Origin of the sequence: Streptosporangium roseum DSM 43021, assembly GCF_000024865.1 — a bacterium.
GTDB classification, from domain to species: Bacteria; Actinomycetota; Actinomycetes; order Streptosporangiales; family Streptosporangiaceae; genus Streptosporangium; species Streptosporangium roseum.
The window spans coordinates 4,116,291-4,173,961 of the sequence record NC_013595.1 but is presented as its reverse complement, the minus strand read 5'-3'; the positions used below and the strand labels follow the sequence as shown (position 1 = coordinate 4,173,961).

The 57,671-nt window shown below is 72.4% G+C and carries 45 protein-coding genes and 2 tRNA genes (2 of these 47 cut by a window edge); 21 read left to right on the top strand and 26 right to left on the bottom strand.

What is annotated here, in order from left to right:
- The 5 genes from SROS_RS18260 to SROS_RS18240 form a co-directional block, all read right to left on the bottom strand.
- Nucleotides 1–663, bottom strand: the 5' portion of a protein-coding gene (locus SROS_RS18260; RefSeq protein WP_012890425.1) for a response regulator transcription factor. Its footprint begins 75 nt before the window's first position; only the first 663 of its 738 coding nucleotides appear in the window; its start codon is at nucleotides 661–663; the stop codon falls past the left edge of the window.
- A 96-nt stretch (nucleotides 664–759) separates the two neighbouring features.
- Nucleotides 760–2,346, bottom strand: coding sequence for an ABC transporter ATP-binding protein (locus SROS_RS18255; protein ID WP_012890424.1), 1,587 nt, complete (start codon nucleotides 2,344–2,346; stop codon nucleotides 760–762).
- Nucleotides 2,343–3,143, bottom strand: coding sequence for an ABC transporter permease subunit (locus tag SROS_RS18250; RefSeq protein WP_012890423.1), 801 nt, complete (start codon nucleotides 3,141–3,143; stop codon nucleotides 2,343–2,345). Before SROS_RS18250 ends, SROS_RS18255 begins: the two co-directional genes overlap by 4 nt.
- A complete protein-coding gene (locus tag SROS_RS18245) occupies nucleotides 3,140–4,159 on the bottom strand; it encodes an ABC transporter permease (RefSeq protein ID WP_012890422.1) in 1,020 nt (339 codons plus the stop codon). Before SROS_RS18245 ends, SROS_RS18250 begins: the two co-directional genes overlap by 4 nt.
- On the bottom strand, nucleotides 4,144–5,640 hold the full coding sequence (locus SROS_RS18240) for an ABC transporter substrate-binding protein (RefSeq protein ID WP_245564667.1): 1,497 nt from the start codon (nucleotides 5,638–5,640) through the stop codon (nucleotides 4,144–4,146). Before SROS_RS18240 ends, SROS_RS18245 begins: the two co-directional genes overlap by 16 nt.
- A 311-nt stretch (nucleotides 5,641–5,951) precedes the next feature.
- Between SROS_RS18240 and SROS_RS18235 the strand changes: the two genes are divergently transcribed.
- The 4 genes from SROS_RS18235 to SROS_RS18220 are packed head-to-tail and all read left to right on the top strand — an operon-like array spanning nucleotide 5,952 to nucleotide 10,222.
- A complete protein-coding gene (locus SROS_RS18235; RefSeq protein ID WP_218919869.1) occupies nucleotides 5,952–6,911 on the top strand; it encodes a TauD/TfdA family dioxygenase in 960 nt (319 codons plus the stop codon).
- Nucleotides 6,911–7,855 (top strand): ornithine cyclodeaminase family protein, encoded by a 945-nt coding sequence (locus SROS_RS18230; RefSeq protein ID WP_012890419.1) that lies wholly within the window; start codon nucleotides 6,911–6,913, stop codon nucleotides 7,853–7,855. Before SROS_RS18235 ends, SROS_RS18230 begins: the two co-directional genes overlap by 1 nt.
- Nucleotides 7,846–9,144, top strand: a complete 1,299-nt coding sequence (locus tag SROS_RS18225; RefSeq protein ID WP_012890418.1) for a type III PLP-dependent enzyme domain-containing protein — start codon at nucleotides 7,846–7,848, stop codon at nucleotides 9,142–9,144. The genes SROS_RS18230 and SROS_RS18225 overlap by 10 nt, the downstream gene beginning before the upstream one ends.
- Nucleotides 9,145–9,166: 22 nt before the next feature.
- Complete coding sequence (locus SROS_RS18220; RefSeq protein WP_012890417.1) at nucleotides 9,167–10,222, top strand: PLP-dependent cysteine synthase family protein; 1,056 nt, start codon at nucleotides 9,167–9,169, stop codon at nucleotides 10,220–10,222.
- Between the two features lie 180 nt (nucleotides 10,223–10,402).
- On the opposite strand, the gene SROS_RS18215 is transcribed toward SROS_RS18220, so the two are convergent.
- Together SROS_RS18215 and SROS_RS18210 are read right to left on the bottom strand one after the other, a co-directional pair.
- Complete coding sequence (locus tag SROS_RS18215; RefSeq protein WP_012890416.1) at nucleotides 10,403–10,939, bottom strand: TetR/AcrR family transcriptional regulator; 537 nt, start codon at nucleotides 10,937–10,939, stop codon at nucleotides 10,403–10,405.
- Nucleotides 10,940–11,050: 111 nt separating this feature from the next.
- Nucleotides 11,051–11,944, bottom strand: coding sequence for a LysR family transcriptional regulator (locus SROS_RS18210; protein WP_012890415.1), 894 nt, complete (start codon nucleotides 11,942–11,944; stop codon nucleotides 11,051–11,053).
- Nucleotides 11,945–12,016: 72 nt separating this feature from the next.
- On the opposite strand from SROS_RS18210, the gene SROS_RS18205 reads away from it, so the two are divergent.
- On the top strand, nucleotides 12,017–12,430 hold the full coding sequence (locus tag SROS_RS18205; RefSeq protein ID WP_012890414.1) for a RidA family protein: 414 nt from the start codon (nucleotides 12,017–12,019) through the stop codon (nucleotides 12,428–12,430).
- Nucleotides 12,431–12,608: 178 nt separating this feature from the next.
- Here SROS_RS18205 and SROS_RS18200 read toward each other — a convergent pair whose 3' ends face one another.
- Nucleotides 12,609–13,169, bottom strand: a complete 561-nt coding sequence (locus SROS_RS18200) for a GtrA family protein (RefSeq protein ID WP_012890413.1) — start codon at nucleotides 13,167–13,169, stop codon at nucleotides 12,609–12,611.
- Nucleotides 13,170–13,622: 453 nt separating this feature from the next.
- On the bottom strand, nucleotides 13,623–14,159 hold the full coding sequence (locus SROS_RS18195; RefSeq protein ID WP_012890412.1) for an anthrone oxygenase family protein: 537 nt from the start codon (nucleotides 14,157–14,159) through the stop codon (nucleotides 13,623–13,625).
- A gap of 88 nt (nucleotides 14,160–14,247) precedes the next feature.
- Here SROS_RS18195 and SROS_RS18190 point away from each other — a divergent pair, with 88 nt between their 5' ends.
- Nucleotides 14,248–14,970: a TetR/AcrR family transcriptional regulator gene (locus SROS_RS18190; protein WP_012890411.1), complete on the top strand. Its 723-nt coding sequence runs from the start codon at nucleotides 14,248–14,250 to the stop codon at nucleotides 14,968–14,970.
- Nucleotides 14,971–15,102: 132 nt separating this feature from the next.
- Here SROS_RS18190 and SROS_RS51830 read toward each other — a convergent pair whose 3' ends face one another.
- A complete protein-coding gene (locus tag SROS_RS51830) occupies nucleotides 15,103–16,329 on the bottom strand; it encodes a DUF2267 domain-containing protein (RefSeq protein ID WP_052316969.1) in 1,227 nt (408 codons plus the stop codon).
- 144 nt (nucleotides 16,330–16,473) lie between these two features.
- Here SROS_RS51830 and SROS_RS18180 point away from each other — a divergent pair, with 144 nt between their 5' ends.
- From SROS_RS18180 to SROS_RS18170, 3 genes are read left to right on the top strand one after another with little or no spacing between them, the layout of a single operon-like run.
- Nucleotides 16,474–17,022, top strand: a complete 549-nt coding sequence (locus SROS_RS18180) for a 2Fe-2S iron-sulfur cluster-binding protein (RefSeq protein WP_012890409.1) — start codon at nucleotides 16,474–16,476, stop codon at nucleotides 17,020–17,022.
- The gene (locus tag SROS_RS18175) at nucleotides 17,019–18,005 is read left to right on the top strand and encodes an FAD binding domain-containing protein (RefSeq protein ID WP_012890408.1); all 987 of its coding nucleotides are present in this window, start codon (nucleotides 17,019–17,021) and stop codon (nucleotides 18,003–18,005) included. Before SROS_RS18180 ends, SROS_RS18175 begins: the two co-directional genes overlap by 4 nt.
- Nucleotides 18,002–20,092 carry a xanthine dehydrogenase family protein molybdopterin-binding subunit gene (locus SROS_RS18170; RefSeq protein WP_012890407.1) on the top strand — a complete coding sequence of 697 codons (2,091 nt, stop codon included), beginning with the start codon at nucleotides 18,002–18,004 and terminating at the stop codon, nucleotides 20,090–20,092. The genes SROS_RS18175 and SROS_RS18170 overlap by 4 nt, the downstream gene beginning before the upstream one ends.
- 128 nt (nucleotides 20,093–20,220) lie before the next feature.
- Here SROS_RS18170 and fdhA read toward each other — a convergent pair whose 3' ends face one another.
- From fdhA to SROS_RS18140, 6 genes are all read right to left on the bottom strand, one after another.
- Nucleotides 20,221–21,447 carry a formaldehyde dehydrogenase, glutathione-independent gene (fdhA, locus tag SROS_RS18165; RefSeq protein WP_012890406.1) on the bottom strand — a complete coding sequence of 409 codons (1,227 nt, stop codon included), beginning with the start codon at nucleotides 21,445–21,447 and terminating at the stop codon, nucleotides 20,221–20,223.
- Between the two features lie 357 nt (nucleotides 21,448–21,804).
- Complete coding sequence (locus SROS_RS18160) at nucleotides 21,805–23,580, bottom strand: selenocysteine-specific translation elongation factor (RefSeq protein WP_012890405.1); 1,776 nt, start codon at nucleotides 23,578–23,580, stop codon at nucleotides 21,805–21,807.
- On the bottom strand, nucleotides 23,580–24,869 hold the full coding sequence (gene selA, locus SROS_RS18155; protein ID WP_012890404.1) for an L-seryl-tRNA(Sec) selenium transferase: 1,290 nt from the start codon (nucleotides 24,867–24,869) through the stop codon (nucleotides 23,580–23,582). Before selA ends, SROS_RS18160 begins: the two co-directional genes overlap by 1 nt.
- Nucleotides 24,870–25,013: 144 nt before the next feature.
- Nucleotides 25,014–25,301, bottom strand: a complete 288-nt coding sequence (locus tag SROS_RS18150; RefSeq protein ID WP_012890403.1) for a helix-turn-helix domain-containing protein — start codon at nucleotides 25,299–25,301, stop codon at nucleotides 25,014–25,016.
- A 505-nt stretch (nucleotides 25,302–25,806) separates the two neighbouring features.
- Nucleotides 25,807–26,145, bottom strand: coding sequence for a hypothetical protein (locus SROS_RS18145; RefSeq protein ID WP_012890402.1), 339 nt, complete (start codon nucleotides 26,143–26,145; stop codon nucleotides 25,807–25,809).
- Nucleotides 26,146–26,311: 166 nt separating this feature from the next.
- Nucleotides 26,312–26,887: a DoxX family protein gene (locus SROS_RS18140; RefSeq protein ID WP_012890401.1), complete on the bottom strand. Its 576-nt coding sequence runs from the start codon at nucleotides 26,885–26,887 to the stop codon at nucleotides 26,312–26,314.
- 811 nt (nucleotides 26,888–27,698) lie between these two features.
- On the opposite strand from SROS_RS18140, the gene SROS_RS18135 reads away from it, so the two are divergent.
- Nucleotides 27,699–29,192, top strand: a complete 1,494-nt coding sequence (locus SROS_RS18135) for an MFS transporter (protein ID WP_012890400.1) — start codon at nucleotides 27,699–27,701, stop codon at nucleotides 29,190–29,192.
- Nucleotides 29,193–29,343: 151 nt separating this feature from the next.
- Here SROS_RS18135 and SROS_RS18130 read toward each other — a convergent pair.
- Nucleotides 29,344–29,439 (bottom strand) — tRNA-Sec (locus tag SROS_RS18130).
- A gap of 354 nt (nucleotides 29,440–29,793) precedes the next feature.
- Here SROS_RS18130 and SROS_RS18125 point away from each other — a divergent pair.
- Nucleotides 29,794–30,246: an NUDIX domain-containing protein gene (locus tag SROS_RS18125; RefSeq protein ID WP_012890399.1), complete on the top strand. Its 453-nt coding sequence runs from the start codon at nucleotides 29,794–29,796 to the stop codon at nucleotides 30,244–30,246.
- A gap of 136 nt (nucleotides 30,247–30,382) precedes the next feature.
- On the opposite strand, the gene SROS_RS18120 is transcribed toward SROS_RS18125, so the two are convergent.
- Complete coding sequence (locus SROS_RS18120) at nucleotides 30,383–31,258, bottom strand: glycosyltransferase family 2 protein (protein WP_012890398.1); 876 nt, start codon at nucleotides 31,256–31,258, stop codon at nucleotides 30,383–30,385.
- A 420-nt stretch (nucleotides 31,259–31,678) separates the two neighbouring features.
- Nucleotides 31,679–31,774, bottom strand: a tRNA-Sec gene (locus SROS_RS18115).
- A 102-nt stretch (nucleotides 31,775–31,876) separates the two neighbouring features.
- On the opposite strand from SROS_RS18115, the gene selD reads away from it, so the two are divergent.
- Nucleotides 31,877–32,941 (top strand): selenide, water dikinase SelD, encoded by a 1,065-nt coding sequence (selD, locus tag SROS_RS18110; protein WP_012890397.1) that lies wholly within the window; start codon nucleotides 31,877–31,879, stop codon nucleotides 32,939–32,941.
- 153 nt (nucleotides 32,942–33,094) lie between these two features.
- Here the strand turns inward: selD and nrfD are convergent, their stop codons facing one another.
- The 3 genes from nrfD to fdh are packed head-to-tail and all read right to left on the bottom strand — an operon-like array spanning nucleotide 33,095 to nucleotide 38,140.
- Nucleotides 33,095–34,093 carry an NrfD/PsrC family molybdoenzyme membrane anchor subunit gene (nrfD, locus tag SROS_RS18105; protein WP_218919868.1) on the bottom strand — a complete coding sequence of 333 codons (999 nt, stop codon included), beginning with the start codon at nucleotides 34,091–34,093 and terminating at the stop codon, nucleotides 33,095–33,097.
- Nucleotides 34,090–34,956: a 4Fe-4S dicluster domain-containing protein gene (locus SROS_RS18100; RefSeq protein ID WP_012890395.1), complete on the bottom strand. Its 867-nt coding sequence runs from the start codon at nucleotides 34,954–34,956 to the stop codon at nucleotides 34,090–34,092. Before SROS_RS18100 ends, nrfD begins: the two co-directional genes overlap by 4 nt.
- Nucleotides 34,949–38,140 carry a formate dehydrogenase gene (gene fdh / locus SROS_RS18095; RefSeq protein ID WP_012890394.1) on the bottom strand — a complete coding sequence of 1,064 codons (3,192 nt, stop codon included), beginning with the start codon at nucleotides 38,138–38,140 and terminating at the stop codon, nucleotides 34,949–34,951. Before fdh ends, SROS_RS18100 begins: the two co-directional genes overlap by 8 nt.
- Before the next feature lie 252 nt (nucleotides 38,141–38,392).
- Here fdh and SROS_RS18085 point away from each other — a divergent pair, with 252 nt between their 5' ends.
- Together SROS_RS18085 and SROS_RS18080 are read left to right on the top strand one after the other, a co-directional pair.
- Nucleotides 38,393–39,586 carry an ROK family protein gene (locus tag SROS_RS18085; protein ID WP_012890393.1) on the top strand — a complete coding sequence of 398 codons (1,194 nt, stop codon included), beginning with the start codon at nucleotides 38,393–38,395 and terminating at the stop codon, nucleotides 39,584–39,586.
- A gap of 75 nt (nucleotides 39,587–39,661) precedes the next feature.
- Nucleotides 39,662–40,717 (top strand): LLM class flavin-dependent oxidoreductase, encoded by a 1,056-nt coding sequence (locus SROS_RS18080; RefSeq protein WP_012890392.1) that lies wholly within the window; start codon nucleotides 39,662–39,664, stop codon nucleotides 40,715–40,717.
- A gap of 165 nt (nucleotides 40,718–40,882) precedes the next feature.
- On the opposite strand, the gene SROS_RS18075 is transcribed toward SROS_RS18080, so the two are convergent.
- Nucleotides 40,883–41,305: a hypothetical protein gene (locus SROS_RS18075; protein ID WP_012890391.1), complete on the bottom strand. Its 423-nt coding sequence runs from the start codon at nucleotides 41,303–41,305 to the stop codon at nucleotides 40,883–40,885.
- Nucleotides 41,306–41,692: 387 nt separating this feature from the next.
- Here SROS_RS18075 and SROS_RS53890 point away from each other — a divergent pair, with 387 nt between their 5' ends.
- The 6 genes from SROS_RS53890 (at nucleotide 41,693) to SROS_RS18045 (ending at nucleotide 52,586) form a co-directional block, all read left to right on the top strand.
- On the top strand, nucleotides 41,693–44,692 hold the full coding sequence (locus tag SROS_RS53890; RefSeq protein ID WP_012890390.1) for a discoidin domain-containing protein: 3,000 nt from the start codon (nucleotides 41,693–41,695) through the stop codon (nucleotides 44,690–44,692).
- Between the two features lie 377 nt (nucleotides 44,693–45,069).
- Nucleotides 45,070–46,419, top strand: a complete 1,350-nt coding sequence (locus SROS_RS18065; RefSeq protein ID WP_012890389.1) for a DUF1996 domain-containing protein — start codon at nucleotides 45,070–45,072, stop codon at nucleotides 46,417–46,419.
- Nucleotides 46,420–46,620: 201 nt separating this feature from the next.
- Nucleotides 46,621–49,317: a glycoside hydrolase family 3 C-terminal domain-containing protein gene (locus tag SROS_RS18060; protein WP_043652269.1), complete on the top strand. Its 2,697-nt coding sequence runs from the start codon at nucleotides 46,621–46,623 to the stop codon at nucleotides 49,315–49,317.
- A gap of 87 nt (nucleotides 49,318–49,404) precedes the next feature.
- Nucleotides 49,405–50,457, top strand: a complete 1,053-nt coding sequence (locus SROS_RS18055) for a LacI family DNA-binding transcriptional regulator (RefSeq protein ID WP_012890387.1) — start codon at nucleotides 49,405–49,407, stop codon at nucleotides 50,455–50,457.
- 26 nt (nucleotides 50,458–50,483) lie between these two features.
- Nucleotides 50,484–51,377, top strand: a complete 894-nt coding sequence (locus tag SROS_RS18050; RefSeq protein ID WP_012890386.1) for a helix-turn-helix transcriptional regulator — start codon at nucleotides 50,484–50,486, stop codon at nucleotides 51,375–51,377.
- 138 nt (nucleotides 51,378–51,515) lie between these two features.
- The gene (locus SROS_RS18045; protein ID WP_012890385.1) at nucleotides 51,516–52,586 is read left to right on the top strand and encodes a transposase domain-containing protein; all 1,071 of its coding nucleotides are present in this window, start codon (nucleotides 51,516–51,518) and stop codon (nucleotides 52,584–52,586) included.
- Nucleotides 52,587–52,783: 197 nt separating this feature from the next.
- On the opposite strand, the gene SROS_RS18040 is transcribed toward SROS_RS18045, so the two are convergent.
- Nucleotides 52,784–53,482: a hypothetical protein gene (locus tag SROS_RS18040; protein ID WP_012890384.1), complete on the bottom strand. Its 699-nt coding sequence runs from the start codon at nucleotides 53,480–53,482 to the stop codon at nucleotides 52,784–52,786.
- A 725-nt stretch (nucleotides 53,483–54,207) separates the two neighbouring features.
- Between SROS_RS18040 and SROS_RS18035 the strand changes: the two genes are divergently transcribed.
- Nucleotides 54,208–55,236 carry an MsnO8 family LLM class oxidoreductase gene (locus SROS_RS18035; RefSeq protein WP_012890383.1) on the top strand — a complete coding sequence of 343 codons (1,029 nt, stop codon included), beginning with the start codon at nucleotides 54,208–54,210 and terminating at the stop codon, nucleotides 55,234–55,236.
- A 26-nt stretch (nucleotides 55,237–55,262) separates the two neighbouring features.
- Here the strand turns inward: SROS_RS18035 and SROS_RS18030 are convergent, their stop codons facing one another.
- Both SROS_RS18030 and SROS_RS18025 read right to left on the bottom strand, forming a co-directional pair.
- Complete coding sequence (locus SROS_RS18030; protein WP_012890382.1) at nucleotides 55,263–56,525, bottom strand: 4-hydroxy-3-methylbut-2-enyl diphosphate reductase; 1,263 nt, start codon at nucleotides 56,523–56,525, stop codon at nucleotides 55,263–55,265.
- A 127-nt stretch (nucleotides 56,526–56,652) separates the two neighbouring features.
- On the bottom strand, nucleotides 56,653–57,671 hold the 3' portion of the coding sequence (locus SROS_RS18025) for an NsdA family TPR-like regulatory protein (RefSeq protein ID WP_012890381.1). Its footprint extends 364 nt past the window's final position; only the last 1,019 of its 1,383 coding nucleotides appear in the window; the start codon falls outside the window, past its right edge; its stop codon occupies nucleotides 56,653–56,655.

Below are 57,671 nucleotides of genomic sequence, written 5' to 3'. Positions count from 1 at the left end.
GGAGCAGTTGAGCTTGGCGAGGATGTTGGCGACGTGGCGCTTGGCGCCGTGCTCGGAGATGCCGAGGCGGCGGGCGATCTGCTTGTTGCTGAGCCCCTCGGCCATCAGCGAGAGGGTCTCCCGCTCCCGTGTGGTCAGCGGCGAGGAGGCGCGGTCGGCCTCGGGGCAGGGCCGCTCGGGCGGCCTCGCCGCCTCGCCGCTCTCCGCGCGCCTGACGCGGGCCAGGAGCTTGCGCGCCAGCGGGCCGGGCATCGGCATGAGGCCGCTGTCGAGGTCGGCCAGGGCGCTCTTCAGGGAGTCGCGCGTCAGGTCGTTCTCCAGCAGGAACCCGTCGGCCGGCAGCGTCACGGCCTCGACGAGGGCCCCGTCGCTCGCCGCGCGCAGCAGCAGCAGGATCCGCACGTCGTGCTCCACCGCGGTCTGCGCCAGCTTCTCGGCCAGGTGCTGCTCCCCCGGGGTGGGCAGCACCAGGACGTCCGGCCGCCGGGAGCGGAGCAGCTCCATGCCGCGGTCGAAGTCGTCGGTCGCGCAGGTCTCGTCGACCGTGGTGAGATCGTCGAGCATCGTGCACAGTCCGCAGCGGATCACTTCGTTCCCCATGGCGACCAGCACGACCCTGCCGGGGGGATCATGCTGGTTCGAGAGGTGGTGCTGTGCGGTCATCCTCGTCCCGTCTTCGCAGTCGGCCCCCCGCCCTGAGGGCGCTTACCCGCGACGAAAGGGAGTATTCCCCTGTATCACCGGCGTTGTGGAACGTGATCACCTCCTCTGGAGGACGGCTCCCGCCTGACCCGCCCAGCTGATCCGCCCCCTGTCGATCGAGCAGGCGGTGTCGCAGTGGCGGGCGACCAGGTCGAGGTCGTGGCTGACCAGGACGACCGCCAGGCCCCGCTCCTCGCGCAGCCGCGTCAGCAGCTCCATCAGGGCCCGGGCGGTGGGCGCGTCCAGCGCCGAGGTGACCTCGTCGCAGACGAGCACGGCGGGATCGGCCGCGAGCGCGCGGGCGAGGGCGACCCGCTGGCGCTGCCCGCCGGACAGCTCGTGCGGCAGGCGGGTGACGGTCTCGGCGGGCAGCGCCACGTCGGCCAGGAGCCGCTCGACCCGGGAGGGGACGCCGGCGGGGTCGACGCGCCGGTGCAGGCGCAGCGGCCGGGCGAGGACCGCGCCGACCGTGCGGACGGGATTGAGTGCCCCGAGGGGATCCTGCGGCACGAGCTGGATCAGCCTGCGCTGCTCCCCGGTACGGCGGGCGAGCCGGAGCGGCAGCGGCTGCCCGTCCAGCTCGACGACGCCTTCGGCGTGCGGGTGCAGGCCGGTGATGGTCCTGGCGAGCGTGGTCTTCCCCGCTCCGGACGGCCCGATCACCGCGTGCGCGGCCCCCGGGCCCAGCTCCAGCTCGACGTCGTGCAGGATGGTCCGGCCGCGCCTGCCCGTGCGGGCGCGCAGCCGCCGCATGACGAGCGCCGGCGTCCTGCGGGCCGCCGCCCGCACCGGCCGCCCGGCCCTCGGCGCCGCACCCGCGGCGGGGGTCGGGGCGGGTGCCGGCGGCGAGTCGGCGGCCGCGACCGGCGGGGGTGTCGCCACGGTCGCGGACGGAGCCGGTGCCGGGAGCGGAACCGCGGCCGCGGCCAGGACCGCGACCGGAGACGAGGACGGGACCGGGGCCCGGGAGGGGGGCCGAAGTTCGATCACCCGGTCGGCGATCCGCCCGACCAGGTCCCCGTCGTGGGAGGCCAGGATCACGGCCATGTCGTGGCGGCCGGCGAGCTCCCGGACGAGCAGGCCGATCTCCGCGCCCAGCGACGGGTCCAGGCCCGCGGTCGGCTCGTCGAGGAGCAGCAGGTCCGGACGGCGGGCGAGGGCGCGGGCCAGGGCCAGGCGGCGCTGCTGGCCGCCGGAGAGCTGGTGGGGACGGCGCGCGAGCATCTCGTCGTCGGCGGGCAGGCACACGTCCGTGAGCAGCCGCCGGAGCTCGCCGGGGCCGGGCCGGGCCGCGAGCTCCGCCAGCAGGTGGCGCACGCGCATGCGGGGGTTGAGCCGGGAGGCCGGGTCCTGGTCCACCAGGGCGATGTGGTGGCGGCGGAGCCGGCGCAGCCGTACCGGGTCGAGGTCCAGGACCTCGTGCTCCAGCACGCGCACCCGCCCCGCGCGGCGCCTCAGGCCGTCCGGCAGCGCTCCCAGGATGCTGCGGAGCGCGGTGGACTTGCCGACCCCCGAGGGCCCGACCAGGGCCACGACGACGCCCCGCTCGCCGCTCACCGCGGGCACGTCCACCACGACGCCGCCCGCCGGGTCGGTCAGGACCAGCTCGTCGATCTCCGCCACCGTCGCCGCCGTGGAACTCACAGCCTTGCCACCACCTGTCGTCCGCTTCCGGGTGCGAGCACCTCGGCGGCCGTCTGCACGCTCAGCGCCAGCACTCCGATGGCCAGGCTGGGGACGACGACCGCCCAGGGGTTGAGCAGGATGCCGGGCGCGTTCTCGCGGACCATCAGGGCCCAGTCGGCGGCCGGCGGCTGCGGCCCGAGCTCCAGGAAGGCCGCGGTGGTCACCACGTAGACGGCCGCCACGAACCGCAGGCCGAGCAGGATCAGCAGCGTGGCGCGGAGATTGGGCAGCACCTCGCGCCAGACGAGCTGGAGCAGCCGCTCTCCCCCCGCGACGGCCGCCTCGACGTACCCCGACCCGGCTATGGGCGCCGCCGCCGCGGCCACCAGGCGGATCGCGTACGGCAGGCCGACCGCGACCGCCGCGGCGACCAGCGCGACCCGGCCGCCGCCCTGCCAGGAGAGCACCACCAGCAGCACGGCCAGCACCGCGGGCAGCAGGATCATGACGTCGGCGGCCCGCTCGACGATCCGGCCGAGGGCGGGGCGCAGCGCGGCCGCCGTACCCAGCAGCGCGGCGAGGGCGGTGACCAGGCAGGCCACGACGAGCGAGGTGAGCAGCAGCTCACGGCCGCCGGCCAGCACGCGGCTGAGGACGTCCCGGCCCAGCTCGTCAGCGCCCAGCGGGACGCCGGGACCGGGGAGGGCGTAGGGGGCGGCGACCGGGGCGTCGATCGGCGACGGCGCGAGCAGCGGGCCCGCCAGCGCGATCGCCGCGATCAGGCCGGCCGGCAGGAGACGGAGCGCGGTCCTCATGGGCGCCTCACCGAGGCCCAGCCCCGCACCAGGTCCGCGACCAGCAGCACGGCGAGGATGGCCACGCTGGTCACCACCACCACCCCCGCCACCAGGGGGGTGTCCCGGTCGCGGACCGCTCCGGCGAGGACGCTGCCGACGCCCGGGTAGTTGAAGATCGTCTCGACGACGACGGCGCCGCCGAGCAGCATCCCGACCGACGTCGCCGCGCCGGCGGCGATGGTGGGGAGGCTGCCGGGCAGCACGTGCCGCAGCAGCACGCGCCGGGGCGGGAGCCCGTCCAGGACGGCCGCCTCGACGTGCGGCGCCGTGCACTCGTCGGCCAGCGCGGCACGGGCGACGCGGGCGTTCCACCCGATCTGCGGCACGGCGAGCGAGAGCACCGGCAGCACGAGCATGGCCGCCGAGGCGGGTCCGCCGCCGGCGGCGGTCACGGTGACGGCGGGCAGCAGATCCGCCCAGAGCGCGAAGACCAGGACCAGGACGCTCGCGACCACGAATTCCGGCAGCGCCGCCACGACCGTCGACGTCCCCGAGATCGCGCGGTCGAGCGCCGAGGAGGGGCGCAGCGCCGCGGCACCGGCCAGCGCGAGGGCGGCCACCATGGTCACGGCGAAGGCGAGTCCGCCGAGCAGCAGCGTGCCGGGGAAGTGGCGGCCGATGACCTCGGCCACCTGCTCGCCCCGGGACGTCACGCCCAGGTCGCCGGCCGGCAGGCCGGCCATCCAGCGCAGCAGGCGGCTCCAGAGGGGCTGGTCCAGCCCCAGCTCCACCCTGCGGGCGGCGACGGCGGCGGCCGACGCCCCCCGGTCCAGGCTGGAGCGCGCGGCGTCGCCGGGCAGGAACTCCATCGCCGCGAACACCGCGACGAGCAGTACGGCCAGCAGCGCGGCCCGCTGGGCCAGCGCGGCCGCTCCCCGCAGGAAGAGGGAGACCGGCCCGGACGCGGAGGGCCGGTCCGGACGCCACGCGGGCGGGGCGGCGGGGCCGCGGGCCGCGGTCAGGCGCTCAGCCATGACCGCTCAAGCTGGACTCTGCCGTAGCCGGGCAGCTTGGGCAGGCCGCCGACCCCGGCGGCGGCCAGGTCGATCCCGTCGGCCATGCCCCACAGCAGGTAGCCCGAGCTCTCGTACTCGACGCGCTGCAGCTCGCGCAGCGCGCTCGCGCGCCCGGTGCCGCGCCTGGCTCCGACGGCCTTGCGGTAGGCCCGGTCGAACTCCTCGTCCTTCCAGGCGGCCTCGTTGTGCGCGGTGCCGGACTGCATGGTCTTGCCGGCGAAGAAGACCACCGAGTCGTTGGTGCCCCAGTAGGTGGTGTAGAGCGGGGCCTTGAGCCAGGTCTTCTCCCAGAAGACGGCCGACTCCTGCTTGACGACCTTGACGTTCACGCCGGCGTCGCGCATCTGGGTGGCGAACAGGGTGGCGGACTCGGCCAGGCCGGGGACGTCCTCGGTGGTGAACAGCTCGTAGGTGCCGCGCCTGTCGAAACCGGCCTCGTCGAGCAGTCGCCCGGCCCGCGCGAGGTCGCGGGCACGCTGGGCGAGGCCCGTGGCGTAGGCCGGGTCCGCGGTGCCGAGGATGTCGTTGGCGACCGTCCCGTAGCCCGACAGCACCTGCCTGACCATGGCCTCCCGGTCGACCGCCAGGCGCAGCGCCAGCCGTACCCGCTCGTCGGCGAAGGGGCCGTCCGCGGTGCGCATCACGATCGGCATGGCCATGTCGTGCGGGCGGCGGATCACCTGGACGCCGTCCCTGCCCTCGGCCGTGCGGGCGGCGACCGGCCCCACGTTGGAGGCCAGGTCGATCTGGCCGGTGAGCAGGGCGCCGGCCATGGCCTGGGGGGACTCGAACATGCGCACCTCGATGGCGTCGAGCGGCGGCTCGCCCCCGTGCCAGGCGTCGTTGCGGACCAGCCTGGCGTTGCCGTCGCGGAAGGACTCCAGGCGGAACGGCCCGGTGCCCGGCGCCCTCGTCACGTCGGTGGTGTCCTCCTTCAGCGTGAAGGTGGTCAGCCGGGCCAGCAGCGGGACCTCGCTGTTGGGGTAGTCGCTGGTCAGGATCACCGCGTTCCGGCCGTCGGCCTTGATCCCGCCGGCGTCGATGCCGGGCAGCCGCGTCGCGCCGGCCGGTGTGGCGCGCAGCCGCCGCAGCGACCAGGCGACGTCGGCGCCGGTCACCGGCGTCCCGTCGTGGAAGGTCGCCCCCTCGGCGAGGGTGAAGCGCCAGCGGCGCAGGTCGTCGGACTCCCAGCGGGCGGCCAGCCGGGGGACCACGTTGGGCCGGTGGCCGGGGACCGTCAGCGGGTCGTGGGCCAGCGCGAGGATGAGGTAGTCGCTGTCGTTGACCTGGACGCCGTGCGGGTCCCGGTTGACCGCGGACGCCTTGCCGACCGCTCCCACCCGCAGGGTGCCCCCGCGCCTGGGCGGACCCGCCGCGGGGGCGTCGCCGGCGGCGGCCCGCCGCGGCCCGGAACCGCAGGCGGTCAGGAGCAGGCCCACTCCCAATCCCCCTCCGGTCGCCAGGATCCGTCTCCTTGTCAGCTCCACCTCCGGCTCCCCTCTTACGACGTCATTAAGGTTTGCCTACCCTAATTTTTTCGCCGCCTCAAGGCCGGAAATGTCCGTTTTTAAGGATATTCGCAGATCACAGACTTATGACAGAAGAATAATATTTATATAACTTAGGCTAGCCTTGCCTTATCAACCGGGATTGGGTTAGCGTCCCCAGTGCGTCGATCGACACCCATGAACTCCGGAACCGGAACGTCATCTCTCGACGGACCTAGGCGGTAATCCAAGTGGGCCTCAACGTGACCCCTGTCCGGGAAATCAGACCTGACACTCTCCTGGACCGAGCAAATGCCCTTATATCGACTTATAAAACGGCATCGAACCCTGAGCTGATCCAGCAGCTCCCTCAGGCGGCCGCCGGGCTCGGCGACCTCTGCCCCCCGCCCGACCCGGCCGCCGGCCTGCACGTCCTGCGCGGGCTGACCGCCGACGACACCGGCCTCGGCGCAACCCCGCCGAGCTGGTCGGACGCCTCCCCCACCCGTACGGCCGAATGGGACGTCGTCATGCTGCTGCTGGCCAGCGCCATGGGCCGGCCGTTCGGCTGGGAGGGGCAGCAGGACGGGCGCCTGGTGCACGACATCGTGCCGAGCCGCGGCCACGAGCACGAGCAGACCGGCGCGAGCAGCACCGTCACCCTCGCCGCGCACAACGAGGACGCCTTCCACCACCGGCGCGCCAACCTGATGCTGCTCGGCTGCCTGCGCAACCCCGACCGGGTCGCGACCAGCGCCGCGTCCGTGCGCCACGCCGGCCTCGACGACGCCGACGTCGAGGTGCTGTCGGCCCCCGTCCTGCCGATCCTCCCCGACGACGCCTACGACGACGCGCGGGACTCCTCCCTCGAACCCCCCAGGGTCCCGACCCTGTGGCACGGCGAGGACGGCCTGTGCCTGCGCTTCGACCCCGCCTACACGCCGCTGGAGCAGGCGGGGGCGGACTACCGGGCCGCCTACGGGCGGCTCTGCCGCGAGCTGGACCGGGTCAAGGTCGGCGTGCGGCTCGAACCCGGCGACGTGCTCGTCATCGACAACGACGCGGTCGTGCACGGCCGCGAGCCGTTCCGCGCCCGCTACGACGGCACCGACCGCTGGCTCAAGCGGGTCAGCGTCCGCCTCCCCGGCCGCGACCGGCCCTCCGCCGAGACCGCCGAGCACGGGTACGGCCAGCAGCCGATCGACCCCTACGAGGAGCGGTGATGCGGGTCCTGACCCGGAGCGACCTGGCCAAGGTCGAGCTCGGCCCGGCCGAGGTGATCGCGGTCGTCGAGGAGGCCTACCGGGCCCTGGCCGCCGGATTGTCGGCCAATCCGAGCAAGCTGACGCTGCAGCCCCCCGACGGGCACTCGGTCTCCTACGCCATGCTCGGCCGGGACGGCACCCGCGGGGTGGTCGCCTTCAAGACCTCCTACAGGTTCCACTCCCGGCGGGAGTGCTACTACACCTCGCTGGCGCTCTACGACGACGAGTCCGGGCTGCCCCTCGCCCTGATGGACTGCGGCGGGATCGGCGCGATGCGCACCCCCGCGGTGTCGGCGCTGCTGGCGCGCGAGTGCGCCGCCCCCGGCAGCCGCACCGCCCTGGTGATCGGCACCGGCGTGCAGGGGCGGCAGGCCCTGCCGTACCTGACGGCCACGATGCCGGAGCTGGAGCGCCTCATGGTCTTCGGCACCCACGCCGACGGGCTGCGCGCCGTACGGGACTCGGTGCCCGGACGCGAGGTGGAGGAGGTGGCGGACCTGCGGTCAGCGGTGGAGGAGGCGGACGTGGTGCTGGGCGTCGCGGGCCCCTCCACCACCGCGGCGGTGCAGGCGGACTGGCTCCGGCCGGACGCGCTGTGCGTGCTGGTCGGCTACGGCCTGGCCCCTTCGACCCTGCACCGGGCCGACCGCGTGCTGGCCACCAGCGCCGCGCAGATGGCGGTGACCGGCACCGACCTGGCCGACGAGCACGGCGTGCTGCGGCCGGTGGACGCCGAACTGCCCGACGTGCTCGTCGGCCGGGCCGAGGCGCGGTCCGGCGGCGGGCAGCGGATCTTCGCCTACAACAGCGGCCTGGTCATCACCGACATCGCGCTCGGCCACCACTTCGCGCGGGCGGCCGAGGAGCGCGGCATGGGACAGGTGATCGATCTGTGGCGCTGAGCCCGCGGCTGCCCGCCAAGCTGTCGGAACCGGCACGCGCCCTGCTCAAAGGGGGGGCCGGACTGCTCCAGGAGCTCGCGTACGGCCTGCGCGGCCCCTACCACGTGCTCTTCCCCGACGCCTTCGCGGCCAACCTGACCTCCTTCCTGGACGTGCTGGACGAGACCGGCGTGACAGGACGGGTCCACTACGCCAAGAAGGCCAACAAGGCGGCGTGCTGGATCGAGACGTGCGCGGATCTCGGCGTGGGAGTGGACGTAGCCAGCGCGGAGGAGCTGCGGGACGCGCTGGGCCACGGGGTGCGCGGCACCCGGATCGTGGTGACGGGCCCGGCCAAGTCGGACGACCTGCTCCGCCTCGCCGTACGGCAGGGCTGCCTGATCACGGTGGACGCGCTCGACGAGCTGGACCGGGTCGCCGGGCTGTACGGCGCGCGGATCATGTTGCGCGTCACGCCGCCGGACCAGCCGCACAGCCGGTTCGGCATGACGGAGCGGGAGCTGGAGCGGGCGCTCGCCCGGTGCGGGCCGCTTCGCCTGGAGGGCTTCAGCTGCCACCTGACCGGTTACGAGGTGCAGCCGCGCGCCGACATGGCCGCCCTGCTGCTGCGCTGGTGCGAGCGGGCCCGCGCGCGGGGCATCGCCGCCGGTGGCGTCGGCATCGGCGGCGGGTTCGCGGTGGACTATCTCGCGGCCGAGGACTGGCGGGAGTTCACCGGCGACCCCTCGAACTTCCACGCCGGCAGGCGCTTCGACGGGTTCTACCCCTACCACTCGCCGGTGGCCGGGGCGGCGGCGCTCCGCGCGGTGCTGGCGGCCACGCCCTCCGGCGGGAGCGCGGACGTGGCCGCCCTGCTGCGCGACGCGGGGGTCACGCTGATCCTCGAACCGGGCCGCGCCCTGCTCGACCAGGCGGGGTTCACCGTCTTCCGGGTCCAGGGCGTCAAGGACAGGGACTACGGGATCGTCACCGTGGACGGCACCAGCCTGAGCCTGTCCGAGCAGTGGTTCGGCAGCGAGTTCCTGCCCGAGCCGATCCCCGTTCCGGCACGGGAGGGGCCGGCGTTCGAGACCTGCGTGGGCGGGGCGAGCTGCCTGGAGTCCGACATGCTCACCTGGCGCAGGATCGTCCTGCCCGGCCGGCCGCGCCCGGGTGACCTGCTCGTCTATCCCAACACCGCCGGATACCAGATGGACTCCAACGAGTCACCGTTCCACGGGCTGCCGCTGCCGCCCAAGGTCGTGGTGAACGCCGACGGGAGCTGGCGGCTGGACCGCCCGCCGAACTGACCGGACCGGCCGGACCAGAGGAGTGATCACACTGCGGATCGTACGGAAAGTCACCGAGCTGATCGGGCGGACGCCACTGCTGTCCCTGTGCCAGGACCGGTCCGGCAGCCGGCTGCTGCTGAAGCTGGAACAGTTCAACCCGCTCGGCACCGCCAAGACCCGGATGGCCCTGGAGATGGTGCGGGACGCCGAGCGCCGGGGCGCGTTGCGCCCCGGCGGCCACATCATCGAGTCCACCTCGGGCAACACCGGCCTGGGGCTCGCGCTGGTGGCCGCCGAGCGCGGCTACCGCTTCACCGCCGTGGTGGACGGGCACGCCTGCCCCGACAAGCTGCGGGCGATGCGGGCGATGGGCGCCGAGCTGGTCTACGTCACCGGTGACGGCGACGGCGAGCTGGCCACCGCGGCGCGCGAGGATCTCGCGGCCCGGCTGGCCAAGGACACCGACGGCGCGGTCTTCACCGAGCAGCACAACAACCCCGGCAACGCCGAGGGGTACCGGCCGCTGGCCCAGGAGCTGGCGGAGGCGCTGCCGGAGGGCGTCGACTACCTGATCGGCGCGGTGGGCACCGGCGGGTCGCTCTGCGGGACGGGCCGGGAGCTGCGCCGCACCATGCCCCGCATGCGGATCGTCGGGGTCGAGCCGGTGGGCTCCATCGCCTTCGGCGGCCCCGGCGGCCCCTACCACCAGTCGGGCACCGGCACCCCGCCGGGCGCGCCGGTCGGGGCGCTGGTCGACTTCGACCTGATCGACGAGGGACGCAAGGTCTCCGACCGCCGGGCCTTCGGCGCCGCCCGGGCGCTGGCCCGCCGTACCGGCCTGCTGGTCGGCGGATCGGCCGGCGGCGTGGTCTACGAGGCGCTGCGCCTGATGACCGCCGTGCCGCCGCGCTCCACGGTCGTGGCCGTGCTCAACGACACGGGGGAGAAATACCTCGACACCGTCTTCGACGACGGGTGGATGGCGGGGCACGACCTGCTCGACCCCGCCGCGGAACGCGAGGTGGACGACCTGCTGACCGGCCTGTCGCAGGACCTGGGGTATCGGGTTGGGTCGGACCGGGGCGCCCTGCCGTGATTACTCATGGCGGGTTTCCCCAGCCCGCGAGGCCTTCACTCAAGGCCGGCACCACGCCATGATCGCCGCAGCCGTGGGTCTGTGCCTGATGGCGCTGCTCGCGCCGGTCATGTTGCGTTCTGTACGGCGTGCGAGCCGGCCGCAACCTCGCCCGGACCACTCCGGACGGCACGTTATGCGTTAGCCGGCGGCCGCTTCGGCCACCGACCGGATACCGGCGGCCAGGTCATGAGCCGTCGGGGCGTTGTCCGGATCGATCTGCCATCGCACCAGCAGGCCGATGAACAGCGTCAACAGCACCTGCGCACCCGCCTCGTCCTGGCGTGGCAGGCGCTGGGCCAGCTCGCGCTGGGCCAGCGCCTGCCCTTCAGCCAGGCGGGCTCGTACTTCGGGGAGATGAGGTGCCTGCGCCAGCGTCTCGACGTTGGCTCGCCACACCGTCGGATTGGCTCGGAAGGATTCGATCAGTTCCGCCCAGAACGCTTCGAACCACTCCTTGGCGTCGTCCGGGAACGCCTTGAGGACCTCCGCGACCGCTTCCCCGGTCACCTCGATCATCGCTTGGGTGAGCAGGGCGTCTTTGGAGCGGAAGTGATAGTTGATCGCGGCAAGGTTGCTGCCGGAGACGGCGACGATGTCCCGGACCGTTGTGCGGGCATACCCGCGCTCGGACAGGCACTGCTTGGCCGCGGCCAGCAAATCCTCAGGAACTCCCACGCGGACGATCCTACCAGCGCCGCAAACAAGCGTTTCAAACATTCGTTTGGCCGCTGATACCAGACGGATGAGACCGATGTGTCGGCCAGGGCACGGGGACGGATGAAGGCTTCAGGCTACGTTGCGGGCGGCCGCCAGGAATCGTGGGACCAGGGGGTTCCGGTCGTCGCGGCGCCAGGTCATCGCGACGGTGGAGCGCGCGGTGTTCGGCTCGATCCGGCGGTAGGCGATGCCCTTGAGGCGGATCCGGCGGATGCTCGCCGGGGCGAGTGACACTCCGAGCCCCGCCTCGACGAGTGCGGAGACTGTCTGCCATTCCACCGCGTGCTGTCCGAGGCGGGGCTCGAATCCCGCGCTGCGGCACACGTCGAGGATCTGGTCGTGGACCGTCGGCCCGGCACTGCGGGGCAGCAGCACGAACGGCTCGTCCGCCAGCGCCTTGATGGAGACGACGCGTTGGCCTGCGAGGGGATGGGCAGTCGGCAGGATCGCGACGAACTCCTCGGACAGGATCGTCTCGGTCACCAACCCCGGCTCGTCCGGCGGTTCCCGCAGAAGCCCGATGTCGATCACATGTTCGCGCAGAGCGGCCACCTGCGGCGCTGTGGTCATCTCGCGGATCTCCATGTCCACTCCCGGATACCGGTCGCGGTAGCCGCGCAACAGGCCCGGCAGGAGGGTCAGTGCGAGCGACGCGGAGAAGCCGATTCGGAGGCGACCGGCCTCACCGTTGCCGGTGCGCCGCGCCGCGTCCAGGCCGATGGCGATCTCGTCGAGAGCGCGCCGAGCGGCCGGCAGGAGTTCGTGTCCTGCCGGGGTGAGGGTGACCCGGCCAGGCCCCCGGGTGAACAGCGGATGCCCAACTTTCACCTCCAAGCGGCGGATCTGCTGGCTGAGCGGCGGTTGCGCGATACCCAGCCGCTCCGCTGCGCGTCCGAAGTGGAGCTCCTCGGCGAGTATCGCGAAGGCATGAAGCTGCTGGAGCCCGAGCTCGGGGCGTTCCATACCTACAGAGATATCACATCATGATTCTTGAAGTATTGGACATATCACTGCTGGTTGCCTAGCTTTCACCGCATGACAGAGCGACGCGCGATCTTGAGCGGTTCCACCTTCGAAGAAGAGATCGGGTACGCCAGGGCGGTGGTCGACGGCGACTGGGTGCACGTGTCCGGGACGACCGGGTTCGACTACGCGACTATGACTATCTCCGACGACGTGATCGAGCAGGTCGAGCAGTGCCTGCGCAACGTCGAATCGGCACTGGCCGAAGCCGGATGCTCGTTCGCCGACGTCGTCCGGGTCAGATACCTGCTGCCCGACCGTGAGGACTTCCAGCCGTGCTGGCCCACCCTGCGCCGCTGCTTCGGCGACATCCGCCCAGCCGCGACGATGCTCGTATGCGGCTTGTCCGATCCCCGCATGAAATTCGAGATCGAGGTGTACGCACGACGGCCCGCAGAGCCAAGGCCCATGCCCGCTGCCGGCTGACCAACGGTATGCATGTTCCGGGAGCTGGCCATGGACAGCGGCTTCTGGTTCGGCGGCCACTGGATCACCGACTCGACCCCGATGCCGTGCGGCATGTCGCGCCCGACCGTCGCAAGGTCCTGGCGGCGATGCTCGATGCAGCAATGCACCGCGGCTACCCGGCGAGTGGAGGCCTGGATCAGGCCGCCTCGTCCTTGGGCTCGGGAGCTGGAGCAAGCCGCACGCGGCCGGAGTGGGCCTCCTCGTCGGGGAAGACCCACTTCCGGAACGCCCAGAAACGGAAGACCATGGCGATCAGCGTGCCAATGACCTGCGCGCTCATGAAGTCGGCGATCTCCTGGGTGACCAGGCTCACCTCCGGGGTCTCCAGCAGGAACACATACCGGGAGATCCAAAGCGGCACGGAGCTGAGCACCAGACCGACGCCACTGACCAGGAAGAACAGCGCCGCCTCGTGATGGCGCTCGCGACCGCCCCTGGTCCGGAACGACCATTCACGGTTCAGCACATAGGACACGATCGTCGCCACGAGCACCGCGATGACCTTCGCGGTCACCGGCTTCGGTTCCAGAATGGTCAGCTTCAGCCCATAGAACACCGTGTTGTCCACCAGGAACGCCGCTCCACCCACCACCGCGAACTTCAGCAGCTCACGGTGCTTCAGCGCAAGGGCGTGCAGCGGTCCCGGCAATCTTGCGAGCACTGCGTTCGCTGCTTCGAAGCGTCCCGATCTTCTCACCAGCCGGACACTCTGGTCTCAAGACTCACTGACACGGCCTTTCCGCCTCGGGCGGCCGGAGCCGCACCTGACGACATCTGGTATCAATCCTCACTCACACCACAGTCGAGTACTTCGCGGTGGAGCGCCCGTCAGGGACCGGACCGTCTCGGTGACCGGATGAGCCACCCAGCAAACTCCACCCCGGACACGACGTCGGGATGACTCCCCGCCGGAAGCGGATGCTCAACACCGATCAGGCGGCCACCATACATTCGTTCCATTGCGCCCCACCACTGATGCCGGAGCAGACGAGCGGAGAAGGTTCGCCAGAAAACCCATGGTTCCTTTCCCGCGTAACGAGCCCGCCGACCGGCAGCAGTTCGGACGCGCAACGGATCGCCGCCTGTCGGTCTTGCCCTCCGCGGAGTCGGGACGCCCGCACTTCGCCGGGGCAGCCGGCTCGGGGATGCGTCAGCGGCCGGCGGCGCTGCCGGAGCCCTGGAGCCGGGCGGCCGAGGGCGCGCCGGGGAGCGCGCCCTTCGTTCTGCCGGCCACGTTGGCGACGAGGAGGGCGAGGAAGGCAAGGACGGCCATCGCCGTGCGGATCGTGTGGAGCGTCCACCAGTGCCGGCGGATGTCCGTCCAGTCGGCGGGCGGCCGGTCGGCGTTCCAGGAGTCGGCGAGCCGGTTGAGCGGGTCCAAGGTGGTCAGGGTGAGCACGATGATGGCGACCAGGAGCAGGGTGGCGGTGACGGTGAGCCAGAAGACGGGCCGGCCGCGCTGGTAGGAGGCGGCGCAGGTGACCAGGAGCAGGGCGAGGCAGGTGAGCAGGAGCACCGGCATGGCGCGGCCGTAGTCGGTGTTGAGCGCCTGCCAGTGCCGTACGTAGGCGGGTGCGGGCAGCGTGAGCAGGGACGGGGCCAGCACGGTGAACACGAGGCCGCCCGCGAACAGGCCAAGCAACGACGTCGCGCCCGTCCGGGCGGCCTCCAGCAGCAGGTTGCGCATGCTCGCCTCCGGCGGACCCGAGTGATTGACTAGAAGCACAAAATTTCATTTGAATCAATTAAAGTCAATATCTGGCTGGGAGGCCTTGATGACCGAGAGGCCCAAGCGCCGCTACGTGAGCGATGTGCGGAAGGAGAACGCGGAGGCGACCCGGCTGCGCATCGCCGAGGCGGCCAGGGCGCTCATGCTGGAGCGCGGCTACGCGGCCACGACGATGGCCGGCGTCGCGAGGGCGTCAGGGGTCGTCGTACAGACCCTGTACACCTCCTGTCCCGGCGGCAAGCCGGGCCTGGCCAAGCTGGTGTGGGACGTGACGCTGGCCGGTGACGCGCAGGCCGTCCCGCAGAGCGCCCGGCCGCACGTACAGGCGATCCTCGCCGAGCCCGACCCCGGGCGGAAGCTGGCCGTGTTCGCGGAGATGGCACTGACGATCTACGAACGTGTCGGCCCGGTGCATCGCGTGCTGCGCGCCGCCGCGGCCGCGGACGCCGGCCTGGCCGGTGTCCTGGCGGACACCGAACGGCAGCGGCTGGCGGGGAGCCGCGGACCCGCGGAACATCTGGCGGCCGCAGGTGCGCTGCGTGCCGATCTGACTGCCGAGCGGGCCGCCGACCACATCTACGCCCTGACATCGATCGAGGTGTTCGAGCGGCTCACCGAGGTCTGCGGCTGGAGCGTGCGCGACTGCCAGGACTGGCTGGCCAGGACCCTGAGCCAGACCCTGCTCGAACCGGCGGGGGAACAGCCGGCCGACGCATACCTCTCCTCGGCTGAGGACCCGCCCGGCTCCCGGCCGCCGCCCATGCCCTGAACGCGGCCGCGGCGCCCTCCGGTTCCACTCCCCCGCCCCTGCGTACGGCCTCGCCCTCCACCGCATCCGGAGGACTGCTCACCGACCAGGCGTCAGCCGCGGCGTGTCGCCGGCCTGCCGGCCGAGTGCGCCCTAGGCCAGGACGGCGGCCAGGTCCTTGGGCACGATGGACTTGATGTCCTCCCACGCCCCCTCGTCGACCTGCTCCCTCAGGGCGTGGACGACCGTGTGGACCAGCCGCTCGACGTCACCGTCGATCTCCTCCAGGATCTTGGCCGGGAGCGTGCTCCGCACGCGGGCCATGAACTCTCCGGCGTTCATCCTGACCGGGGCGCGGCGAGGGTCCCAGGACCCGTAGTAGATGCCGCGGGTCAGCATCGGGAGCTGCGAGCCCAGGTGGGCGACCTCGTCGACGGTGAGGCGGTCGCGGAGGGTGTGCAGGACCACCCTGAGCGCGGTGTAGGACCGGTGCCTGAGTCCCTTCGGCCACCCGTAGGCCTCCTCTATCGCCCTGAGGACATGGTTCGTCTTGTTCACGGTGGAGTCGAAGGTCGCGAAGCCCGTTTCGGCCATGCCGCTCATCTCCTTTCCGCCGGCATCGCGCTGACGGTGGACGGACGGAGCCCGGGATCTCTCCTCCTGCGGACGATCGCCGGGGAGCCGCTCGCCGGGCGGGCCGCCGGCGGCCGGGGAGCCCGTACCGGGCGGGCCGGTCCTGGAGGCGGCGCGGAGAAGGTCGCGCACCTCCGCGTCGCCGGTCTGGGTGAAGTCCACGTAGGACTGCCCGACGGCGAAGAACGGCGTCGGCGTGCTGGCGCAGACCACCTCGTCGACCAGCGCCGCCAGCTCCCGGCAGGTGGACGCGGGTGCGGCGGGGACGGCGACGACGATCATCGCCGGCCGCAGCCGGCCGAGGGCCTCGATGGCCGCACGCATGCTCGCGCCGGTCGCCAGGCCGTCGTCGACCACGATGACGACCCTGCCGGTGAGCTCGGCCATGGGCCTCGCGTCCCGGTAGAGCCGCTCCCGCCGGAGCAGCGCGCGCCGCTCCCGCTCGGCCGCCTTCCGGATGGTCTCCTGCGACAGGCCGCGGCTCCAGACGACGTCGTCGTTGAGCACCATCACGCCGCCGCCGGCGATCGCCCCCATCGCCAGCTCCTCGTGGTGCGGGACGCCGAGTTTGTGGACGAGGAAGACGTCGAGCGGGGCGGCGAGAGCGCCGGCGATCTCGTAGGCCACCGGCACGCCTCCCCGGGGCAGCCCCAGGACGACGACGCCGGGCCGGCCCCGGTAGTGCCCGAGGAGACCGGCCAGAACACGGCCGGCGTCCCGGCGATCCTGAAACAGGCGATCCGCCATGGCTACCGCCTCCCCAATTAGAGCATTCATTTATGCCCGTTTAAGAATGGCCGAAACTGGATCGGCCTGGGAGTTCGCAGCAGGTCAAGCGTCCGTAGGCGAACCCGGGGAAACGCCAGACAGACAAGCGGGTAGGGAAGCGCCATGAATGGCGAAGCCGATACGACACGATGGGATGCCTCGACTCCGGTCACCGTGGACATCCGGCTGTCGGTCAACCGCGACGAGCATCCGATCACGGTGGACACACGGGAGACACTTCTCGACACCCTGCGCGAACGACTCGATCTGACCGGGGCGAAGAAGGGCTGCGACCACGGGCAGTGCGGCGCCTGCACGGTGCTGGTGGACGGGCGCCGGGTGAAGTCCTGCCTGACGCTGACGGTGACCCTCGACGACCGGGAGATCACCACGGTGGAGGGACTGGCCGACGGCGACACCCCGCATCCGCTGCAGACGGCGTTCGTCGAGCACGACGCCTTCCAGTGCGGATACTGCACTCCGGGGCAGCTCTGCTCGGCGGCCGGGATGCTGGCCGAGGCCGCGGCCGGATGGCCGAGCGTGGTCACCCGGGACGTGAGCGCCGCGCCGCGTCTCGACGACGACGAGATCCGCGAGCGGATGAGCGGCAACCTCTGCCGCTGCGGCGCCTACGTCAACATCGTCGCGGCGATCGGGGAGGTGGCGCGGTGAGACCCTTCGCCTACCGGCGGGCCACCGGCGCGCGGGAGGCGGTGGCCGCGCTGAACGAGCAGCCCAACGCCATGTACCTGGGCGGCGGCACGAACCTGGTGGACCTGATGCGGTTGGGCGTCGTCGCGCCCGAGGCCCTGGTGGACGTCACCCGGGTCGCGTCCGACACGGTCGAGGAGACCGCCGGCGGCGGCCTGCTGATCGGCGCGGGCGTCCGCAACAGCGACCTGGCCGCGCACCCGGCCGTGCGGCGGCGGTACCCGATGCTCGCCCAGGCGGTGCTGTCCGGGGCCTCGGGCCAGATCCGCAACATGGCCACGGTCGGCGGCAACCTCCTGCAGCGCACCCGCTGCTCCTACTTCCAGAACGTCTCCAAGCCGTGCAACAAGCGGCAGCCCGGCTCGGGCTGCCCGGCCGTCGAGGGCGACCACCGCAACCTGGCGATCATCGGTCACTCCGCCGCCTGCGTGGCCACCCATCCCTCGGACATGGCGGTGGCGCTGGCGGCGCTCGGCACGAGCGTGCACGTGGAGGGGCTGCGCGGGGCGCGCCGGGTGGCGATCCCCGGGCTGCACCGGCTGCCCGGAGACGAACCGGACCGTGACACCGTGCTGGACCCGGGCGACCTGATCACCGCGGTGGAGCTGCCCGCGCTGCCGTTCGCGGCCCGGTCGCGATACCGCAAGGTCAGGGACCGGGCCTCGTTCGCGTTCGCCGTGGTGTCGGTGGCGGCGGCGCTGGACGTGGCCGACGGCGTGGTCCGGGACTGCCGGATCGCCTTCGGCGGGCTCGCGCACGTGCCCTGGCGGGCGGAGCTCGCCGAGGAGGCGCTGCGCGGGTCCCCCGCCACCGCGGCCGAGTTCGCCCGGGCGGCGGACGCCGAGCTGGCCCGGGCTCGCCCGCTGCCGGAGAACGGGTTCAAGGTGCCGCTCACCCGGAACGTGCTGGTCCGTACCCTCACCGAGCTCACGGAGACGCCATGACCACCACGACCCCGTCGTCCGTCGGCTCGGGACTCGACCGGGTCGAGGGCCTCGACAAGGTCACCGGCCGCGCCCGGTACGCCTTCGAGTACTCTCCGCGGGACCTGGCCTACGCGGTGCCGGTGCAGGCCTCCGTCGCCCGGGGCGAGATCCGCTCCGTCGACGTCGACGCCGTGCTCAAACGCCCCGGCGTGATCGCCGCGATCTGGTACGGCAACGCCCCCAGGCTGGCCTCCGGCGACGGCGGCGAGCTGGCCGTGCTCCAGTCCCCCCGGGTGGCCTACCGGGGCCAGTACATCGGTGCCGTGGTGGCCGAGACGCTCCATGACGCCAGGGAGGCGGCCGGGCTGGTGCGGGTGGAGTACGCCGCCGAGCGGCACGACGTCGAGCTGCGCGCCGACCACCCGGGGTTGTACCGGCCCGAGGTCGTCAACCCGAACTTCCCCGCCGACGTCGAGCAGGGGGATCCGGACGCCGCCCTCGCCGCGGCCCCGATCGTGGTGGACGCCGTCTACAGCACGCCGGCCGAGCACCAGAACCCGATGGAGCCGCACGCGACGATCGCCGCGTGGGATGGCGACGGGCTGACGCTCCACGACTCCACCCAGGGGGCGTCGGCGGTCCGCGACACCGTCGCGGCGCTGTTCGGCATGCCGCCGGCGAACGTCCGGGTGATCTCCCCGCACGTGGGCGGCGGCTTCGGGTCCAAGGGCACCCCGCACCCGCACCTGGTGCTCGCGGCGCTCGCCGCCAAACAGGTCGGGCGCCCGGTCAAGCTCGCGGTGACCCGGCAGCAGATGTTCGCGGTGACCGGTTACCGCACCCCGACGATCCAGCGGGTACGGCTCGGCGCCGACGCCGGCGGGCGGCTGACCGCGATCGTGCACGAGGCGTTCGAGCAGAGCTCCACGATCAAGGAGTTCGCCGAGCAGACCGCAGTGCCCACGCGGATGATGTACGCCGCGCCCGCCCGGCGCACCACCCATCGGCTGGTCCGGCTCGACGTCCCCACCCCGAGCTGGATGCGGGCGCCCGGCGAGACGCCGGGCATGTTCGCGCTGGAGTCGGCGATGGACGAGCTTGCGATCGCCTGCGGGCTCGACCCGGTGGAGCTGCGGATCCGCAACGAGCCGGACACCGATCCGGAGACCGGCCTGCCGTTCAGCTCCCGCAACCTGGTGGCCTGCCTGCGCGAGGGGGCGCGGCGCTTCGGGTGGGCCGGGCGCGATCCCGCGCCGGGGGTCCGGCGCCGCGGAAGGCAGCTGGTCGGGACCGGCGTGGCGGCGTCCACCTATCCGGCCTACCGGGGGTCGTCCCAGGCGAGCGCCCGCGCCGAGCCGGACGGCCGGTTCACCGTACGGATCGCCGCCGCCGACATCGGGACCGGCGCCCGGACGGTGCTCACCCAGATCGCCGCCGACGCGCTGCGCGCGCCGGTGGACCGGGTCCGGGTGGAGATCGGCGACAGCGCGCTGCCCACCGCCGCGCTGGCCGGCGGATCGATGGGGACCGCCTCGTGGGGCACGGCCGTGGTACGGGCCTGCGAGGCGCTGCTGAAAGAGCTCGACCGCCGGGACGGGGACCTGCCCGCCGACGGCGTCGAGGCGAGTGCCGACACCACCGAGGAGATCAGAGGGCAGCAGCGGTTCGCGCGGCACGCCTTCGGCGCCCAGTTCGCCGAGGTGGGAGTGGACGCCGACACCGGGGAGACGCGGGTGCTCCGGCTGCTCGGGGTGTTCGCCGCGGGCCGGATCGTCAACCCGAAGACGGCTCGCTCGCAGTTCATCGGCGGCATGACGATGGGGTTGTCCATGGCCCTGCTGGAGGAGAGCGTCATGGACCGCGAGTTCGGCGACTACCTCAACCACGACTTCGCCCAGTATCACATCGCTGCCTGCGCGGACGTGCGCGACATCGAGGCGCTCTGGGTGGAGGAGGACGACCCGCACCTCAACCCGATGGGTTCCAAGGGCATCGGCGAGATCGGCATCGTCGGCACCGCCGCGGCGATCGCCAACGCGGTCCACCACGCCACCGGCGTCCGGATCCGCGACCTGCCGATCCGCCTCGACAAGCTGGTGAGGTAGGGCCGCGGCGAGCCGGCTCCGGCACCGCGCCCCCCGGTGAAGGCTCCCGGCGCCGTCCCGCGCCCCCGCGAAGGGGGCGCGGGACGCGCCCCCTTGGGAGGGATGCCGGCTCGCCGGAGGGATGCCGGCTACGAGGCGGCCGTGCCCAGCATGCCGTTCGGGTCCAGCACGTACTTGCGCGCGGCGCCCTTGTCGAAGTCCTCGTAGCCCCGGGGTGCCTGGTCGAGCGAGATCGGGGTGGCGTTGACCGCCTTGGCGATCTGCACCCGGTCGTTCAGGATCGCCATCATCAGCTGGCGGTTGTACCTCATGACGGGGCACTGGCCGGTGGTGAAGGCGAGCGACTTGGCCCAGCCGAGGCCGAGCCGGATGGACAGCGATCCCTGCTTGGCCGCCTCGTCCGCGGCTCCCGGGTCGCCGGTGACGTACAGCCCGGGGATGCCGAGCGCGCCGCCCGCGCGGGTGATCTCCATGAGCGAGTTGAGCACGGTGGCGGGGTGTTCGGTGCCCGCCTCGGAGCCGTGGCCGCGGGCCTCGAATCCGACGGCGTCGACGCCGCAGTCCACCTCGGGCTCGCCGAGGATCTGCTCGATCTGGTCCTTCGGCTCCCCCTGGGACACGTCGACGGTCTCGCAGCCGAAGCTGCGGGCCTGGGCGAGACGGTCCTTGTTCAGGTCGCCGATGATGACCACGGCGGCGCCGAGCAGGAACGCCGAGACGCCGGCGGCGAGCCCTACGGGGCCGGCGCCCGCGATGTAGACGGTCGATCCCGGCTTCACCCCGGCGGTGACGCAGCCGTGGAAGCCGGTCGGGAAGATGTCCGAGAGCATCGCCAGGTCGAGGATCTTCTCCATCGCCCGGTCCTTGTCCGGGAACTTCAGCAGGTTCCAGTCGGCGTAGGGGACGAGCACGTAGTTGGCCTGCCCGCCGGGCCAGCCTCCCATGTCGACGTAGCCGTAGGCCGAACCGGGCCGGTCGGGGTTGACGTTCTCGCAGACCCCGGTCTTGCCCTCCTTGCAGTTGCGGCAGCGGCCGCAGGCGATGTTGAAGGGGACGGACACGAGATCGCCGTTCTTGATGAACTCCACGTCGGGGCCGGTCTCGACGACCTCCCCGGTGATCTCGTGGCCGAGGATGAGCCCCGGCGGCGCGGTGGTGCGGCCCCGGACCATGTGCTGGTCGCTGCCGCAGATGTTCGTCGCGACGGTCTTGACGATCGCACCGTGCCGGACCTTGCGTCCCACGTTGGCCGGGTTGACCCCCGGGCCGTCCTTGAGCTCGAACTCGGGGTAGTCGATGGTCTGCACCTCCACCTTGCCCGGCCCCTGGTAGGTGACGCCCTTGTTATCCGTCATGACGTTTTCCTCCCTCGACGGGAGCGCCGATGGACCAGCCGTCTCCCACGAAGAGATCAACGACGACCGGGCCGGGACCGAAGATGGCGAGCGAATATCGGCCCGACGACTTCCCCGAGTGGTCTCCCCGGCAGGCAGCCGACCATCGCAACCCCCGGCAGCGATGGTTCTTTCCCCAGCTAGAAGTACATACCCTCCGGATAATGTGGTAACCGGACGGTCCACATGTCCGGTCCGGCCGGCGCCCGGAACGGCCGCCGGGGCGGGCCCGCCGGCCCTCGGGATCCCGGGGGCGTACGGCCCGCCCCGGCGGCGGCGTTCAGGCCCCGCCGGGCCTGCGGCCCGCTCCGGCGGCGTTCAGGCCCCGCCGGGGGCCGGCGGCCGGCATCGGCGGTGGAGCTCGTCCACCCGCTCGGTGAGCCCGCTGCGATCCAGGAGCTCCAGCAGCGGCACCGCGACCCTGCGGCTGGTGTCCAGCGCCTGCCTGGCCTGGCTGACCGTGAACGGCTGCGGCAGCCGGGCGAGCAGCTCCGCCGCCCGTGCCTCCGCGCCCGGCGGCAGCACGATCCCGTCGGCCACCCGGAGGAGGGCACCGGCCCGTACGGCCGCCGCCAGCTCCCTGGGCCCCAGCCCGAGCTCGGCCAGCCGCCCGGCCTCCGGCGCCCGGAAGGGATGCGCGGACAGCTCCGCGCGGAGCCGCCCGACCGCCGGGGCCACCGGCGCGGGCAGGCCCCGGGGACCGCTCACGATCCGCCCGTCGGCGACGGCGAGCGGTGGCCGCACGAGCGCCGCGACCAGCCGCCGGTCGGGCAGGCCGAGCCCGTGGCGGGCCGCCTCGACCGGCATGCCCGGCTCCAGCGGATGCTCCGCGGCGTGCCGGCGCACTGCCTCGGCGAGCCGCTCCCCCAGCGCCGCCCAGTACGCCGGGTCGGCGTGCCAGTCACCGCACACCGGCCGCCCTGCGGGGGCGCACCCCATGGCCAGCAGGTCGCCCGCGCGCAGCAGCGGGTGGTCGCGCAGCAGGGAGGCCGCGTCCGGCCGGGCCGCGGCGAGCCGGGCCGCGCGCTCCCGCGCCGCGCCCCGGCGGCGCAGCGCGGGCGGGCGGACGTCGAGCACGCTCGCCCCGGCGAGGACCCGCACCTCCGAACGGTCCCGGCCGGGGTCGCGCAGCAGCAGCACGTCGCCCAGGTGCAGCGGGAGCGCCCTGGCCAGGCGGAGCCGTACGATCGGCCCGCCGAGCGGCCGCACCTCGCACACCACCGCCGCCGACCCGATGTGCGCGGTCAGCCGCGGGGGCAGGTCGCCCCCGGCCCGGCCGGCCCCGACCGGGGAGAGCCGCACGTCGACCAGGTCGGCCTCCGTCCATCCCCCCGGCGTGACCAGCGCCTGACCCCGTTCCGGAACGCCGTGCCCGCGCAGGTTGACCGCCACGCGCGCCACGCCGGTCGCCGAGGTCAGCGGCTCGTTCATGCACTCCAGCCCGCGGACCCGCACCGGCCCGCCGGGGAGCATCAGCTCGTCCCCGACCGCGATCGTGCCCTCGGGCAGGGTCCCGGTGACGACCGTGCCGCTGCCGCGCACGCTGAACACCCGGTCGATCCAGAGCCGCACCGGCGCCTGCGGGCCGGGCACGGGCAGCGCGGCCACCAGCCGGTCCAGGGCCTCCCGCAGCTCGCCGAGCCCCTGCCCGGTGCGCCCGCTCACCGCCCGCGCCTCGACCTCGCCCAGGCCGCTCGCGGCCATGCGGGCCCGCGCCCGCCCGATCGCCGGCTCGGGGTCGGCCAGGTCGGCGCGGGTCACCGCGAGCAGGGCGTGCCGTACCCCGAGGGCCTCCAGCGCGACCAGGTGCTCCTCGGACTGCGGCATCCAGCCCTCGTCGGCCGCCACCACGAACATGACGGCCGGCGCCGGCCCCACCCCGGCCAGCATCGTGCCGAGGAACCGCTCGTGGCCGGGGACGTCGACGAACGCCAGCCGCTCCCCCGAGGGCAGCGTCGTCCAGGCGTAGCCGAGTTCGATCGTCAGCCCCCGCCGCCGCTCCTCCGCCAGCCGGTCGGGCTCCATCCCGGTGAGCGCCCGCACCAGCGTGGACTTGCCGTGGTCGACGTGGCCCGCCGTGGCGACGACGTGCATCAGCCGTCCGCCCCCAGGACCGCCCGGACCACGTCGTCGTCCCGGCCCGGGGGGAGGGTCCGCAGGTCGAGCAGGAGCCGGCCGCCCTCCACCCGGCCGACGACCGGGGGCTCGCCGGTCCGCAGCGGCACGGCGAAGCGCTCGGGCAGGCTCACCGCGGCACTCCGCAGCGTGACGCCGGGCGCTCCCCCGCCGCCCACGGTCGCCTCGCTCGGCAGGGCCCTCGCGTCGATCCCGGCCTCGGCCAGCCTGCCGGCAAGCGCGCCGGCGCGCTCGCCCAGCGCCGCGGGATCGGCGTGCAACGCCTCGTGGACGGGCGTGGCCGGCCCGCGCAGGGTGGCCTCCAGCGCGGCCAGCGTCAGCTTGTCCACCCGCAGGGCGCGGGCGAGCGGGTGCCGCCTGCACCGGTCGACCAGATCACGGCGGCCGAGCAGCAGGCCCGCCTGCGGCCCGCCGAGCAGCTTGTCGCCACTGGCGGTGACCAGGTCGGCGCCGGCCCTGAGCACACCCGCCGCGTCGGGCTCCTCGGGCAGCAGCGGCTCCCTCGCGAGCAGGCCGGAGCCGATGTCGGCCACGACGGGCACGCCCAGGTCCGAGAGCGCCGCCACCCCGACCGAGCCGGTGAAGCCCTCGATCCGGAAGTTGGACGGGTGCACCTTGAGCACGAACCCGGTCTGCGGCCCCACGGCCGCCGCGTAGTCCGCGTAGGAGGTGCGGTTGGTGGTGCCCACCTCGCACAATCGTGCGCCGGTGGAGACGAGCAGGTCGGGGATGCGGAATCCGTCCCCGATCTCCACCAGCTCGCCGCGGCTGATCACGATCTCCCGCCCGGCGGCCAGGACGGTGGCCACCAGCACGAGCGCGGCGGCGTTGTTGTTGACCACGTGCACGTCCTCGGCGGCCGGTACGGCCCGCGCGAGCGCGTCCAGCGTGGCCCGCCCGCGACGGGCCCGAGCCCCCGTGGCCAGGTCGAACTCCACGTCGGAGGAGCCGGCGGCGGCCATCGCCGCCGCGACGGCGGCCGGAGACAGGGGCGCCCGGCCGAGATTGGTGTGGAGCAGCACGCCGGTCATGTTGATCACCGGCCGCATGCGCGTGGCATACGGCGGAAGCGCCGCCACGGCCGCGTCCACGACCTCCTCGGGGGCGATCTCGCCCTGCCGTACCCGCCGCTGGGCCTGTGCCACCGCCTCCTTGACGACCGCCCGCCCCAGCCTGCCCGCCGTCGCGACCAGCCGGGGATCGGCGAGGACGAGGTCGGTACGCGGCACGCGCCTGCGTGAGTCCATGGTTCGAAAATAGAACGGAGGCGGACGGGAATCGAACCCGCCGGGCCGAGGACCGCCGACGGCGCCTCCAGGAGGCGCCACCCCCCTGGGGCCACCATCACCCCAGGTCAGCAGGGATGCCCGCCCTCATCCGGGAATGCGGCGCTAGCTCTTCGCGATGATCGACATAGGCTCGTCGCTGATCACCACTCGCAGATCGACTTTGAGAGCCTCGCACAGCGCCCTGGCCTCGTCGAGGTTGAACGTCTTCCGCTTGCCACGCTCCAGCTTGCCGATGATCGAACGGTGGATTCCCGTCTGATCGGCGAGGTACTGAATCGTCAACCCGCGAGCAAGCCGGAGCGCCCTGATCCGGGCGATGATCGCCGCCTGGTCGAGCATCCCGACCATCATGGCCTTCTCATCGAGGCGGAGCCAGTCGCGGACGGTCATGCTCATCGACTCCTCGGGCACGTTCAGAGGCAGGACGAACGGGATGACCCGTGCGTTTCCGTCAGCGCACAGGGTTACATCCGCGGAGATGGTGGGACGCAAAAGAGGGGAGCTCACAATGTGATCATTGTCCCAGATCGGGCAGCGCAGCGGACCGCGAACCCGCCAGGTGAGCACCGGTCCCGCACGTTGTGGTCGAGCTTGACCACGCGGACAAGCCCGGCCTGGACGGCTTCGTGCTCCTCTTCGTCCTGTTCAGCCCGGTTTCGGACCAGGGCGCGGGATCCGCGGGCATCGCCGAGCCGACGGCGCTCCGGCTCCGTCGCCCACGGCCTTGAAGGCGACCTCCGCCCCGGGGAGCCGGCCCGGCTCCCCGTCTCCGCAACGGGGGCGATCCATTCGACGATCATCTGAAAGTCCCCCGGCGCTGCGATCCTGCGAGGGCCGGCCAGAGACACGAGGACGTCCCGCCCTCTCCAGGGGGAGCAGGGCGGGACGCAGCCTGTCAGGAGGTGGGTACGAGCGAACCCGGCCCCCGGTCCTCGTAGGTGATGTTGTTCACGTCCACCCAGATGGCGTCCGTGTGCGAGGACGCGCCTCCCCCTTGGTAGTACTTGTCGGGCCCGTATCGCCACGAGCATCCAGTACCGCTGCAGAACAGCGCCTTGAGCCGGAACCTGCCCGTTGTGAAGCCGTTGTCGCAGTCGATCCACGCGGTGTGCAGATCGGCAGACCACCCCTTGGTGCAGGTTGCGGCGTGGGCTGGGGTGGTGGTTACGGTGAGAGTGAGGGCGGACGATAGGGCGAGAGTCGCCGCGATGGTCAGGGTCTTGTGGAATCTCATGCGGTCCCCTTCTGCTGTGGATCCGCGACTGGAGTGGGCGCTCCAGGTCGAGATCATCTTCATACGGCACGATGGGACCAGCAATGATTTATCCATATTTGTCCACTTTTGGACAAAAGAAGCCCTCGCTGCTTGGTCGAGGCAGTCGGCGTGCGAGCCGGAGTGATCAGAATTGGACGTTGGTCATCGTGTACCACGTCGGAGCGAATACCAGCAGGGCCAGTGCGCCGAGGACCGCGAACGACTTGAGTGCGCGCGGGGTGGTGATGATCGCGGGTGCGATGGGCCTCAGCTTCCATCGCCCGACCGCGATGAACGCCGCGACGCCTCCCAGCAAGAGATTCGCAGGCACCAATCCGTATTCGCTGCGCATGATATGAAAACCAGCCGCGAGGATCATCGTCAGTGTCAGGCCAACGGCGGCGAGCGGCGTCAGCTTCGGCTTGACTCCCGTCATCGCCGGCAGGATCAGGCCGACGCCGCCAAGCACCTCACAGACCCCGATAAAGACGATCAGGGACTGCGGCACCGCGGCGTACCAAGCCACGGCCCGGGGCGCTGCCGCATACAGGGCTCCGTCGTACAACAGCACCTTGCCGAACCCACTGCCGGCGAAGAAAAAGCCGAACAACACTTGAAGTGACCAAAGTGCGCCGTTGAACGTGAACCTCGTTGCGCGCCCCTTGGGCTGCTGCTCAATGTCCTTGGCGCCGAGTAGGCTCTCGCTGGCGTGCCGGTTCATGTCCTGTCACTACCTTTCTTATCGGGTTGGCCAGGGAACTCTCTGGTCCTGTTTGCCCTTCGTCAGCATGTGGTGCTCGGTACGTGCTGACAGGGCTCATCTGACCACCGCAGCGAGGTCGCGCGCACCGTCCGTGGGACACGGTGGGACACACGAGACGCGGTCTAACTGCGAAAACAAGAATGTGTACCGTGACCGCGGGCTGGGACGGTTCCCGCGGTGGGGGTATCGAGCGTCCAGGACGGGGTGCCCGTAAGGCTCGTGTCACGGGGGCCCGAACCACGTTGATCTTGATTCGTGACCTGCACCGTTGATTTGGGCGAAGCCGCTCGTCCGGGCCGTGTGACGCGATTCTTACCACAGGGCCTAATTCGCCAACAGCGTCTGCGAAGGGAGCCGGGGCCCACGACATACGTCCGGCAGAAATTCATGTCCCGGGCGGAAGACCGGCTCATCCTCAGCTCATCTCCGCCGAAGAATGGCGAAACCTCCCCGACCAGCGTGACCTTGGATAATGCGCTCCAGCGCCGTCCCGAGAGCGGAGCCACGGGCTACGATCGCCCCCTCACCAGGCCTTCCCACCCGCCCAACGGCCGGCTCCTCCTGAGCACCCCCCGGACCACGAGCCACCGGCCCGCACGGAAGGAACGGCCCCCGGCCACCCCACGCACCCCTTGCTGCGCTTTTGACCCTTCATCCGGTACGGCGCCGCGCCGGTTGACGCGAGAAATTCCCTTTCGTACCGATGTCAAGAAGCTCTCGACCGCTCCGACTAACCGGCGGAACGTCGAGAGAACAGGAAGTTTCGGATATGCGAGTCAACCGGGCATGGCTGGGACTAGTCGTCCTCGTGCTGCCGACATTGCTGGTCGCGATGGACACGACGGCGTTGCTCCTCGCGCTCCCACAGCTGAGCGCCGACCTGGGGGCCACCAACGTCCAGCAGCTGTGGATCAGTGACAGCTACGGATTCATGGTGGCAGGCCTGGTCATCACGACGGGTACGCTCGGCGACCGGATCGGCCGCCGGCGGCTGCTGATGATCGGCGGAGCGGCGTTCGCGGTGCTGTCGGTCGTGGCCGCCTTCGCGGTCAGCCCGCTGATGCTGATCGTCGCGCGTGCGTTGCTCGGCGTCGCCGGCGCGACCCTGGTGCCGTCCACACTTGCCTTGATCACCAACATGTTCCGCGACGAACGGCAGCGCGGGCAGGCCATCGCGATCTGGGCGACCTGCCAGTTCACCGGCGGCGCGCTCGGACCGGTACTCGCCGGATCCCTGCTCCAGCACTTCTGGTGGGGATCGGTGTTCCTGGTCGCCGTGCCGGCGATGGCGTTGCTGCTGCTCGCCGGGCCGGTCCTGCTGCCGGAGTTCCGCAGCGACCAGGCCGGCCGGCTGGACCTGGCCGGCGTCGGGCTGTCGCTCGTGGCGGTGCTTTTGATGGTCTACGGCATCAAGCAGCTGACCGTCGAGAGCATGCCGGTCGTGCCGGCGGTGGCCCTCGTCGGCGGCGCGGCCATCGGATTTCTGTTCGTACGCCGGCAACTGCGGCTGGAGACACCGCTGCTGGACCTGCGGCTGCTCCGCAATCGCCCGTTCACGGCCGTGCTCGTCGCGCTGGCCTTCGCCGGCATCGCCATGGCCGGTACGGGCCTGCTGGTGACCCAGTACCTGCAGAGCGTGCTGGGCTTCTCGCCGGTCGCGTCGGCGGTGCTGTTCGCCCCCATGGGCCTGGGCGTGGCGGTCGGCACCATGGCCGCGCCGGCGCTGGCCCGGCGGATGAAGCAGACGACCGCGATCGCCGGCGGGCTGGTGGGGTCGGCGCTGGGCAGCCTGCTGCTGGTCGGCGTCGACGGTGCGCGCGCCCTGCCGCTGGTGATGGTCGGCATCGCCGTACTGGCACTGGGCACCGGCCCGCTGTTCGCGCTGGGCACCGGGCTGGTCGTCGGGTCCGTACCGCCGGAGCGCGCCGGCTCGGCGGCGTCGATGTCGGAGACCGGTAACTACCTCGGCGGTTCGCTCGGCTTCGCGCTGCTCGGCGTGGTGTCCGCGGTGATCTACCGCGGCCGGATGGACGGCACGTCCGACTCGCTGGCCGGCGCGGTCGCCGCCAGCCGGCACCTTCCCGCCGGTCAGGGGGCGGAACTGCTGCACACCGCGCGGGAGGCGTTCACCGCCGGTCTGCACGTCACCGGCGTCGTCGCCGCCGTCATCTTCGCCGGGCTGGCCCTACTGATCCTGACCATGCGCCCGGCAACCCGGACCACCCCGGCCGCACTCCCCGACTACGAGGCGACTCGCTCATAGAACCCTGCCGAGGCCGACGTTGTGGTTGTCATATCCGAACGCGGCACTCCATCGTCGCCTCCACGCATGACGAGCATGCCCGGTAGCTACCTGATCCGGATCAATACCCTGGCCGATGCCGGCGGTTTCGAGGTTTGCACGTCTCCTCGGGTGGCGGAGGCGGACGGGAATCGAACCCGCCAGACCGAGGACCTCGGCCTCGTCGGTTTTGAAGACCGCGGGGGCCACCAGGCGCCCACACGCCTCCAGGGGAGAACCTAACAGCAGGCGGGTAAGGCTGAAGCAGCAGGTGGGGGCGGCGCGCCACGCTTTTGACCTTCCACTCCGGTACGGCGCCGCGCCGGTTGACGGCGAATGCCCGACGCCACCCCCGGGGCCGGCCTCACCCTCGGCCCGGTCCCGGCGTCGGATACTCGTCCACCACGCCACTGGACGTGGCCCTGCCACCGTGAGAGCAGTCAGGCAGGACACGGCCGGGCGGAAATCTCCCATCGGCCCCACCACCAGGCGCGGGCATGGCAGTGTGCAACACGCCATGACGGTCCGCGCCGCCTGTTGTAAGCGGAGGCGGTGACGTAGATGAAACCCCGAAAGGACCAGCGTGAAAACCATCATCGCCCGCCTGTGGCACCTCATCCGCGGCCCCCTGCAGTGGCGCGTGCTGTGGCTGTGGCATGCCAAGTTCATGGTCGGCGTGACCGGCATTGTGCGCGACGGCGAGGGGCGCGTGCTCCTCCTGCGTCACCGCATGTGGCCGCCGGACCGGCAGTGGGGATGCCCGACCGGCTACGCCGACAAAGGTGAGACGTTCGAGGACACGATTGTCCGCGAGGTGCGCGAGGAAACCGGGCTGCAGGTCAAGCCCGGCCGGCTCGTGCAGGTCACGAGCGGATACCGGCTGCGGGTCGAGGTGGCCTATGAGGCGCACCTCACCGGCGGCACACTCGCGATCGACTCCACCGAGATTCTGGAGGCGACATGGTTCTCGCCGCACAACCTCCCCGATGGGGTGCAGGAGTCGCACCGGCTCCTGATCCAGCGCACACAGCCCTGACATCCGGGCATTCCTGCCTGGCGCCCCACGAACACCTCGTCGGCGCGGACCGACTCCACGCGTGTGCCGGCCGCCGTCCGTGGCCTGAACCGGCTGGAACCGGCCGCCCTCCCTGCGGTCGTTGCAGAAATGATCCTCAGATCAGGGGCGGGCGCCCCAGCCGGGTCATGCGCCACACCGTGGCCCATTTCATGGGCTTGCGCTCGCCGCAGTCGGCGCGCAGCCCCTCCAGAAATCCTGCAGTCCACGTCTTCAGCCCGGAGGCGGAGTGGGTGCGCAGGAGAGTGATCAAGATCCATGTGGCCAGATAGACCGGGACCAAGGGGCGAGGCAGACGCCGCCTCGCGAGCCAGACACGATTCCGGGCGGTCAACCGGTAATACATCGCATGCCGGGCCGGTGACGTCTTGGGGTGCTGGAGAACCAGGCCGGGCTCATAAAGGATCTTCCATCCCGCATCGAGCGCTCGCCAAGCCAGGTCCGTCTCTTCGTGCCCGAAGAAGAACTGCCCGGGCCAGCCACCGATCTCGTTGAGCATCGGCACCGACAGGGCATGCGCACCACCGAGGAAGGCGGTCACAGGGCCGCCGCGCATCGGGTCGCCGGCACGCAACCGCGGGACATGCCGGCGTTGAGTCTCGCCCCGCTCATCCGCGATCCGGAAGGAGACGATCCCCAGGACGGGATCCGAGGCATAGAGCTGCCGGATCATGCGGAACACGTCATCGGCGACGAGCAATCCGTCGTCGTCCAACTCGACGATGACGTCGACCTCACCGGACTCGCACAGAAGCTCCAGACCGACGTTGCGGCCTCCTGGGCAGCCGAGGTTCTCCTTCAGCGGGATCTTGGTCACGTCCGCCGACACCTCGGTCAGCGGGGTCGCATTGCCGATCAGCACCACTCGCTCAGGAGCCACATCCTGCTTGGCCACCGAAGCAAGAAGAGCGTCCAGTTCTCGAGGGCGAGTGCCCATGGTCACGATGACGACTCCGATGCGCGGCAATGTCACAGCAGCAACTCCAGCAGCCGACGGGCAGTTGAACGGGTGATGAAGATGCTAGCGGCACAGGGCAATTCATCTCGCTATGTCACACACATGCGTGCGACGCGCCATCCCAGGTCAACTGCCATCCGACTCGCACAAGGGCCGGAAAACACGAGGGGGGCGATCCGGCCTGACGGTTGTGGGGCCTCGGGCGCAGCGGCTGGTACGCGCCCGACATCGCCATCCACCACCCCGCCACCGCCCCCGCCCGGCACGCCGGCTTCTACCGCCTCGGCGCCCGCAACCGCGTCAGACAAGATCATGACGCGATGTTCCCTTTCTGCTCCATCAGGGCCTCAGATTCCGCTCCCATCAGGCCCTCAGAAAGATCATTACGGTCGAACCGGTGAAGGCACCCGTTCGGGTTTCGCACGTTTCATCAGGTGGCGGAGGCGGACGGGAATCGAACCCGCCAGGCCGAGGACCTCGGCCTCGTCGGTTTTGAAGACCGCGGGGGCCACCAGGCGCCCACACGCCTCCAGGGGAGAACCTAACAGCAGGCGGGTAAGGCTGAAGCGGCAGGTGGGGGCGGCGCGCCGCGCTTCCCCGCGGACCGTCGGAGGCCTGCCGAGGGAGAGTGGCATGGAGGCGACGACCGAGCGGGGCGCCCCGGCGTCCCCGTCCTCACCGGGACCGGGACGGGAGACAGTACGGCTGACGCAGTACGCCCACGGGGGCGGCTGCGCCTGCAAGATCCCGCCGGGCGAGCTGGAGGCCGTCGTCGCGGGCCTCCTCGACGCCCCGGACGACCGGGCCCTCCCCTCCCCCGCCGGGGAGCTGATCATCGGACTGGACGACGGGGACGACGCCGCCGTGGTCCGCATCGACGGAGACCGGGCGATCGTGGCCACGGCCGACTTCTTCACGCCCGTGGTGGACGACCCGTACGACTGGGGGCGGATCGCGGCGGCCAACGCCCTGTCGGACGTCTACGCGGTGGGCGGGGAGCCGCTGGTGGCGGTCAACCTGCTCGGCTGGCCCCGCGAGAGGCTTCCGATGGACCTGGCGAAGGAGGTGCTGCGCGGCGGCCTGGACGTGGCCCGCGCCGCGGCGTGCCATGTCGCGGGCGGCCACAGCGTCGACGACCCGGAACCGAAGTACGGCATGGCCGTCACCGGCCTGGCCGATCCCGGCCGGCTGCTGCGCATCGACGGCGGGCGGGTGGGGCTGCCGATCTCCCTCACCAAGCCGCTCGGCATCGGCGTGCTCAACACCCGGCACAAGGCGACCGGCGAAGTCTTCCCGGAGGCGGTCGCCACGATGACCACGCTGAACCGGGACGCCTCCCGGGCGGCGCTGGCCGCCGGTGCCAGGTGCGCCACGGACGTGACCGGGTTCGGCCTGCTCGGCCACCTGTACAAGCTGGCCAGGGCGTGCGGCGTCACGGCGGTGCTCGACGTGGCGGCCGTGCCGTACCTGGGGGGCGCCCGCGAGGCGGTGCGGGACGGCTACGTCAGCGGCGGCACCCGCCGCAACCTGGCCTGGGTGGAACCGCATCTCGACCCCGGCCGCCACGGCGAGGAGGACCTGCTGCTGCTCGCCGACGCCCAGACCTCCGGCGGGCTGCTCGTGGCGGGCGAGGTCCCCGGCGCCCCAATCATCGGCGAGCTCGTCGTCTCCGACGGCCGGGCCCTGCGGCTGCGCTGACCGCTCCCCCGGAGCTCAGCGAGCTCGTCGCCTCCGACCGCCAAGCCCGCGGCCGCGCTGACCGCTCCCCCGGAGCTCGGGCGGGCCCGCCGCCCGTCCCGGGCCGCCGGCCGCCGCGACGGCGGGAGCGGGGATCTCGGCACGGGCGGGCCCCTACGGCCACATCCGTGCCGGGGGCCGCGCCGGGGTACGGCCCTCGCCCTCCAGGCGGCGGCGCTGGGGCACCACCGTGTACTTCGGGTCGGCGGCCGAGGCCCTGCCCGCCTCCAGGATGCCGAAGCGGGTGACCAGTGAGCCCGCGGTGAGGGCGAGGCCGGACAGCGCCGTGAGGACACGGCCGCGTCCGGCAACCGCGGCGAGCAGGCCGCCGCCCGCCGTCAGGACGCGGGCCGCCCGCAGCAGCCTGCCCGCCCTGCCCTGGTGGTAGGGCTCGCCGACCAGGCCGAGCCGGCTCTCCAGCACCGCGCCGGCGGCCGTCTCCAGGGCGGCGCCCAGCACGGCGACCGCGCGGGCCGGGCCCGCCTCCGCGCGGGGCGTGGCGAGCATGCCCGCCGCCCCCGCGGCGGCCAGCGCGCTCCCGGCGAACAGGAACGGCAGCTCCCGGTGGGCCTCGTGCCAGGCGGGCACGGCGGTGTCGGCCAGCAGCACCGCGGTGTAGGTGGCCATCAGCGGGCCGGTCACCCCGGAGGCCAGGGTCGCCGCGTCGCCCGCGACGGGCAGGGCGGCGGTGACCGCGGAGGGCAGGGAGCCGGCGATCCCGGAAGCGGGCCGGGTGGCGAGGAGCGCGGGGGCGGCCGCGGCCGCCGTCAGCCCGCTGTGGACGGCCAGGATCCAGGAGCCCATGCTCATCGGCGAGGTGGGCTTGAACACGCGCAGCATGTTGAGGAACCGCTCCGGCCTGCCGAGCTCGGCGACCAGGAAGGCCGCCCCGGCGGTGGCGCCGAGAGCCGCGGTGACCCTGGAGGTGAGCGCGAGCCGGTCGCGCCCGGAAAGCCCGGCCATGACGCCCATCACCGCCGCCGCTCCGGACAGACCTCCCAGGTAGAGATAGGCGGGCATATGCGGTTCGTGCCAGACCGGGGACTTGATCACCGGCTGCCCGTAGTAGGACCGGAACTCGGCTTCCGGCACCATCGCCTCCTCCCGCGTCACCGCCACCACCCCCCGCGACGCCCACGGGCACCCGTCCGGCCCGTCGCCCCCTCTCCGGGAAGGACACGGCCGCTCAGGAAGGACACGGCGACGGCTCCGACCAGGGAGAGCGCCGCCCCTCCGGCCCACCGCCACATCGCCGGCAGATCACGGGTGGTCACCACCGGGTCGGGGGGCAGGCCGTACACCTCGGGCTCGGCCAGCAGCAGGAAGAACGCCGCGGCGCCGCCCACGCCGTCGTCGGGGCTGTCGCCGTACAGCCGGGCCTCCGCCCTGCCCTCCCCGTGCAGCCGCTCCACCCGTTCCTCCGCGCGGGCCCGCAGCTCCTCCAGCGGCCCGAACTGGATGGAGTCGGTCGGGCAGGCCTTGGCGCAGGCCGGCTCCAGCCCGCCGAGCTGCCGGTCGTAGCACATCGTGCACTTGAACGCCCGGCCGTCGCGCTCCCTGCGGTCGATCACGCCGTAGGGGCAGGCCGGCACGCAGTAGCCGCAGCCGTTGCAGACGTCCGCCTGCACCACCACCGTGCCGAACTCGGTGCGGAACAGCGCCCCGGTCGGGCAGACGTCCAGGCAGGCGGCGTGCGTGCAGTGCTTGCACACATCCGATGACATCAGCCAGCCTTCGATCCCTCCGGACTCCCCGTCGCCGTCCCGGCCGGGATCGGCCGGGACCCGGCTCCGCTCCTCGATGAAGGCCACGTGGCGCCAGGTGCTCGCCCCCAGGCTCCCGGTGTTGTCGTAGGAGGTGGCCCGGAAGACGAAGCCGTCGTCGGGGATGTCGTTCCACTCCTTGCAGGCGACCTCACACGCCTTGCAGCCGATGCAGACGCTCGTGTCGGTGAAGAACCCCATCCGCTCAGTCATGGCGGTACTCCTCGATCAGGTCGAGCAGGGCCTTCCCCCGGGGACGCCTGCCGGCTCGCAGATCACAGGTCACGGCCTTGCCCTCCTGGATGTAGACGTTCGGGTCGAGCACCAGGGGCATCAGGTCGTTGGTGACGTCGCCGACAACCAGGCCCCCGCTGCCCCACGCCCAGTGGTACGGCAGGCCGACCTGGTGGATCAGCCTGCCCTCGACCCGGAGCGGGCGGACGCGCTCGGTCACCAGGACGCGGGCCTCGATCGCGGTACGCGTCGTCACGATCGTCGCCCAGCCCCCGTTGACCACCCCGACCTCGGCGGCGAGCTGCGGGGAGATCTCGCAGAACAGCTCGGGCTGCAGTTCGGCGAGGTGGGACAGCGGCCGGCTCATGGCGCCCGCCGTGTGGTGCTCGGTGAGCCGGTAGGTGGTGAGCACGTACGGGAAGCGCGGCGACTCCGGCGGGTTGTAGGGGGCCGCGGGGCTCCGGTAGACCTTGCGCGCGGGGTTGGCCTGCTGGCCGTACAGCGGGTTGTGCACCGGCGACTCGTGCGGCTCGTAGTGCGCCGGCAGCGGCCCGTCGGCCAGCCCGGCGGGAGCGAACAGCCAGCCCTTGCCGTCGGCCTGCATGATGAACGGGTCGGTCCCGGCCAGCGCCTCCTCGGCTCTGGCCCCCTCGGGCGGCAGGTAGTCCGGCGGCTTGTCCCTCTCGAAGTCCGGCACGTCGTCCCCGGTCCACTCCCCCTTCTCCGCGTCCCACCAGACGTAGGCCTTGCGCTCGCTCCACGGGCGGCCCTCGGGATCGGCGGAGGCGCGGTTGTAGAGGATGCGGCGGTTGGCCGGCCACGCCCAGCCCCATTCGAGCGCGACCCGGTTCTGCTCGCGCCCCGGCTTGCGCCGGGCCGCCTGGTTGACCTCGTCGGCGTAGACCCCGCAGTAGATCCAGCAGCCGCACCGGGTGGAGCCGTCGGGCTTGAGCTCGGTGTAGGCCGACAGCGCCCGCCCGCCGGGGCCGGTGCCGTTGATCTCGCGCAGCACGGCCTCAGCCGAGGGGTCCCGGTGCTCGCCCTCCTCGGGGTAGTCCCAGGTCAGCTCGCGCAGTGGCCGGTCGATCTCGTCGTCGGACAGCCGCTGCCTGATGCGCTTGCCCAGGTGGTAGTAGAACGACAGGTCGCTACGGCAGTCGCCCGGCGGGTCGAGCGCCTTCTCCCGCCACTGCAGCAGCCGCTGGGTGTTGGTGAAGGTGCCCTCCTTCTCCACGTGGCTCGCGGCGGGCAGGAAGAACACCTCGGTGGCGATGTCCTCGGTGCGCATCTCCCCGGTCTCCAGCTCGGGGCCGTCCTTCCAGAACGTGGCCGTCTCCACCAGCGTCAGGTCGCGCACCACCAGCCAGTCGAGGTTGGCCAGCCCGAGGCGCTGCGCCCGGCCTCCGGAGGAGCCGACCGCGGGGTTCTCCCCCACCACGAAGTAGCCCTTCACGGTGCCCTCGATCTGCGCCATCACGGTCGTGTAGTGGCCGTGGTCGCCGGTGAGCCGCGGCAGGTGACCGAAGCAGAAGTCGTTCTCCTCGGTGGCCGCCTCGCCCCACCACGCCTTGAGCAGGCTCACCATGTAGGAGCGCTTCCTGCCCCAGAACCCGGTGTCGGCTCCGGCCTCGGCGAGGTAGTCGTCCAGCCTCTGGTGCCGGTGGGCGTGGGGCATCGGCAGGTATCCCGGCAGGATGTTGAACAGCGTCGGGATGTCGGTGGAGCCCTGGATGCTGGCGTGGCCGCGCAGCGCCATGATGCCGCCGCCGGGGCGACCCATGTTGCCGAGCAGCAGTTGCAGGATCGCGGCCGTGCGGATGTACTGCACGCCCACCGAGTGCTGGGTCCAGCCGACCGCGTAGGCCCAGGCGGTGGTGCGCTCCCGGCCGGAGTTCGCGGTGATCGCGTCGGCGAGCTCGGCGAAGTCCTCACGGGAGATGCCGCACAGCTCGGCCACCAGGTCCGGGGTGTAGCGGGCGAAGTGCCGCTTGAGGATCTGGTAGACGCAGCGCGGATGGGTCAGCGTCGGATCGGTGCGCGGCCTGCCGAGCATCGCGGCGCCGCCCGAGCCGTACTCCTCGGCCCCCGCGACCTCGGCGTGTTCCTTCCCGCCCTCCAGCTGCTCGCTGCGCAGCCCGGCGGCGGCCTCCTCCCGGGCGCCCTCGTAGGCCCAGCTCGACGGGTCGTACTTGCGGTGCTCGGCGTCGAAACCGGAGAACAGGCCGTCCAGGTCCTCGGTGTCCCGGAAGTGCTCGGAGATGATCGTCGAGGCGTTGGTGTAGGCCAGGACGTACTCGCGGAAGTCGAGCTCGTTGACGAGCACGTGGTTGACCAGCGCGCCGAGCAGGACGATGTCACTCCCGGCCCGGATCGGCACGTGCTTGTCGGCGAGCGCGCTGGTGCGCGTGTAGCGCGGATCGACGTGGAAGACCTTCGCTCCCCGCGCCCTGGCCTCGACCACCCACTGGAACCCCACCGGATGGCACTCGGCCATGTTGGAGCCCTGGATGACGATGCAGTCGGACTCCACCAGGTCCTGCTGGAAGTCCGTCGCGCCGCCACGCCCGAAGCTGGTCCCCAGACCGGGGACGGTGGAGGAGTGTCAAATACGCGCCTGGTTCTCCACCTGGATCGCGCCGAGGGCGGTGTACAGCTTCTTCATCAGGTAGTTCTCTTCGTCGTCCAGCGTCGCCCCGCCCAGGCCGGCGATGCCCATGGTGCGCCGTACGACCTTGTCGTCCTCCTCCTGCTGCCAGGTCTCCCGCCGGGTCCGGACCACCCGGTCGGCGATCATGTCCATGGCGGTCTCGAGGTCCAGCGGCTCCCACTCGGTGCCGTGCGGCCGCCGGTAGAGCACGCGCGTCTGCCTGCCGGGATGGGTGACGAGCTGCTTGCTCGCCGATCCCTTGGGGCAGAGCCGTCCGCGCGAGATCGGCGAGTCGGGGTCGCCCTCGATCTGGGTGACCTCGCCGTCCTTGACGTAGACGAGCTGGCCGCATCCGACCGCGCAGTAGGGGCAGATCGATCGCGCGACCGTGTCGGCGTCCTCGGTGCGGGGCCGCAGCGCGTCGGTCCGCGCCGACCGGGCGGCGTCGCCCCTGGCATCCTCTCCCCTGAGCTGGCGGATCACCGGCCAGCGGGAGATCCATCCCCCGTGTGCCATGTTGCGTGTCCTGCCCCCGATGCGTCCGGCCTAATCGCCGCAGGACAAGACGGACTATTAATCACTTCCTATCCAATACCAGGTCACGGCCGGTACGGCTGGACCCGGCGGCGGTGCGGCGGCACGTCGCTCCCCCGGGCCCGGCGGACCCGCCGTACTCTGCGGGAACGGGCCCTCGGCACCCCCGGCACCTGCGGATGACTTACTTCACGTCCTGATCTAACATGGCCGCAGAGCGGGGGAAGGAAGATTATGGTCAGGCCCGAACGCAGGACGGTGCGCGATCTCCGCCGGGGGAACCGGGCGGTGCTGCTGCGGACGCTCTATTTCGAGGGTCCGACCAGCCGCCACGAACTCAGCGGGCTGACCGGCCTGAGCGCGGCCTCGGTCAGCAACGTGACCGGCGACCTCATCGCCGACGGCATCATCGTCGAGGCGGGCCTGGTGGAGTCCGACGGCGGGCGCCCCCGAGTGCTGCTGCGCGTCGACCCCGAGTTCGGCTACGCGATCGGGGTGGACGTCGGCGAGACCCACGTGCGTGTCGAGCTGTTCGACCTGGACATGAACGAGCGGGCCAAGGCCGACTATCCCCTCCGCCCCGGCCGCCACGACGTCGACCTGGTCGTGCGGCACATCCTGTCCGGCATCGACGCCGTGCTCGCGGCCGGCGGCGTCGACCCCGCCCGGGTGCTCGGCGTGGGCATCGGCGTCCCCGGCATCGTCGAGAGCGGGCCCGAGGCGCTCATCCACGCCCAGACCTTCGGCTGGGACGCGGTCCCCCTCGGCACGCTCCTGCGCGCGGGCACCTCGCTCCCGCTCTACGTCGACAACGGCGCCAAGACGATGGGCCAGGCCGAGCTGTGGTTCGGCGCCGGCCGCGGCACGCGGCACACCATCGTGGCGCTGATCGGCTCGGGGGCCGGGGCCAGCATCATCACCGACGGGATCGCCTACCGCGGCGCCAACAGCAGCGCCGGCGAGTGGGGGCACACGAAGATCATGATGGGAGGACGGGCCTGCAGGTGCGGCGGCCGCGGCTGCCTGGAGGCCTACATCGGCGCCGAGAGCATCCTCGACCGGGCCGGGCTGTCCGCCGAGATCGCCGACGAGCAGGCCGTCCTGGCCGAGCTGGTGAGGTCCGGAGGCCCCGTCATCGACGAGACCGCCGACTACCTCGGGGCCGGCCTGGCCAACCTGATCAACCTGTTCAACCCCGAGCGGATCGTCATCGGCGGCTGGGCCGGACTCCTGCTGGGCCGGCACCACCTGACGAGGATCAGGCGGTCGGCCGCCGACAACTCCCTGACCCAGCCGTACGGGACGGCCTCCATCGTGCTGGGCCGGCTCGGGCCCGACGCGGTCGCCCTGGGCGCCGCCACCCTCGTCGTGGAGGAGTTCCTGCTCGCCAAGACCGTCTCACCCGGCCGGCGGTCGGCCGCGGTCTGACCCGTCCCTCCGGTGGCCGGACCACGGTGGCGGATAACCGGAATAAACCTCCGCTTAGTCGGAGTTGCCGTGGACATGGCTGAAGACAACATCCGTGGCGTGGCGCGCGGCACCTCCGACGTTCCCCTGTCGATCCTCGAACTGGCCACGGTCGGCTCGGGCGTGACCGCCACCGAGACCCTGCGGGCGAGCACCGAGCTGGCCGGCCGGGCGGAGAAGCTGGGCTACCACCGGATCTGGGTCGCCGAACACCACGGGATGCCTTCGGTGGCCACCTCCTCCCCCGCAGTGCTGATCGCCCATCTGGCCGCGGCGACCACGACCATCCGGCTGGGGTCCGGAGGCGTGATGCTGCCCAACCACGCCCCGCTGATCGTCGCCGAGCAGTTCGGCACCCTGCACGCGCTGCACCCCGGCCGCATCGATCTCGGGCTCGGCCGGGCACCGGGCACCGACCCCGCCACGGCACGGGCGCTGCGCCGCCACGGCCTGGACGCCGACGACTTCCCCGAGCAGCTCGCCGAGCTGACCGCCTTCCTGGACGACGCGTTCCCGGCGGGCCATCCGCTTGAGCGGGTCGTCGCCACCCCGCGGTCGCCCGAGACGGGCCGTCCGCCGATCTGGCTCCTCGGCTCCAGCGGCTTCAGCGCCCAGCTCGCCGGCCTGCTCGGCCTGCCGTTCGCGTTCGCCCATCACTTCAGCGCGGCCAACACCATCCCCGCCCTGGACCTCTACCGGTCCTCCTTCCAGCCTTCGGCCGTGCTGGACCGGCCGTACGCGATGATCGGCGTCTCGGCCGTCGCCGCGGAGACGCCGGAGCAGGCCCTCCGCATGGCCCGCTCGGGCGGGCTGTCCATGCTGCGCCTGCGCCGCGGGGCCCCGCAGCCTGTCCCCACGCCCGAGGATGCGGAGACCTACCCGTACAGCCCGGTCGAGAAGGACTTCCTGGACGACTACCTGTCCAAGGTGGTGCACGGGGACGCCGCCCAGGTGCGGACGGGCCTTGAGGAGCTCCGCAAGCGCACCGAGGCCGACGAGCTGATGATCACCACGCTGGTCCACAGTCCCACGGCCCGGATCCGCTCCTACGAGCTGATCGCCCAGGCCTACGAGCTGCGGCGGAGCCCCTGATAGGGCGCGAGCCGCGCACGGCGCCGGGCCGCGCACGGCGGGGACGCCGGGACGGGCGGGGACGCCGGGACGGGCGGGGACGCCGGGACGGGCGCACGACGGCATGAGCGTGCCGGCGGACGGATCGCGGGACGTCCGGGCGCCGGCCGCCCGGCCGCCCGGCCGTCAGGGGTGCCCGTCCGATCGCGGCTCCGGCGGCGGTGAGGGCGGCGGCTCCGGCGGGAGCCCGTCACGCTCGGCGGGACCGGGGAGCGCGCGCTCCCCGGGCGGCTCGACCAGCTCGACGAACTGCCGCACGGCGGGGCTGTCGAGGAAGGCGGCGAGGGCCTCGGCCAGGCTCTCGCCCAGCGGGCGGAACACCTCCGTCACCGCTTCCGCCACGGCTTGCGTCTGCGCGCCGAACAGGACGCCGACGTCGTGCAGGAACTCTTCGGAGACCCGTGGCAGGGGCGGCGCCGGCAACGCGAGCTGCCGCTTCGGCGGGGCCTTCTCCGGTGGTGCCCAGCGCATGGAGTCCTCGCTCATGGCGAGCCACTCGTCGACGGCTCCGTCGATTGCGTCGAGCACGTGGTCGGGATCGCTTGGCATAGCGGCTCCCCCAGTGGCTGAGATTCGTTAAGACGACGGTACCTCGCCGGGCTCCGGCGGGGGCGGACCGCCTGCCGTACGGGCACCTCCCCCGCCACGCCGCGGGGGATGGACGACACGGATTCTGGAGAGCGCTCTCCCATTACGGCACAGCCTTGTCGCCCCGGCAGGCGCTGTCAATGGAGATCGAGAAAAACGCGCCGTTCAGCGGAGATCGCGTTCCGGGAAGGTGAGCGGCAGGTTTCACGCGGGCGACGGCCGCATCTTGACAACGTTTGACCGACGGGGGCAACCTTCCCTTTGGAGAGCGCTCTCCCTTCTCTTGCCCGTCCGCCGCGACGGGCCCCCGCCCCCCGGGGCGGGCACCCCCCACCCCGAGGAGACGCCGTGCATCCATCCCGCAGCCCCGGCGCGGGCCGCCTGAGCCTGCTCATCTCCACTCTGATCGCCCTCATCGCATCCGGCCTGGCCGTCACCGCCCCCGCCGCCGCTGCCGCTGCCGCCGACACCCTGCTGTCCCAGGGCAGGGCCGCCACCGCCTCCTCCACCGAAGGCGCCGCCTACGGCGCCGCCGCCGCCTTCGACGGCGACCCCGCCACCCGCTGGGCCAGCGCCTTCAGCGACCCGCAATGGATCCAGGTCGACCTCGGCGCCACCGCCACCGTCAGCCAGGTCGTGCTGAACTGGGAGGCCGCCTACGGCAGGGCCTTCAAGATCCAGATCTCGGCCGACGGGACCGCCTGGAACGACGCCTACACCACCACCGCCGGCACCGGCGGCACCCAGACCCTCCCCGTCTCCGGCACCGGCCGCTACGTCCGCCTGCACGGCACCGTCCGGGCCACCGGCTACGGCTACTCCCTGTGGGAGTTCCAGGTCTACGGCGCCACCGGCCCCGGCCCGGACCCGGGCGCCTGGACCGAGGTGTGGCGGGACGACTTCGACGGGACCTCCGGGACCTCCCCGTCGGGGGCGAACTGGATCCTGCGCACCGGCACCCGGTATCCCGGGGGTGCCGCGAAGTGGGGCACCGGCGAGGTCGAGACCATGAGCGCCTCGACCGCCAACGTCTCCCTCGACGGCACCGGCAAGCTCAACATCAGGGCCGTCAGGGACGGGGCCGGCGACTGGACTTCCGGGCGCGTCGAGACCCAGCGCACCGACTTCGCCCCGCAGCCCGGTGAGCGGCTGAGGTTCACCGCCAGGCTCAAGCAGCCCGACGTCCCCGACGCGACGGGCTACTGGCCCGGATTCAGGGCGACCGGCGCCGCCTACCGGGGCGACTACAACAACTGGCCGGCTGTCGGCGAGACCGACATCATGACCGACGTCAACGGCCGCAGCCAGCTGTCGAACACGCTGCACTGCGGCACCGCCCCCGACGGCGCGTGCAACGAGTACGGCGGCCGCACCAGCGGCCTGGCCACCTGCGAGGGCTGCCAGACCGGCTTCCACGAGTACACCCAGATCATCGACCGCACCAGGTCGGACGAGGAGATCCGCTTCTACCTCGACGGCGTGCAGACATGGGTGGTCCGCCAGAGCCAGGTCGGCGTCTCCGCCTGGCGGGCCGCCGTCCACCACGGCTTCTACCTCCGGTTCGACCTCGCCATCGGCGGGTCGCTGCCCGACGCGATCGCCGGCTTCACCACCCCCACCGCGGCCACCACCTCCGGCGGCGTCCTGAGCGTGGACTCGGTCTCGGTCTCCAGGAGCGCCGGCACCGTGCCCGCCCCGATGACCGACCCGCCCACCCCGGCGGGGCCGAGCACCGTCAGGGTGACCGGCGGCCAGGGCAACTGGCGGCTGACCGTCAACGGCGCGCCGTACGAGGTCAAGGGGCTCACCTACGGCCCGCCCCAGGCCGCGGCGGACGGCTACATGCGCGACCTCAGGTCGATGGGGGTCAACACGATCCGCACCTGGGGCGTGGACGACACCCACACTCCGGCCCTGCTCGACAGGGCCGCCCAGCAGGGCATCAAGGTGATCGTCGGGCACTGGCTGAACCAGGGCGCCGACTACGTCAACGACACCGCCTACAAGACGGCCACCAAGAACGAGATCGTCGCCCGGGTCAACGCCCTCAAGGGCCACCAGGGCGTGCTCATGTGGGACGTGGGCAACGAGGTCCTGCTCACCATGCAGGACCACGGCCTGCCCGCCCCGGTGGTCGAGGAGCGGCGCGTCGCCTACGCCAGGTTCGTCAACGAGCTCGCGCAGGCCATCCACGCCGCGGACCCGGACCACCCGGTCACCTCGACCGACGCCTGGACCGGCGCGTGGACGTATTACAAGGACCACTCCCCGGCCCTCGACCTGCTCGCGGTCAACGCCTACGGCGCCATCGGCGGGGTCAGGCAGGCCTGGATCGACGGCGGCCACAACAGGCCGTACATCATCACCGAGGCCGGCCCGGACGGCGAGTGGGAGGTGCCCGACGACGTCAACGGGGTCCCCTCCGAGCCCACCGACCTCCAGAAGCGGGCGCAGTACACCGCGAGCTGGAACGCGGTCAAGGCTCACCCCGGCGTCGCGCTCGGCGCCACCGAGTTCCACTACGGCCTGGAGAACGACTTCGGCGGCGTGTGGCTCAACACCTTCACCGGCGGCTGGCGCCGGCTGGGATACCACGCGCTCAGGCAGGCCTACACCGGCCTGCCCTCCGGCAACATGCCCCCGGAGATCACCGGCATGACGGTCGGCTCGCAGACCGCCGTCCCGGCGGGCGGCCGGTTCACCGTCGAGGTGACGGCCTCCGATCCCGACAACGATCAGATCCGCTACAACCTGATGTACAGCGACAAGCACGTCAACGGCAACAGGGGGTTCGGCCACGTCGGGTTCACCCAGACCGGTCCGGGCCGGTTCTCGGTGACCGCGCCCGAGCGGCTGGGCGTCTGGAAGGTCTACGTCTACGCCTTCGACGGCCACGGCAACGTCGGCATCGAGACGAGGTCGTTCCGCGTCGTTCCGCCGCCGGTCGGCGGCACGAACGTGGCGCTCGGCAGACCGACCACCGCGTCGTCCCACCAGCCGACGGGCGACGGCGGGCCGTTCCTGCCCGCCAAGGCCACCGACGGCAGCTTCACCACCCGCTGGGCGAGCGAGTGGAGCGACGCCCAGTGGCTCCAGGTCGACCTCGGCCAGGTGACCCCGGTCAACCGCGTCCGGCTCGGCTGGGAGGGCGCCTACGGCAAGGCCTACCAGATCCAGACCTCGGCCAACGGCTCGGACTGGAGCACCGTCCACTCCACCACGACCGGTGACGGCGGATTCGACACCATCGACGTCAGCGCGTCCGCCAGGTACGTGCGGCTGAACCTCACCCAGCGCGCGACCGCCTGGGGCTACTCCCTGTGGGAGTTCGGCGTCTACCGGTCCTGACGTCCCCTGCCGCGGGCCGCCCGCGGTGATCCCGGCCGGGAACGCGGACCACCCGTGATCCCGACCCGCCGCGCGCCGCATATGGTGATCGCGCCCTGCCGCGCACCACCCGGGGTGATCCCGGCCGGGAACGCGGGCCGCCCGTGATCCCGGCCCGCCGCGCGCCACCCGCGGTGATCCCGGCGGGGAGCGCGGGCCGCCCGCGGCCCGTGATCGCGGGAAGGCTTCGCGATCCCTGTTTCAGGCGTGTGAAGCGGATTTCACATCGGAGGGCCACCCGCCTTGACAACCACCGGCACGGACGGTCAATCTCACTGGGAGAGCGCTCTCCCATCTGCCGTCCCCCCACGGTAACCCCCACTCGAAGGAGAGGCGCCATGCATCCACCCCGCAGTCCAGGCCGGTTCCGCCTGGGACTGGTCGCCGCCACGCTGGCCGCGCTGGTCGCCGCCGGCCTGGCGATCATCACCCCCGCCACCGCGGCGGACACCCTGCTGTCGCAGGGCCGGCCCGCGTCGGCCTCCTCGGTCGAGGGAGGCGGGTACGGCGCCGGGGCCGCCTTCGACGGCAGCGGCGGCACCCGCTGGGCCAGCGCCTACAGCGACCCGCAATGGCTCCAGGTCGACCTGGGCGCCACGGCGACGGTCTCCCAGGTCGTCCTGGACTGGGAGGGCGCCTACGGCAGGGCCTTCAAGATCCAGACCTCGGCCGACGGCACGTCGTGGACCGACATCTACTCGACCACGACCGGCACCGGCGGCAGCCAGACCCTCAACGTCTCGGGCAGCGGCCGCTACGTCCGGATGTACGGCACCACCCGGTCCGGCGGCTACGGCTACTCGCTCTGGGAGTTCAAGGTCTACGGCACGGGCGGCATCGGATCCACCCCGGCCCCGAGCCCGACGTTCACCGACGCGGTGACGCACCACGAGTTCCAGGCCAACTGCTCGTGGACGGCGAACCGGCCCGACGACCCGATCGTCTACCCCGGCCTGCCGGGCGCCTCGCACATGCACACCTTCGTCGGCAACACGACGACCAACGCGGGCAGCACGTCGTCGTCGCTCCTCGGGGGCGGCACCTCGTGCACCAACCCCCACGACAGGTCGGCCTACTGGTTCCCGAGCTTCTACAAGGGCAGCCAGCTCATCCAGCCGACCGGTAACCAGGTCATCTACTACAAGTCGGGCATCCTCGAATACTGGCGGGTGCGGTCCTTCCCGCAGGGGCTGCGCTTCGTCGTGGGCAGCCCGACCGCGACGCTGGAGCAGTTCCGCGACTCTCCCGGCGCGGTCGAGGGCTTCGAGTGCGGCGACATCTCCCACAGTTGGGACATTCCGACCTCGTGCCCGGCGGGCAGCCAGGTGAACGTCCGCTACCAGGCGCCGAGCTGCTGGGACGGGGTCAACCTCGACAGCGCCGACCACAAGAGCCACATGGCCTACCCCGTCAACGGCTACTGCTCCGCCGGCCACCCGGTGCCGGTGCCGATGCTCGAGTTCAAGATCGCCTTCCCGGCGTCCGGCGATCTGTCCCAGGCGCGGCTGGCCAGCGGCCGCGGCTACTCCTGGCACTACGACTTCTTCAACGCGTGGGACAACCCCGCCATCCTCAACGCCCTGGTCACCCACTGCATCAACGGTGGCCTCCAGTGCAACCCGCGCGGTTACGACCTGTACAAGCCGCACCGCGGCGCCGCCCTCACGGAGAACTTCGAGCTTCCCTGACCCCGTCCGCCCGGCTCCGGCTCCGCGCCCGGCTCCGGCTCCGCGCCCGGCTCCGACCTCGCGCCTGCGCCCGGGGCCGGGTCCGAGTCCGGGTCCGGGTCCGGGTTCGGGCAGACGCTCTCTGGCGCGGGAGAGATTGACACCCCCGTCCCGGGCGGCAACCCTGTTCCTTGAAGGAGAGCGCTCTCCCGCAGCGAGAGGATGTGCCGGGTGACCGACGAAGAGCTGGGCCGGATGGTGGAGAAGCTGGACCTGGAGCAGAAGGTGCGGCTGCTCACCGGCGCGACCGTCTGGCGTACCCACGCCGAGCCGGACATCGGGCTGCGCGCCGTGGTGACCTCGGACGGGCCGGTCGGCGTGCGCGGCGAGGGCTGGGACGAGCGGAGCACCTCCCTGGCACTCCCCTCGCCCACCGCCGTGGCGGCGACCTGGGACGAGGATCTGGTCCGGCGGCTGGGCGCCCTGCTGGCGGCCGAGGCCCGGCGCAAGGGGGTCGACGTCCTGCTCGCGCCGACGCTCAACCTGCACCGCTCGCCGCTCGGCGGCCGGCACTTCGAGTGCTTCTCCGAAGACCCCCTGCTGACCGGCCGGATCGGCGCCGCCTACATCGGCGGCGTGCAGTCGGGCGGCGTGGCGGCCACGGCCAAGCACTACGTCGCCAACGACTCCGAGACCGAGCGGCTCACCCTCGACGCGCGCCTCGACGAGCAGACCCTCCGCGAGGTCTACCTGGCGCCGTTCGAGATGGCCGTCGAGGCCGGAGTGTGGGCGGTCATGTCGGCCTACAACGGTGTCAACGGCACCACGATGTCGGAGAGCCCGCTGCTCACCGAGCCGCTCAAGGGCGAGTGGGGGTTCGACGGGGTGGTCGTGTCTGACTGGGGCGCGGTGCGCTCCACCGCGGCGGCCGGACGCGCCGGCCAGGACCTGGCGATGCCTGGTCCGGGAGGCCCGTGGGGAGACGCTCTGATCACGGCGGTACGGGCGGGCGAGGTGTCGGAGGCGGCGATCGACGACAAGATCCGGCGGCTGCTCCGGCTGGCCGTGCGGGTCGGGGCGCTGCCCGGGGAACAGCTCGGCGAGGGGCCGCCGCACCGGGAGGTCCCCCGCGCGGGGGCCTCACGAGAGGGACGGGAGCGCGGGCAGTCGCCGTACGGAGAACCGTCACGTGAGAAGCGGCCGCACGACGAGCCACCACGCGGAGAAACAACACACGGGGAACGGCCGCACGGGGAGGCCTCACGCGGAGAAGCGGCACACAGAGAACGGCCGCACGGGGAGGCCTCACGCGGAGAAGCGGCACACGGGGAACGGCCGCACGGGGAGGCCCCGCACCGGGGGCTGCCGTACGGCGGAGCGCCGGCGCCGGCCGGTGCCGGGGACCGCGCGCTGCTGCGCCGGGCCGTCTCGGCGAGCACCGTGCTCCTCCGGAACGAGGGCGCGCTGCTCCCCCTGGACCCCGCACGGCTGCGCCGGGTCGCCGTGATCGGCCCGAACGCCTCCGGCGCCAGGATCCAGGGCGGAGGCAGCGCGGGCGTCTACCCCGCCTCCGTCGTCTCCCCGCTCGAAGGCATCCGCAGCGCCCTGTCCGGCGTGGCGCGGGTCGACCACGCCCCGGGCGTCCACACCACGAACCTGCCCACCCCGCTGGGCCTCGGCAACGCCCGCGACCCGCTGACCGGCGAGCCCGGTGTCCTGGTCCGCCTCCTGGACGGCGCCGGGGCGGAGATCCACGCCGAGCACCGGCTGACCGGCCGCATCCTGGAACCGGCGTCCGTCGGCTCCGCCGCCACCGTCGAGATCCGCGCCCTCCTCCGCCCCGACACCGACGGCGTCTGGAATCTGGCCGTCGCCGGGTGGGGCCGCGTCCGTCTTGAGGCGGACGGCCGCGTCCTCGTCGACGAGGAGATCGAACGCGACACCGACGACCCCGCCACCGTTCATCTGTCTCCTCCGTACCGCCGCGCCCGGCTCGGGCTGACCGCGGGCCGCGAGGTCGAGCTCGTGGCACGGCGCCGGCTCGTCCCCGGCAGCGGAGTCGCCTCCGTGCTGGCCGCCGACCCGCCCCGCCTCGACGACGACGCGGAACTGACCGCCGCGGTCGAGCTCGCCCGTGCCTGCGACGTCGCCGTCGTCGTGGTCGGCAGCACCGACGAGAGCGAGAGCGAGGGGGTCGACCGCGTCTCGCTCGACCTGCCCGCGCGCCAGGACGAGCTCGTCCGCGCGGTGGCCGCGGCCAACCCGGCCACCGTCGTGATCGTCAACTCGGGCGGCCCCGTGGCCCTGCCGTGGCGCGAGGAGGTGCCCGCCGTGCTGCTGAGCTGGTTCCCCGGGCAGGAGGGCGGCCACGGCCTGGCGGACGTCCTGTTCGGCGTCGCCGAGCCCGGCGGGCGCCTCCCCACCACCTGGGCCGACGGCGCGCTCGCCACCACCACCCCCGTGGACGGCGTGCTCGCCTACGAGGAGGGCCCGGACATCGGCTACCGCGCGTGGCTGCGCGCGCCGGCGCCGCCCGCCTACTGGTTCGGTCACGGGCTCGGCTACACCTCATGGTCCTACGAGAGCGTCCACGTCCCCGGGCGCGTCGAGCCGGGCCGGCCCTTCCCGGTCCGGGTACGGCTGCGCAACACCGGCGAGCGGGCCGGGCGGGAGGTGGTCCAGATCTACCTGGAGCGGCCGGACACGGCGGTGACCCGCCCCGCGCGCTGGCTGGCGGGCTACGCCCCGGCCGAAGCGGGCCCCGGGGAGAGCGTCGAGCTCACCGTCGACATCCCGGCGCGCGCCCTCCGGCACTGGTCGGCGGAGGACCACACCTGGCGGACCGAGCCCGGCGCCTTCACCGTGCTGGCCGGCCGTTCCGCCGGCGACCTGCCGCTGAGCGCGGTGACGGCGCTCTGAGCCTGGGGGACGGCGGCGGCCGGAGGCGTCCCCCGAGGGCCGGGAGATCCTTTGGAGAGCGCTCTCCGGCTATGCTATAAAGACCGTATGAACGAAGATCTCCCGCTGGCCTCGGGGTCTCCCACGCTGGAAGACGTGGCCCGAGTGGCGGGCGTCTCCCGCGCCACCGTCTCCCGGGTGATCAACGGCATCCGCAACGTCGACCCCGCGATCCAGGAGACGGTCAGGCAGGCCATCTCCACCACCGGCTACGTCCCCAACCAGGCGGCCCGCTCCCTCGTCACGCGGCGCACCGGGGCGATCGCGCTGGTCGTCTCCGGAGCGGGCGGGGAGAGCGAGGAGCACCCGTTCCCCGGCCAGGTCTTCGCCGACCCGTTCTTCGGCCGCGTGGCCGGCGGCATCGTCGGCTTCCTCCGGCCTCGCGGCATCCACCCGATCCTGATGTTCGCCGAGACCCCCGAGGCCCGCGCCCAGGTGATCACCTATCTCCGGCAGGGCAACGCCGACGGCGCCGTCCTGGTCTCCACCCACGCCGAGGACCCGCTGCCGCGGCTGCTCGCCGGCTCGGGACTGCCCGCCGTCCTCTTCGCCAGGCCCGCCAAGCCCATCCCCATCAGTTACGTCGACGTCGCGCACAGGGCCGGAGCGAAGCTGGCCGCCGACCACCTGGTCGCTCGCGGCTGCCGGCGCGTCGCGACCGTCTCCGGCCCCCTCGACGTCCCGGCCAGCCAGGACCGCCTGGCCGGCTTCCGGGACGCCATGGCCGCGCACGGCCACCCCTACATCCCCTGCGTGGAGGGGAACTTCACCCACGACAGCGGCGAGGCGGCCATGGAGCGGCTGCTGGCCGAGCACCCGGACGTGGACGGGGTCTTCGTGGCCAACGACCTGATGGCCCAGGGAGCCCTTCTCGTACTGCGCCACCACGGCCGCAGGGTGCCGGACGACATCGCCGTGGTCGGCTTCGACGACAGCAGCGCCGCACTGGCCTGCCGGCCGCCGCTCACCACGGTCCGCCATCCCGTCGAGGACATGGCCGCCGAGATGGCGCGCCTGCTGCTGACCCACATCGAGCAGCCCGGCCACCAGGTGACCTCGGTCATCTTCGAGCCCACCCTCGTGGTCCGCCAGTCCGCCTGAGCGCGCGGCGGCGCACACTGGAGGACATGGACCACAACGCCGAGCTCCGGGAGTTCCTGCGCACCCGCCGCGCACGCCTGAGCCCGCAGCAGGCGGGCGTGCCCGCCACCGGCGGCACCCGCCGGGTGCCCGGTCTGCGCCGGGAGGAGCTGGCCCGTCTCGCCGGTGTCAGCGTGGACTACTACACCCGCCTGGAGCAGGGCCGTCATCTCAACGTCTCGGAGAGCGTCCTGGACGCCGTCGCCCGCGCCCTGCGGCTCGACGGGGTGGAGCGGGCCTACCTCTTCGAGCTCAGCCGGTCCAAGCCCCGGCCCACCCGGCGCCGCGCCCCCACCCGGCCGCAGCGCGTGCGCCCCGGGCTGCACCGCATACTGGACGCTCTCGCCGGAGCCGCCCCCGCGTTCATCCTCGGCCGCCGCATGGACGTCCTGGCCTCCAACCGCCTCGCCCGCGCACTGATCACCGACTTCGACGCCCTGCCGCAGCGCGAGCGCAACCTGGCCCGCTACATGTTCCTCGACGAGGCCGCACGCGAGCTCCACGTCGACTGGGACGGCGCCGCCGTCGAGACCGTCGCCATCCTCCGCCTGGACGCAGGACGCCATCCCGACGACCCCCAGCTCGCCGAACTCGTCGGCGAACTCGCCGTCAAAAGCGAGGAGTTCCGTACCTGGTGGGCCGATCACAACGTGCGCGAACGCACCCACGGCACCAGGCGCTACCACCACCCCGTCGTCGGCGAGCTCGTCCTGTCCCACGAGTCGGTCACCTTCCCCGGCGACGCCGACCAGACCATGTGCGTCTACACCACCGAGCCCGGCAGCCCCTCCGAGGCGGCCCTGCACCTCCTGGCGACCTGGACGGCTCCCCACCCACCGGTCACCGCCTTGCGGCAGGACGGCCAGGGCCGCGAGGAGTAGCCCACCGGGTGCCGATGTGTCGCCTGTGACAGCGCTTTCATCCGGCGCATATCACTTGTCATTCTCGAAGCGGTTGGCTTGAAAAGACAGGCACTTGCTTATAACGTGACGCGCCCCCCTTTCAGGCAAAGTTACGCTGTGAAGACTCCGTCGGAGGATGGGCGGCTGGCAGATCAGTTGTCGATCGGTTTTCTCACCTCGGTCTTTCCGATATCGCTGCTCGACGAGGTGATAGGGGTCAGCGGATGCGCGGAGAGGCGGCGACGGGCGCTGCCGGCCCGGCTGACGATTTATTACGTGCTGGCCCTTTGCCTGTTCTCTGACAAGAACTATGACCAGGTCATGCGCCTGTTGTTGAACGGGCTTGCATGGCGGTCGCGCTGGGTCTACACCTGGGAGCCTCCCAGCGCCTCGGCGATCAGCCGGGCCCGGGCACGGCTCGGCGCGGAGCCCCTGCGCGTGCTCTTCTGCCGGGTGACCGGGCCCGTGGCGGAACCGCAGGCCTCCCGGTCGTGGCTGGCCGGCCTCCGGCCGGTCACGATGGACGGCACCACGCTGGTGGTCCCCGAGACCCGCGACAACTCGGCGTTCGGCTATCCGGACGGAGCGGCCCGGTTCCCCTGCGTCCGGGTGGTGGCCGTGGCGGAGAACGGCACGCACGCGTTGATCGACGCGACGTTCGGCAGCTCCGCCGTGGAGGAGCGCACCCTGGCCCGGAGGCTGTTGCGGTGCCTGGAGTCCGACATGCTGCTGCTCGCCCGCTCCGGCCGCTGGGGGTTCGAACTGTGGCGCCAGGCGGCCGAGACCGGCACGCACCTGTTGTGGGGGGTCACCGGGGCCGACGCGCTGCCGATAGGACGCAGCTTCGAGGACGGGTCCTACCTGTCCAGACCGGCCGGCCTGGGCGGCGCGCCCCTCCGGGTCATCCCCCTTCCCGGCGCGGAATGGCTGATCACAACGCTGGTCGACCCCGGGCAGGCGTCCGCGTCGGAGCTGGCGGCGCGCTACGCCGAGCGATGGGTCATGGACAGCGCGCTGGCCTGGCTCCACTCCGACCGCAGAGGTCCGGCGATCACGCTGCGGTCGAGGAGCCCGGAGATGGTGGCACAGGAGATCTGGGCCCTGCTCTGCGTCTACCAGGCCATGCGCGAGCTGACATGTCAGGCCGCCAGCCACGAGGGGGCGTCGTGCACGTGTGCTCGCGTCTGACCCGGCCGTCGCGACCGGGCCGCCGCGCCCTTCCCCCGGCGTCGGACCTCCCGCCATCGCACTCCTCCCCAGCCGGCCTCCGCGGCGCGCGCGGTCCGCATACGTCGCGGCCCGCCCCTCCCGCGCGTGCGGGAGAGGCGGGCCGGCCCTGCCGGGCGGACGGGGCCGCCCGGGAGATCCCGGGAGGCGCTCGGATCTCAGGCGGTGAGGTGGAGCTTCTGGTTGTAGACGCCCGAGTTGGCGACGGTCTCACCGAGAAGCTGGAAGGTGGCGCTGAAGCTGGCCGTGCTGGGGCACAGGAAGCTGCCGCTGTCCTTGTTGAGGGTGTAGTTGACCGCCCCGGCCTGGGCCTGGACCACCCCGATGACCGGACGGTTGGGGTTGGTGGAGTTGAAGGCGTCCAGGACGATGCTGTTGCCGGCGCCGGAACCCTTGTAGGTGCAGCTGATGGTGCCGAACCAGCCGGTGCTCGACGAGGTGACCTTGACGCTGTTGAGGGTTATGGTGCCGTCGCGTCCGTTGGGGAGGACCGGGGCGAAGGTGACGTTGCCGCCGTTCCAGGGGAGCCCGACCGCGGTCACGCTGGACTGGCCGCCGGCGCTGTTGGGGCACTGCGGGCCGGGGCTGTTGCTGAAGTTGTAGGCCGAGACGTTCAGCATGGTGCCGTTCGACTGCACGGTGCCGTCGATGACGCCGACGTTGCAGGTGGCGGTGGCGAGGGTGGTGCTGATCGACACGTTGCCGAGCAGCGTCGCCCTGACCTTGCCGGAGTAGAGCGCGCCGAACTGGTCGTTCCTGTGGATCTGAGTGGTGGCCGCCCAAGCGGAGGTCGGGACGAACGCGAGTGCCAGCACGACGGCGGTCACGGCGAGAACGAGATTTCGGAGGCGTTTCATCGGCCACTCCTCTGTAATTTACCGGACATCGTGAGAGTAGATAGCCGCATATCTCCAGTCAATATCTCCGCGTCAGACAGTTCAGTCAGACGGCGATTTCGTATCGCAAATCCACGAAAATCTGTTGAGATAAGCGCCGCGTGATAAAAGCCGCCGGCCGGTGAATCAACGGCAATCCCGCAGCCCCGGAACACCGCGCACAAAATCGCCCGGAAATATTGTTCTCGCAGCTCAGACCGGTGACGAAGGCCCCCTCCCCGAATCCCGGACTCCCGCCCGGAGACCGTAACGCACCGGATGGCGCCACGTTGATTCCAATCACGCCGGATACACGCCGGCCCGCCTAATACGGCGCCGCCGGCCGGGCCACGGCGTGCCGCTCCGGACACGGATGCCCCGCGGGCGCTTGACAAACAATTCGACCAGCGGAAATCCCCGCCAGCCGCCTCCGGCCACCGGCGGAGGTGAGGGGCTTTCCGGATTATCCGCCAAAACAACCAAGCGCTTGAGTCAACGATTGTCCCGGCTCGCGCGGTCGCGGCCCGCGCGCCCTCCCGGTCCCCGGCGACGGCGCGGCGGGCCGGCTCGGCGCGGAGGCCCGCCCACCCTCCTTCACGCTCACGATCCCCATCCGGATGTCCGGAGAACACCTCGAGGCCGCGTGTCCCGGGGCCTCCGGGAGCCCTGCCGGGGAATCCCCGGCGGAGAAGGATGTTGAAGGGAGGGTGAACGCAGCACTTCAGACGACGCGGCTCTCGATCCTGGATCGCTCCCTCATCCGCCGGGGGCACGACCACACGCAGGCACTGCGCGACACCGTGAGGTTCGCGCAGGAGGCCGAAGCCCTGGGCTACCACCGCTTCTGGGTGTCGGAGCACCACGGGGTGCCAGGGGTGGCGGGCTCGGCACCGACCGTCCTGGCCGCCGCCGTCGCCGCCGCGACCTCGCGCATCCGGATCGGCACCGGCGGCGTGATGCTCCCCAACCACCGGCCGCTGGTCGTCGCCGAGCAGTTCGGCGTCCTCGAATCGCTCTACCCGGGCCGTATCGACATGGGCCTGGGCCGTTCGGTCGGCTTCACCGGCGGCATCCGGCGCGCGCTCGGCCACGACAAGCACGACGCGGAGGGCTTCGGCGACCAGCTGGCCGAGCTGCTCGGCTACTTCACCGGTGACCAGAAGGCGCATCCGGGCGTGCACGCGTTTCCCGCCGAAGGTCTGCGGGTGCCCGCATACGTGCTCGCCACGGGTGCCGGCGCGGACATCGCCGCCGAGCACGGGCTGCCGCTGGTGATCGCGGCGGCAGGCGACCGGGAGCGCACGCTGCAGGCGATCACCCGTTATCGCGGTCTCTTCCGGCCCTCGGCCTGGTCGGCGCGGCCGTACGTCGTCGTCGCGGCCAACATCGCGGTCGCCGAGACCGCCGAGCGGGCCCGCCGCCTGCAGGTGCCCGAGGCGTGGGCGACCGCCTTCTCCCGCACCCACGGGGTCTTCCCGCCGCTCGCCCCCGCCGGGGAGATCCTCGCCATGGACATGACCGACCGGGAACGCGCCCTCTTCGAGGAGGCGTTGCGGGGGCAGATCCACGGCACGCCGGACGAGGTCGCGGCCGCGGTGCGGGAGCTGGTCGAGCGCAGCGGCGCCGACGAGGTGCTGGTCACCATGAACACCTTCGACCACGGCGAGCGGCTCGACTCCTACCGCCGCCTGGCCCGCCTGGCCGGCGCCCCGGAACGCCGCCCGGCGTACGGGTAGGCCTCCGGGAGCCCGGCCCCCCCCGGTCACGCCCGCGCGCGCGTCCGGCCGGTGACGATGTCGCTGGTGACGTGACGGTTGACGACGCCGAGAGGGCCCAGGCCGGACAGGATCGTGACGATCTGCTCGGAGAGCCCGGCCGGAGCCGACCGGGCGCTGGTGAGAGCGACGGTGGCGGCCTCCCGCAGCCGGTCCGGGCACAGGTCGGCGACGCCGGTGACGACCTGCGCCGGGACGCCGGCCGGCTCGGCGAGGCGGACGACGTGCCGGGCGTCCGGGCAGTGTGATCCCGCGGCAATGAGCAGGAGATCGCTGGCGCCGGTGATGGAGGCGACGGCGCTCGCGCGGTCGGAGGCGTGATAGCAGAAGTCGCCGGGGTCGGGACCGCGCAGGGCGGGGAAGCGGGCGCGGAGGGCGGCGACGACGGGAGTGGCCTGCTCGACGGGGATGCCGGTCTGGACCAGGTAGGAGATCGCCTCCGGGTCGGCCGGCCGGAGCCGCTCCACGTCGGCGGCGCTCTCCACCAGGACGGTCGATTCCGGGGCCTGGCCGAGGACGGCGGAGACGGCCGCGTCACCGGACCTGCCGATCACGACGGTGAGGTCTCCGCGTTCGGTGAAGCGCGCCACCTCGGCGTGGGCCGCGGCCACCAGGGGGCAGGTGGCGTCGATGATCGTCAGGCCACGGGCGGCGGCTTCGGCGCGCAGCGCCAGGGACACGCCGTGGGCGGGAAAGACGACGCCGGCCCCCTCCGGGAGCCGGTCGAGATCGGTGACCGTGGTGACGCCCTCGCGGGTCAGGGCCCCGGCCTGGTGGGGGTCGTCGGTGACGGGGCCGTAGCTGAACACCGCCTGGCCGCCGCCGGCCGTGTCCCGGGTGATCTCCAGGGCCCGCCGGGCACCGGGACAGGCCGGCCGGGTGCCGGCCAGCAGGACGCGGCGGCTGCGCATGGCGGCCTCCCACCGCCTCATCGCGTCGCCGACCACCTCGGTGGCGGCATGATCGTCGGGGTGGACGGCGGCCGCGAGGCCGGCGGCACGGCCGTCGCGTTCGAGGTAGGAGACGGCGAGCATGTGGCCGCCGCGGGGAGCGGGCCGGCCGGCCGGGTCCGCGGTCAGCGGCGCGTAGCGCACGCGCAGCCCGTCGCGGGCCAGCGCCGCGCCCAGGGCCGGCGCGGCCGGACACTCGATCACCCCCCGGTCGGGGTGTCCGAAGGAGGAGGCGACGACCACTCCTCCCCTGGGTACCTTCTGGCAGGCGAAACGTTCCCGGATCTTGGTCCTGTTCAAGCCTGTGTCCTCGGTCGTGCCGGAGGCCGAGCCCCCGGCGCCGGATTCGGGTTTCGGTGCGGGCTCGCGCGACCCGCCAGGCCATGGGTTCCCCGTGGGCGGCCCGATACACGCCTCCGGCGCCGGTTCACATGGTCGCGGCGCGCTGCAGCACCCCTCTGGCGAGGGTGTTGCGCTGGTAGGGGCGGAGTCGCGCTTTGAGCGTCGCCAGGGCGGCGCGGGTCCGTCCGCTGCTCAGATGGGGATAGTCGTCGAGGAAGGTGTGCCAGGTGGCCGCGGCCTGTTCCAGATGCCCCTGGTCGAGGTAGAGCCCCGCCAGGGTGGCGGAGGTGAGCGCGCGGGCCCGGCGTTCGGTGGCCGGGCGGTGCCGTATGGAGGTGGTCAGGGCCTCGACGGCGGCGGGCCGGTCCTCCAGCGCGGTCAGCACCGCGGCGTGCTGATGGGCGAGGGACGCCTGGTGGTAGGCGCCCACCGTCTCCGCGCCGGTCCCCGTCGTGGCGACGGCGTGATCCAGATGGTGCTCGGCCGCGCGGAGGTGCGTCAGCGCGGCGCGGCACTCGCTCCGGCTCGCGGCCGCGGCGACGGCGGCCTGCCCGTGGAGGAAGGCCCGGGTGCCGGGCTCGATCGCCCCCGGGACACCCGACAGGGCCGCTTCGGCGAGGTCGAGGGCATGACGGTGGTGTCCCAGGGTGTAGGCCTGAACCGACAGCGCCCGCAGGGTGACCGCGTAACCGACCGCGTCGCCGTTCTCGGCGGCGAGCTTCAGGGCCGCCTGGTAGTAGCGCTGCGCGGCACCGTGGAGTTGCTCGTCGAAGCACATGAAACCGCACAGGTATGTCAGCTCGGCGGCGATCGACAGCATCCTGCGGCGGGTGGTTGAGCTCATCCGGCACCGTAGCCACGGCACGACGTCCACGGCGAGATACCCCGACAGGGCCCGGCGGGCCTGGCCGCCGCCGAAGGCCGTGTCGGTGTAGGAGAACACCTGGGCCATCGCCGCGGCCGCCTCCACCTGCGGGGCGCCTATCCGCGGCGCCGGATCGCGGCCGCCGCCGGCGGTCACCGCCGCCACCGTGGCGTCGGCCCAGCCGGGGACGGTCAGCGCGGCCAGGTTGTAGACGCATTCCTCCAGCACCCGCCGCCGGC

Coding starts and splice junctions, on each gene's coding strand:
- SROS_RS18250 (WP_012890423.1), bottom strand. CDS start 3,143: ATGAGGACCGCGCTCCGTCTCCTGCCGGCCGGCCTGATCGCGGCGATC.
- SROS_RS18150 (WP_012890403.1), bottom strand. CDS start 25,301: ATGACCGTCCGCGACTGGCTCCGCCTCGATGAGAAGGCCATGATGGTC.
- SROS_RS18060 (WP_043652269.1), top strand. CDS start 46,621: ATGTGCCGGGTGACCGACGAAGAGCTGGGCCGGATGGTGGAGAAGCTG.
- SROS_RS18040 (WP_012890384.1), bottom strand. CDS start 53,482: ATGAAACGCCTCCGAAATCTCGTTCTCGCCGTGACCGCCGTCGTGCTG.
- SROS_RS18065 (WP_012890389.1), top strand. CDS start 45,070: ATGCATCCACCCCGCAGTCCAGGCCGGTTCCGCCTGGGACTGGTCGCC.
- SROS_RS18055 (WP_012890387.1), top strand. CDS start 49,405: ATGAACGAAGATCTCCCGCTGGCCTCGGGGTCTCCCACGCTGGAAGAC.
- selD (WP_012890397.1), top strand. CDS start 31,877: ATGGAGGCGACGACCGAGCGGGGCGCCCCGGCGTCCCCGTCCTCACCG.
- SROS_RS18170 (WP_012890407.1), top strand. CDS start 18,002: ATGACCACCACGACCCCGTCGTCCGTCGGCTCGGGACTCGACCGGGTC.
- SROS_RS18050 (WP_012890386.1), top strand. CDS start 50,484: ATGGACCACAACGCCGAGCTCCGGGAGTTCCTGCGCACCCGCCGCGCA.
- SROS_RS18210 (WP_012890415.1), bottom strand. CDS start 11,944: ATGGAACGCCCCGAGCTCGGGCTCCAGCAGCTTCATGCCTTCGCGATA.
- SROS_RS18085 (WP_012890393.1), top strand. CDS start 38,393: ATGGTCAGGCCCGAACGCAGGACGGTGCGCGATCTCCGCCGGGGGAAC.
- SROS_RS18245 (WP_012890422.1), bottom strand. CDS start 4,159: ATGGCTGAGCGCCTGACCGCGGCCCGCGGCCCCGCCGCCCCGCCCGCG.
- SROS_RS51830 (WP_052316969.1), bottom strand. CDS start 16,329: ATGGCGGATCGCCTGTTTCAGGATCGCCGGGACGCCGGCCGTGTTCTG.
- selA (WP_012890404.1), bottom strand. CDS start 24,869: ATGGACTCACGCAGGCGCGTGCCGCGTACCGACCTCGTCCTCGCCGAT.
- SROS_RS18195 (WP_012890412.1), bottom strand. CDS start 14,159: ATGCGCAACCTGCTGCTGGAGGCCGCCCGGACGGGCGCGACGTCGTTG.
- SROS_RS18140 (WP_012890401.1), bottom strand. CDS start 26,887: ATGAACCGGCACGCCAGCGAGAGCCTACTCGGCGCCAAGGACATTGAG.
- SROS_RS18075 (WP_012890391.1), bottom strand. CDS start 41,305: ATGCCAAGCGATCCCGACCACGTGCTCGACGCAATCGACGGAGCCGTC.
- SROS_RS18100 (WP_012890395.1), bottom strand. CDS start 34,956: ATGACTGAGCGGATGGGGTTCTTCACCGACACGAGCGTCTGCATCGGC.
- SROS_RS18135 (WP_012890400.1), top strand. CDS start 27,699: ATGCGAGTCAACCGGGCATGGCTGGGACTAGTCGTCCTCGTGCTGCCG.
- SROS_RS18145 (WP_012890402.1), bottom strand. CDS start 26,145: ATGAGATTCCACAAGACCCTGACCATCGCGGCGACTCTCGCCCTATCG.
- SROS_RS18205 (WP_012890414.1), top strand. CDS start 12,017: ATGACAGAGCGACGCGCGATCTTGAGCGGTTCCACCTTCGAAGAAGAG.
- SROS_RS18230 (WP_012890419.1), top strand. CDS start 6,911: ATGCGGGTCCTGACCCGGAGCGACCTGGCCAAGGTCGAGCTCGGCCCG.
- SROS_RS18160 (WP_012890405.1), bottom strand. CDS start 23,580: ATGCACGTCGTCGCCACGGCGGGCCACGTCGACCACGGCAAGTCCACG.
- fdhA (WP_012890406.1), bottom strand. CDS start 21,447: ATGACGGATAACAAGGGCGTCACCTACCAGGGGCCGGGCAAGGTGGAG.
- SROS_RS18190 (WP_012890411.1), top strand. CDS start 14,248: ATGACCGAGAGGCCCAAGCGCCGCTACGTGAGCGATGTGCGGAAGGAG.
- SROS_RS18180 (WP_012890409.1), top strand. CDS start 16,474: ATGAATGGCGAAGCCGATACGACACGATGGGATGCCTCGACTCCGGTC.
- SROS_RS18080 (WP_012890392.1), top strand. CDS start 39,662: ATGGCTGAAGACAACATCCGTGGCGTGGCGCGCGGCACCTCCGACGTT.